The organism is Gibbsiella dentisursi, assembly GCF_039539505.1.
In the GTDB taxonomy this organism is placed as follows: domain Bacteria; phylum Pseudomonadota; class Gammaproteobacteria; order Enterobacterales; family Enterobacteriaceae; genus Gibbsiella; species Gibbsiella quercinecans.
In genome coordinates, this window is sequence record NZ_BAABDG010000007.1 from 749,296 (window position 1) to 806,966 (window position 57,671).

Here is a 57,671-nt window from a genome sequence, read left to right on the forward strand (position 1 = left end):
GCTTGGCGTGGCCGCCAAAGTCATCATGGTTGTCAATGATCAGGATGCGCTGCTGCGTGCCTTTCATCTGTTGCCAGAAACAGGCGGCGGCCAGGCCGCTGATCCCGGCCCCCACCACCACTAAATCAAATTCTTCGGTTACCGGCACCGCGCCGAAATCAAACTGCCGGCCATCGCGGCCAAGCTGGTGCGCATGTTCGAACGATCCGGGGTGGTTGCCACGCAAACCGGTTAATGCTGGCGGATAGTACAGCGTTTGCTGGGCAGTTTGCGGCGCAGCGCGCAGCGCCTGCATCGGCGTTAGCCCAGCGGCGATGGTTATCGCTACCCCATTGAGAAAATCACGACGAGTTATACTCATATTGGCTTCCTATGCTTTTTTATTATTATCAGGCCGGCGTCTCTGGCCGCCTGAAAAGCGCGTCATTGTGCAGATATGCAAACTGATAGCAAGATGCAATGCTGTGGGGGATCAAGCAGAAGCAGGCTTGGTGTCAGTGCAGACGCAACAAAACAAATACCCATACAGTATAGATGGTTATTAAGTGGCAGGCGGGGGGAGTTTCTTTATACCGGGGCTGGCTGAGGGTTCTGCATAGGCTGTGCCACACACTGTTGCCGTGGGACACAGCCTGATAACGCGCGTTAGTGCTTAAACATCACATGCCGAACAACGGTGTAATCTTCCAGCCCATACATCGACATATCCTTGCCGTACCCCGACAGCTTCTGCCCACCGTGCGGCATTTCACTCACCAACATGAAGTGCGTATTCACCCAAGTGCAACCATACTGCAAGCGGGCGCTCAGGCGGTGCGCGCGGCCAACGTCCTGCGTCCATACCGAAGACGCCAGGCCATAGTCAGACGCATTGGCCCAGGCCAGCGCTTGTGCTTCATCTTCGAACGGCGTAATGGTCACTACCGGCCCAAACACCTCACGCTGCACAATTTCGTCCTCCTGGCGCGCGCCGGCCAGCAGCGTCGGCTGGAAATAGTACCCCGGCCCATCCACCTTCTCACCGCCGGTGACCACCTGAATGTGCGGCAGCGCCTTGGCGCGCTCGACAAAGCCGGTCACCCGCTCCAGGTGCTGTTGGGTGATCAATGGCCCAAGCTCGGTGCTGCTGTCATCCGGCGAGCCGATTTTCAGGCTGGCGACCGCTTCGCCCAGCGCCTTCACCAGTTCAGGATAGATGCCTTTCTGTGCATAGATACGGCAGGCGGCGGTGCAGTCTTGCCCGGCATTGTAGTAACCGAAGGTACGGATGCCTTCCACCACCGCGGCCAAATCGGCGTCGTCAAACACCAAAACCGGCGCCTTGCCGCCCAGTTCCATATGGGTGCGCTTCACCCCCTGCGACGTGTGGGCGATAATGTGCGAACCGGTCGCGATCGAACCGGTGAGCGAAACCATACGCACTTTGGCATGCCCGGTCAGGGCGTCGCCCACGCTGGCGCCTGCGCCGAACAGCACATTCAGCACGCCGGCCGGGAATAGCCCGGCGGCCAGTTCGGCCAGTTTGAAGGCGGTCAGCGGCGTCTGCTCGGCGGGTTTCAGCACCACGCAGTTGCCCGCCGCCAACGCCGGCGCCAACTTCCAGGCCACCATCATCAGCGGATAGTTCCACGGCGCGATCGACGCCACCACGCCAAGCGGATCGCGGCGGATCATTGAAGTGTGGTCCGCCAGATATTCACCGGCGGCCAACCCGCCAAGGCAGCGGCTGGCGCCGGCAAAGAAGCGGAACACGTCCACCACCGCCGGCAGTTCGTCATTGAGCACCGCATGGTAGGGCTTGCCGCAGTCCTGCGATTCAAGCCGGGCAAACGTTTCCGCGTTTTGTTCTATCAAATCGGCCAGCTTCAGCAGGTGTTCGGCGCGCTCTTTCGGCGTGGTCTGGCCCCAGGTCGCGAAGGCGGTATCGGCGGCCTGTACCGCCTGATCGACCTGCTCAGCGCTCGCCTGTGCAATCTGCGCAATCACCTCACCCGTCGCAGGGTTATACACCGGCAGTTTTTCGCCCTGGCCGGTCACCAGTTGGCCGTTAATCAGCAGTTGACTTTGCATAGGGGTATCCTTTTGTGTTCATTAACCCTGGTTCTACAAGTTTGTAGACATCAGCATATAAAGGCAGTGGCGCAGAGCTATTTGCCGCTGCCGGCAACGCCTTCCCCACCTTTGGTGAGGTAATAGGCACCCAAAATCGGGATCATGGTCATCACCATTACCGACAGCGCCACCACGTTGGTGATCGGTACGTCACGCGGCCGGCTCAGCTGATTGAGCAGCCACAGCGGCAGCGTACGTTCGTGCCCAGCGGTAAAGGTGGTGACGATGATTTCATCAAACGACAGCGCAAAAGCCAGCATCCCGCCCGCCAACAGCGCCGAACCAAGGTTCGGCAGGATCACATGGCGGAAGGTTTGCCAGCCATCGGCGCCCAGATCCATCGAAGCCTCAATCAGGCTGTACGACGTGCGCCGAAAGCGCGCTATGACGTTGTTAAACACAATCACCACACAGAACGTGGCGTGGCCGATAACGATGGTCATCATGCCCGGTTCAATATCCAACGCCTTAAACGCCGCCAACAGCGCGATACCGGTCACGATCCCCGGCAGCGCGATCGGCAACAGCAGCAGCAGTGAGATGCTTTCCTTACCAAAAAAGTCGCGGCGATACAGCGCGGCGGCGGCCAGCGTGCCGAGGATCAATGCGATCACCGTCGCCAGACAGGCGATCTGCACCGAAAGCCACACCGCATCCATAATGTCCTGGCGGCCGGCGGCCACGCTGAACCAGTGCAAGGTGAAGCCACGCGGCGGAAAGCTGAACGCCGCGTCCTCGGTATTAAAAGCATAGATAGCAATAATCACCAATGGAAAATGTAAGAAGACCAGGCCGCCCCAGGCGGCGATCTTCAGGGCTAATGGCGCGCGTTCAGAGTGCATCAAAGGCCCCCAGACGTTTTACAATGGAAAGATAAATGGCGATCAGTACGATCGGCACCAGCGTAAACGCCGCCGCCATCGGCATATTGCCGATCGCCCCCTGCTGGGCATATACCATGCTGCCGATGAAATAGCCTGGCGGCCCCACCAGCTGCGGCACGATGAAATCCCCCAGCGTCAGCGAGAAGGTGAAAATCGAACCGGCGGCGATCCCCGGCACGGCCAGCGGAAGTATCACATGGCGGAAGGTCTGCGCCGGGCGTGCGCCCAGATCCGCCGAGGCCTGCAACAGTGACGGCGGCAGGCGCTCCAGCGCCGCCTGGATCGGCAGGATCATGAACGGCAGCCAGATATAGACGAACACCAGAAAACGCCCCAGCCCGGATGTCGACAGGGTATTGCCGCCCACGCCGGGCACCGACAGGATCGCCGTCAGCACCGGCTCCAGGCCAAGGTGCGTCAGGAACCACTGCGCCACGCCGTCTTTCGCCAGCAACAGCGTCCAGGCGTAGGCTTTGACGATATAGCTGGCCCACATCGGCATCATTACCGCGATATAAAACAGCGCCTTTACCTTGCCGCTGGTGTAGCGCGCCATGTAATAGGCGATGGGGAATGCCACCACCGCGCTGGCCAGCGAAACCACAATCGCCATCGTTAACGTACGCACGATGATGTCGTAGTTGGCCGGGTTGAGCAGCGCACGCAGGTTGTCGAAGGTCAGATCCGGCGTCACCGTCATGGTGAAATCATCAAAGGTGTAAAACCCCTGCCACAGCAACGTCAGCAGCGATCCCAGATACACCGCGCCAAACCACAGGAGCGGCGGCACCAGCAGCAACGACAGGTACAGCGTGGGTTTGCGATACAGGAAAGTTGATAGCGCACGCATCCTACCGCCGCGCGCCCTGGGGCAGTCAATGCTCATATCCATCTCACCTCTCCTCCAGCTCTACCATCGCCTCACGCGCCCAACAGGCGGTCACCGGCTGACCAATCGTCGGCAAGGGTTGCGCTGCAGGCCATTGCGGGTTGGCCTGGCTGACCAACAGCTTTTCGCCGTTGGCCAGCATGATTTCATAACGTGTGGCCGCCCCTTGATATTGAATATCCTGCAAAGTGCCCTGCACCTGCACATCGCCATGAGCAGCGTCTATCCCATCCAACAGCCGAATATGTTCCGGACGGATGGAGTAAATGGCGCCCTGGCCCAGCAGTTGCTGCGCCAGTTCGCGGCGCACCACGTTCGACGTGCCGACAAATTCGGCGACGAACGGCGTTTTGGGGCGCATATACAGCTCACGCGGCGCATCCACCTGCTCAATGCGGCCGTTATTGAATACCGCCACCCGATCGGACATCGACAAGGCTTCACTCTGATCGTGAGTGACGAAAATAAAGGTGATCCCCAACTGGCGTTGCAGCTTCTTCAACTCGCCCTGCATCTGCTCGCGCAGCTTCAGATCCAGCGCGCCCAGCGGTTCATCAAGCAGCAGCACCCGCGGGCGGTTGACCAACGCGCGTGCCAACGCCACACGCTGGCGTTGGCCGCCGGAAAGGTGCGCCGGTTTGCGCTGGCTAACAAAACCCAGTTCCACGCTTTCCAACGATTCCTGCGCACGCGCCAGGCGTTCTGATTTGGACACGCCCTTCACCATCAGGCCATAGGCGACGTTTTCCAGCACTGACATATGCGGGAACAGGGCGTAATCCTGGAATACGGTGTTCACATCACGCTGGTAAGGCGGCAGGCCGGCGGCTTCCTGGCCGTGGATACGAATGGCGCCGGCGCTTGGTTGTTCAAAGCCGGCGATCAAACGCAAGCAGGTGGTTTTGCCCGAGCCGGAAGGCCCGAGCATGGAAAAAAACTCGCCATCTTGAATATCAATGGATACACGATCAACAGCGCGAACATCGCCGAAAACCCGAGAAACATCTATAAACTGCACGGCAATGGTCATAATCATCGCTCCCAATTTTACTGAAACCCGTCAAAGCGGCGCAGCCGGGCGGGGGATAGGCGGCCTACGGTGCCGCCCATAGCCAGGCCGGCTACGCATACGCGGCCTTAACGCCCACCCATAATGGCGATATAGTCCTGCGTCCAGCGGCTGTAAGGGACAAACTTACCGCCCTGGGCTTGTGGCGTTTTCCAGAAAGCGATTTTGTCAAACTGGTTGAATCCATTGGTTTCACAGCCTTTCTCACCCAGTAGCGTGCTGGCCTTGCAGCCGGCAGGCGCCGCAGGCACCGAGCCAAACCAGGCGGCGATATCGCCCTGCACTTTCGGCTCCAGCGACCAGTTCATCCATTGGTAGGCGCAGTTCGGGTGCTTGGCTTCGGCGTGCAGCATGGTGCTGTCGGCCCAGCCGGTCACGCCCTCTTTCGGGAAGACGGTGGCGATCGGCTGCCCTTCCCCTTTCAGGGCGTTGGCCTGATAAGGCCAGGCGCTGGAGGCGACGATGCCTTCATTTTTGAAGTCGCTCATCTGCACCGAGGTGTCATGCCAGTAGCGATGCACCAATGCATGCTGGCTGCGCAGTAGCTTCAACACCGCCTGGTACTGCTCTTCATTCAATTGGTACGGATCGGTAATACCGAGCTGGGGTTGGGCGGTTTTCAGGTACAGCGCCGCATCGGCGATGTAAATCGGCCCGTCATAGGCCTGCACGCGGCCCTGGTTGGTTTTACCGTCCGGCAGGTTTTGCTGTTCGAAAACCACGGCCCAGCTATCCGGCGGCGTAGGGAAGGTTTTGGTGTTGTACATCAGCAGGTTCGGCCCCCACTGATAAGGCGTGCCGTAGGTTTTGCCGGCAACGGTATACCACGGGCCGTTCAGCAGGCGCGGATCGATGTTTTTCCAGTTCGGGATCAGTGCGGTATTGATCGGCTGCACCCGCTTGCCGAAAATCAATCGCAGCGAGGCATCGCCGGAGGCCGTAACCAGATCGTAGCCCCCTTTGGCCATCAGGCTAACCATCTCATCAGACGTGGCGGCGGTTTTTACATTCACCGCACAGCCGGTTTGCTTTTCAAACTGGGTGACCCAGTCATATTGTTTGTCGGTTTGGCCGCGCTCGATATAACCCGGCCAGGCGATAATATCCAGGCGCCCTTCGCCCTTGCCAATCTGCTGTGGAAGTTCGGCAGCCAGAGCCTGGCCGCAAAGCAACGTGAAACAGAGTGCGGAGAGCGTGGAGACAGTAGTGGTTTTTCCCATCGTAATTTCCCCTGTATTGCGTATATTGCGTTTTATTACGGCAGGGAACGGCTGCCGCGGTTTTTATCCCCGTTCTCTTTCAGGCCACAACGGCGTTTTTAGGGCGTACGTGCGCCGCCTTGCCGCGGCCTGAAAGCTATCAGGTGTAATTTATAAGTCGCTAAAATGCGGGTTTAACTTTCGCCATCACATGCCTGACCACGCTGTAGTCCTGCAGTGAATCGCTGGAGAGATCCTTGCCGTAGCCCGAGCGTTTCATGCCGCCGTGGGGCATTTCACTCACCAGCGTAAAATGGGTATTAATCCAGGTGCTGCCGTATTGCAGATGGGCGGCAATATGCAGCGCCCGATCGATATTCTGCGTCCACACCGAGGAAGCCAGGCCGTATTCCGAATCGTTCGCCCAGTCGACCGCCTGCTCCAGCGCCTCAAAGCGCGTGACGCTGACCACCGGGCCGAAGACCTCGCGCTGTACGATTTCGTCGCTTTGCCGGCAACCGGCCAGCAGCGTGGGTTGGTAGTAAAAGCCAGGCCCCGAATGTTCGGCGCCGCCGGTGATAAGCTCAATATGCGGCTGGCTGAGCGCACGTTCGACAAAGCTGGCGACGCGATCGCGCTGGCGTGCGCTGATCAAGGGGCCCATCTCGTTTTCTTCGTCGCGCGAGCGGGCAAAGCGCAGGCTGGATACCGCTTCACCCAGCGCGTCCACCAGCCGTGGATAAATCCCGGCCTGAGCATAGATACGGCAGGCGGCGGTACAGTCTTGCCCGGCGTTGTAATAGCCGAAGGTGCGGATACTGCTGACCACCTCATCCAGATCGGCGTCGTCACAGACGATCACCGGGGCCTTGCCGCCCAGTTCCAGATGGGTGCGTTTGATGTTTTTCACCGACGCCTGCAGGATTTTCTGCCCGGTGACGATATCGCCGGTAACCGACACCAGCCGCACCTGAGGGTGGCCGACCAAATGGCTGCCGACGCTCTCCCCCCCGCCATACACCACGTTCAGGACGCCGGGCGGCAGAATCTCCTGCAACGCCGGCACCAGCGCCAGGATAGTCAGCGGCGTATGTTCAGACGGTTTGAAAACCACGGTATTGCCCGCCGCCAGCGCCGGCGCAATCTTCCACGCCGCCATCATTAACGGGTAATTCCAGGGCGCGATTGAAGCCACCACGCCCAGCGGATCGCGGCGGATCATTGAGGTGTGCCCAGCCATGTATTCACCGGCCAGTTGCCCTTGCTGCGTGCGCACGGCGCCGGCAAAGAAACGGAACACATCGACGGCGGCCGGTAAATCATCATTGAGCGCCAGGTGCAGCGGCTTGCCGCAGTTGAGCGCTTCAAGCTGCGCCAGACGTTCGGCCTGGTGTTCGATGGCGTCGGCGATACGCAACAAGAGCGAGGAGCGATAGGCCGGCGTGGTACGCGCCCACTGGCCAAACGCCTGCTGCGCGGCCTGCACGGCGTGGCCGACCTGCGCGGAAGAGGCCTCGGCGATGGAAGCCAGCGTCTCGCCGGTCGCGGGATTGATAATGCTTTCATTCCGGCCTTCGCCAGCCACCGATTGCCCGTTAATGTACTGCTGGCAGGTAAAGCCCGTCGGGAAGCACACATCCACCATTGCGTATCCCCCTTGTTAACTAAATGTGATAAGCCGGTTTTATCAGACTAGGCGAGACGAAGGCGGGCAACAAATTCTAAATACTGAACGCCGCGTTCGGTTAAACCGAATGCTTGGCGGCGGCGCTCATCGTGCTGTTTTCCCGAGCAATAGTCAGGAACGGCGTAACCAGCTCCGGCCGCGCGCTGCCACGCCGCCAGGCCAGGCCGATATCCAGCGGTTCCAGCAAGTCCACCAGCTTGCGCGCTTCAATCAGGTTGCCTTCCAGCGACCAGGCGCGGTAGGCCATATCGGGCTGAATGGAAATCCCAATGCCGGCGGCAACCAGGCTGCGCACCGCTTCCGTCGAGGCGGTTTTCATCGCGATATCCGGCTTCAGGCCGGCGCGCGCCCAGATACGCTGCGCGTGCATATCCATTTCATCCACGTTGAGCTGGATCAGCGGCTGCTTGGCCACGTCCGCCAGGCTGATGCTTTCATGCTCCAGCAGCGGGTGCAGCGGCGGCAGCCACAGGCGATACGGCGAGTGCATCAGCACTTCGGTTTGCAAGGCGTCACGGTCTTCGATGTTGGACAGAATAAGCACGCCGATATCGATTTCACCGTTAACCAGCAGGTGCTCGATATATCGGCGCTCGTCTTCGATCACCCGCAGCGTGACGTTGGGGTAAGCGGACTGAAAGCGCTTTAACAGCTCCACCAGAAAATAGCCGGCCACCAGGCTGGTCACGCCGATAGTCAGCTTGCCGGTCAGGCTTTCCGTGCCCAGTTGCAGGCTGCGCCGGGCGTTGTCGACGGTCGCCAGGATCAAATAAGACTGGCGTAAAAACTGGTGGCCATGATGCGTCAGCTCCATGCCTTTGGCGTGACGATCGAACAGGCGGACACCGATATCGGTTTCCAACTGTTGGATCGCTTGCGTCAGCGAAGATTGGGAAACAAACACCGTTTGCGCCGCGGCAGAAATTGAGCCATTTTCAGCCACGGCAATGAAATGGCGGATCTGGCGTAACGTCATCATGGCAAGAACCTCAAACAAAACATACGGTTTGAGTATATGTATTTGCCTGCGGCCGATCGAGCAACCTGCGAAAAACGCGATAGCGTTCGCTTTTTCCGAATGATAACAGTGGGAAATAGCGAGTTTTGCAACGACTGCGGTTTGATTACACGGGCGGAGAAAGAAAAAATGCGCCACCAATAAGAAAGGCGCAGCACGCTGCGCCTTGATAAAAAGAAAGGGAGGCGGCCGCGCTGCACACCATTTAGCGGGTGCGCGGCCGCAATGGCGAAATTAGATCGCCTCTTCGTCCTGCTCGCCGGTGCGGATCCTTATCACCCGCGCCACGTCAAACACAAAGATTTTGCCATCGCCGATTTTACCGGTCTGGGCCGTCTGCATGATGGTTTCCACGCAGGTGTCCACGATATCGTCAGGCACGACGATTTCCACTTTCACCTTCGGCAGGAAGTCGACCATGTACTCGGCACCACGATACAATTCGGTGTGGCCTTTCTGGCGACCAAAGCCTTTCACTTCGGTGACGGTCATCCCGGTGATGCCGACTTCAGCCAGCGCTTCGCGGACGTCATCCAGTTTGAACGGCTTGATAATAGCGTCAATTTTCTTCATGGCGTTTCCTTAATTACCAATTTTTACGGCCAAAGCCGGATGTGATCGGATAGCGACGATCCTTGCCGAAGTTACGGGCAGTGATACGTGGCCCGACGGGGGCCTGACGGCGCTTGTATTCGTTAATGTCGACCAGGCGGATCACCTTGCGCACCGTGGCTTCGTCAAAGCCCTCGGCTACCAGATCGGCCACCGATTTATCAAGCTCCACGTAGCCGCCCAGGATCGCATCCAGGATATCGTACGGCGGCAGGCTGTCCTGATCGACTTGATCCGGCGCCAGCTCGGCGGATGGCGGACGATCGATCACCCGCTGCGGGATCACGTAAGAGACGGTATTACGGTATTCCGCTAGCTTGAACACCAGGGTTTTCGGCACATCTTTCAGCACGTCAAAGCCCCCGGCCATGTCGCCGTACAGCGTCGCATAACCTACCGCCATCTCGCTCTTGTTGCCGGTGGTCAGCACAATACTGCGCCGTTTATTGGACAGCGCCATCAACACCACCCCACGGCAACGCGCCTGCAGGTTTTCTTCTGTGGTGTCGCGTTCAGTGCCGGCAAACATCGGCGCAAGCTGGCCCATAAACGCGTCAAACATCGGCTCAATCGAGACGATATCGAAATCCACACCGAGGATCTCGGCTTCTTCTTTCGCATCGGCAATGCTGATATCTGCAGTGTAGCGGAACGGCATCATTAGCGCCTGAACCTTGTCTTTGCCCAACGCATCCACCGCAATGGCCAACGTCAGTGCGGAATCGATACCGCCGGACAGGCCGAGCACCGCTCCCTTGAAGCCGTTTTTGGTCACGTAGTCACGCACGGCCAGCACCAACGCCTGGTAGATTTGCGCCAGCGCCGGCAGCTCTGCCGCCGGTTCCGCCATCGGCAGCGGCGCCAGATCGTTGAATTGCAGCATCGTCACCTGTTCGGCGAACGCCGCCAACCGATGGGTCATATTGCCCGCGCCGTCAAACACTTTGGAGCCACCGTCAAAAATCAGCTCATCCTGGCCGCCAACCTGGTTCAGGTACACCAGCGGCAGCCCGGTGCGCTGGCAGTGGCCGGCCATCAGCGTTTTACGCACGTACGGTTTTTCACGGTTATACGGTGAAGCGTTGATGGACAGCAGGATCTCGGCCCCTGCCGCGCTGGCGGCGTCGACCGGTTCCGGGAACCACATGTCTTCGCAAATCAACAGCCCCAAGCGGTAGCCTTTCAATTCAACTACGCAGTTTTCCGTGCCTTCACGGAAATAGCGTTTCTCATCGAAAACGCCGTAGTTCGGCAGGCGCTGTTTAAAGTAGCGCGCCAGCAGTTTCCCTTCAGAGAACAGCGACAGCGCGTTATACAACGCCCCGTCTTCACGCCACGGGTGGCCGACCAGGATCCCCACTTCGCCGGACGCCTGCTGCAGCCGGGCCAGCTGTGCATCGCAGCGCTGGTAGAAATCGTCGCGATACAGCAGGTCTTCCGGCGGGTAGCCGGACAGCGCCAGTTCGGTGAACATAACCAGATCGGCTCCCGCCGCCTGCTGCTCCTGCACAATTTGCAACATACGTTCGGTGTTGCCTTCAATATCGCCCACCAGCAAATTCAGCTGGGCCAGAGCGATGGAAAGTGATCTGCTCATTGTTTCGATCTCGCTTAATACGATCCAAATTCACGACGAACGGTCATGCCGCAAAAAAAGAAACCGGAGTGTAAAACATTCCAGGCCATTTGTTGAGAACCCGCGTTACCGCAGGCCGGGCAAGAAAACATCATTCTTTGAAATCGTTCGCGTCCAATTCGTGGCGCGATAACAATTTATAGAATTCCGTACGGTTGCGGCCCGCCATGCGCGCCGCCTGGGTGACGTTCCCTTTGGTAATCTGCAGCAGCTTGCGCAGATAGTGTAATTCAAACTGATTGCGCGCTTCGACAAACGTCGGCAACGCGGTGTTTTCCCCCTCCAGCGCCTGCTCGACCAGCGCTTCGCCGATCACCGGCGCCGAAGTCAGCGCCACGCACTGTTCGATCACGTTGACCAGTTGGCGCACATTGCCCGGCCAGCTGGCGGTCATCAGCCGCTTCATCGCATCGGTAGAGAAACTGCGCACAAACGGCTTATGCCGGTTAGCGGCAACCCGCAACAGGTGGTTCGCCAACAGCGGAATGTCCTCCGCACGCTCGTTCAGCGCCGGGATTTTCAGGTTAACCACATTCAGGCGGTAGTAGAGATCTTCACGGAATTCGTTTTTCGCCATCGCCTTTTGCAGATCGCGGTGCGTGGCGGAAATAATGCGCACGTCGATGTCCAGATCGCGATTGCTACCCAGCGGGCGCACCTTGCGCTCCTGCAATACGCGCAGCAGCTTTACCTGCAGAGAAAGCGGCATATCGCCGATTTCATCCAGGAACAGCGTGCCGCCCGCCGCTGCCTGGAACAGCCCCTCACGGTTGCTCACCGCGCCGGTAAAGGCGCCTTTGGCATGACCGAACAGCTCCGATTCCAGCAGTTGCTCCGGCAGCGCACCGCAGTTGATGGCGATAAAGGCCTTGCCTGCGCGCGGGCTGGCGCCGTGGATTGCCTGGGCCAGCACCTCTTTGCCGGTGCCGCTTTGGCCATTGATCAACACGCTGACGTCAGACTGCGCCACCATTTTTGCCTGCTCCAGCAGGCGCAGCATAATCGGGCTGCGGGTGATGATATCTTCACGCCAGCTTTCATCGCCGGCCGGCGCGGCAAGCGCCAGCGCCTCGTCAATCGCCTTGTACAACGCATCGCGATCCACCGGCTTGGTGAGGAAACTGAACACCCCCTTTTGGGTGGCGGCGACCGCATCCGGGATCGAACCGTGGGCGGTCAGGATGATCACCGGCATCCCCGGCTGGTGCTTCTGGATTTCCGCAAACAGCGCCATGCCGTCCATTTCATCCATCCGCAGATCGCTTATCACCAGATCGATCTGCTCACGTGCCAGCAGGCGCAAGGCCTCCTGGCCGCTTTCGGCGGTGGTGACGTGAAAACCTTCACTGCTCAGGCGCATGCCCAGCAGCTTCAACAGGCTTGGATCATCGTCTACCAACAACAGGTTGGCCGGTTTACGTGCGGTCATTGCGCGTCAGACTCCTTGTTATCAGGCAGCGGCATCTCGCTATCTTCTGGCTCCACCGGCAGCGCCGTGCCCTTCTCCGGCATAGATTCCGGCGCTGCCTTTTTGGCTGGGGCGCTGCCCTTGCCGCTGTTATCCGGCCGGGTAGCATTTTCTGGAATGTCGCCCTGCAACTGTTTGCGCGAAGAAAGCCGCCGCTCAATATCAGTCAGGTTTTCCAGCTTGCGCGACGTTTCCTGCAGTTGCGTTTGCAGGCCTAGTTGGCTTTGGCGCAGCGCATCAATCTGGCTGTCGCTGCTTTCCTGCAACCGCTGATAGCGGGCTTTTTCATCGGCCAGCGCAATCTGCAATGCCTGCTGCTGGCTCCAGATCTGCAGCAACGGGCGCAGCGCATTCGGGAACTCCAGGCTGTAGCTGTTCACGCGCTCGGCCTGTTGCCGGCGCTCTGCCACCATGGGCTGTGCGGCGCCAAGCAGGATAGCTTGCTTGAAGGCGCCGTCCCAGTGGCCGTTTTCCACGGTTTTCGCCAGCGTGCGCGCCTGATTGGCGCTCAGGCTTTCCGCACATTCCATGGCGCGCAGCCAGTAAAGCGAATTCTCCAGCGTTTCCTGTTCATCGAGCTGCCACAGTGTGCCGCAGGCGGCAAGGCGAAAATCCACCACTTTGCTGTCCGGGATGGTTTCTTGTTGTTGCAGGGCCAGGCTGCCGCTCACGGCGCGCTCAGCGCAACCCGCCAACAGGAACGGCGCTAAAAAAAGCATTCCCCAGAAAGAAAGAGGATGTTTGTTGAGCAACGCTCCCTGCGTTGCTCGTTCACGCGTTATGCGACGTGGGCGTTTAAGCCATGTAGACATTTTTTATTCATTCTCGGCGGTTAATGGCAATTCAATACGGAAGCAGACGTCAGCGCCATCTACGCTGACCAACTGCAACTCTCCACGCATGCGGCGGATACAGTCCCGAGCAATGCTCAACCCCAGCCCACTTCCTTTTACCGCCCCTTTCCGCTGGTGACTCCCCTGGAAAAAAGGCTCAAAAATCATGGCTTGTTCGGACTCGGGAATCGGCGTACCGGTATTGGCGACATCGATCTGCACACGTTGCCCAACCCGGCGGCTGCGGATCCAAATGTTACCGGATTCCTTGCCGTAGTGCACCGCATTGGAATAGAGATTATCCAGCACACGCATTAATAGCGTAGGCTCTGCCCAGCAAATTTCCGCCGCGAGTTCCACCTCGGTTGCGATCAGTTTGGCGCGCGCAGGCAAACTGTGGGCGGCGACCACCGCCTCGACCAGGGCGGCCAGCGCGACCTTTTCATGTTCCGCCGGCCCATCGGCCATCTTGCGGTTATAGTCCAGCAACTGTTCGATCAGGCGTTGCAGATGGCGGCTGCTTTGATCGAGGATCGCCACCACTTCTTTTTGATCCGGCGTCAGCGAGCCGACCACTTCATCCGCCAGCAGCTCGGTGCCCTCGCGCATACTGGCCAATGGCGTTTTCAATTCATGCGAAATATGGCGCAAAAACTCATGGCGCTGTGATTCCAGCCACGCCAGGCGCTCACTCAACCAGATAATGCGCTGCGCCAGGGAACGCAGTTCACGCGGCCCCTTGAAGGTTGCGGTGGTGCCCAACGCCCGCCCTTCGCCAAGGCGGTTGATCATGCGTTCTACCGCCTTGACCGGGCCGATGATCATCCGGGTGAACAAGCCCACCAGCAACACGCTGACCAGAAACAGCAGCAGCGCCTGCCAGCCAAAGAACTGGCCGCGCTCGGCGATCGCCCGTTGCAACTGCTGGCCACGGGAAAATACCACCGTGCGCGTTGCCTGGACCATTTCAGCATTTGAGCGGGAGAAAGATTCCAGCAATTCAGAGGTATCGGCGTCGGGGCCGCTATTGTGGCATTTTATCGCCGCCAGTTGCGTCAGCAGGCCGCGCAACGTTTGATAATAGCGCTCGTCCGGCAGCACCGGCGCATGGGCATCTAACATTTGTGAATACTGCTTGCGCTGATTTTGGTAAAGCCGCGCCAGCGTTGGATCCACCAGCACGCAGTATTGGCGGTAGCTGCGTTCCATTTCCAGCGCCACGCTGGTCATCGCTTCACTGCGGCGCGCATCAACCAGCGTGGTGCGGTTAATGTCCGCCGCCTGCGCACTCAGGTGGTCCAGGCTCTGGTAGGCCTGATACGCCAGAACCAGTAATGGCAGCAATACCAGCAGGAAGGCCATCAATACCAGTTGGCGCAGCGAGCGCGGGGATATACGCCATTTTTTCAACGAAATCATCTCATGGTTTCTCTTCTGCTGTGATGCTAACCGAGTCGCCGGTAAGAAAAAAGCCCAGGTGGGAAGAATCCACTGATCCACGGCACCCTGCCAGGATAAGCGTTAAAAAAGCACCGATTTACCCACCTTGCAGCGGTATTTGGCGCCAAAGCAGCGTTGGCAGAAAGAATAGAGACGGCGGAAAGGGACGGCTTAGCGGATAAGGCAGAGAAGTGCGGGGCAACGCAGTGCCCCGCAGCAGGAATGCGTGGATGCTGTGTTTCGCCCCAGGCCGATATCACTACAAGTGACATCGTTATTGCTGCGCCAGGCAGCCAGGGCGGAGAGCATCCGGTTTTGATGAGAGCTTCACCAAAATTCAATACAGGCGGTGCCTCACTCCACGTGTCGCCCGATGCTTGATAAAGCGCTTGCGCGGCTGTTATCGGTTTGGTTGGACGATAGGCACCATTTCTTTGGCATCATTCTGGGCTTATGAGGTATGTTGCCGATCTATGCCGGACCATCATAAAAAGTTGAATGAGCAACTGGTGGGTATAATGCACGTGGCGTGCCAAACTTGCAAAATAAAAAATAACAAATTGAAAATAATAAGTTTTATTTTATAACATAGATAATTCATCGGGGAATGCCCGGCAAATGGCGTACGATAATTCGCTATACCGTCGCCAAAACCCGACATCCAAACACAGAAAATATAAAAATAATGTAAATCAATGGATTACATGTCACCTTTTAGCGACAAGCGAAATCAGGTTTGTCGCTAAAAACCGACAATGGCGGATATCAGGCACAACAATGCGGGTGGTCAACAAAACACGTTGGCCGCAGCAGCGGCCAACGTTACACAGGCGGATACTCGTCATACTTCAAGTTGGCTACGCCAGCACGCCCCGAAAGCAGAATGCTCTCTGCTCCCGGCCACTCACTGACGCGCCGCCCCGGCGCATGGTGAGAATGATTTACCTCAGCGCGATCACCCTAATTGCTTACGCGCATTGCGGAACATACGCATCCATGGGCTATCTTCACCCCATGAATCCGGGTGCCATGAGTTGCTGACCGTACGGAACACGCGTTCCGGGTGCGGCATCATCACGGTAGCGCGGCCGTTGGCGCTGGTCACCGCCGTGATCCCATTCGGCGAACCATTCGGGTTAGCTGGGTAAGTTTCGGTTACCTGGCCAGCGTTATCAACAAACCGCAGCGCCACCAGGCTGCTGCTTTCCAGCGCCGCCAGGTGCGCGGCATCACGCACTTCCACATGGCCTTCGCCGTGGGAAACCGCAATCGGCATCCGGGAACCGGCCATACCGTCCATAAACAGCGAGGGGCTTGCCGCCACTTCCACCAGGCTGAAACGCGCCTCAAAGCGCTCTGACAGGTTGCGGACAAAGCGCGGCCAATGCTCGGCACCTGGGATCAGTTCACGCAGGTTAGACATCATCTGGCAACCGTTACACACCCCTAATGCCAAGGTCTGCGGGCGGTGGAAGAAGGTTTCGAATTCATCGCGTACGCGCGCATTGAACAGGATAGACTTCGCCCAGCCCTCCCCAGCCCCCAGCACGTCACCGTAAGAGAACCCGCCGCAGGCCACCAGCGTGTGGAAATCTTCCAGGCCGATACGCCCGGCCAGCAGATCGCTCATGTGCACATCCACCGCATCGAAGCCGGCGCGGTGGAACGCCGCGGCCATTTCCACGTGCGAGTTGACGCCCTGCTCACGCAGCACGGCAACCTTCGGCCGCGCGCCGGTGGCGATATAAGGCGCGGCGACGTCTTCTTCCGGTGCGAAGGTCAGCTTCACGTTCAGGCCCGGATCGTTGTCGTCCTGCTTGGCCTGATGTTCCTGATCGGCGCACTCTGGGTTGTCACGCAGGCGCTGCATCTGCCAGGTGGTCTCTGCCCACCAGGTGCGCAGATGGGTACGGCTTTCGCTGTACACCGGCTTGCCGCCCTGGGTGATAACAAAGCGATCGCCCGCTTGCACGCGGCCAATCGGGTGTACGTTATCCACCAGGCCATGCTGAACAAACACCTGTTGCACCGCCGCGCGCTGTTCAGCCGTAACCTGGATCACTGCGCCCAGTTCTTCATTGAACAATGCCGCCAGCGCATCGCTGCCCAGCGCCTGAATATCCACTTCCACGCCGCAGTGGCCGGCAAAGGCCATTTCCGCCAGCGTGACCAGCAGGCCGCCGTCGGCGCGATCGTGATAGGCCAGCAGTGCACCGTCGGCCACCAACTGCTGCATGGCATTAAAGAAGCCCGCCAGTTGTTCGGCGCTGCGTACATCGGCCGGTTTGTCACCCAGTTGGCGATAAACCTGCGCCAGCGCCGTTGCCCCCAGTGCGTTGTGGCCGTTGCCCAAATCGATCAGCAGCAGTTCGGTGTCGCCTTTATCCGTACGCAGCTGCGGCGTCACGGTGCGGCGCACGTCTTCCACGCGGGCGAACGCGGTGATCACCAGCGACAGCGGCGAAATCATCTCGCGTTGTTCGTTACCTTCCTGCCAGCGGGTTTTCATCGACATGGAGTCTTTGCCCACCGGAATGGTAATGCCAAGCGCCGGGCACAGTTCTTCGCCCACCGCCTTCACGGCATCATACAGGCCGGCGTCTTCGCCCGGGTGGCCGGCTGCGGCCATCCAGTTGGCGGAAAGTTTCACGCGCTTCAGCGAGCCGATATCCGTTGCCGCCAGGTTGGTCAACGCTTCTCCCACCGCCAGGCGGCCGGAAGCGGCAAAATCCAACAGCGCCACCGGCGCACGTTCGCCGATCGACATCGCCTCGCCGTAATAGCTGTCCAGGCTGGCGGTGGTCACCGCGCAATCGGCCACCGGCACCTGCCAGGGGCCGACCATCTGATCGCGCGCCACCATACCGGTTACGGTACGGTCGCCGATGGTGATCAGGAAGGTCTTCTCGGCCACGGCCGGCAAATGCAGCACGCGTTTTACCGCATCGGCGAGAGTGATGCCAGCACGATCGATCGCTTCGCCAGGCGCAGGTAAGTGCGTCACATCGCGGGTCATCTTCGGCGTTTTGCCCAACAGCACGTCCAGCGGCATATCGATAGGCTTATTGCCAAAGTGGCGATCGCTCAACGACAGGTGCTGTTCTTCGGTGGCTTCGCCAATCACCGCATACGGCGCGCGCTCACGGCGACAGATTTCGTCGAACTGTGCCATCTGCTCCGGCGCTACCGCCAGTACGTAACGCTCCTGAGATTCGTTACACCACACTTCCAGCGGGCTCATGCCCGGCTCATCGTTAAGAATATCGCGCAGCTCAAAGCGGCCACCGCGGCCGCCGTCGCTCACCAGCTCCGGCATGGCGTTCGAAAGGCCGCCGGCGCCCACATCGTGGATAAACAGAATCGGGTTTGCCTGCCCCAGTTGCCAGCAGCGGTCGATCACTTCCTGGCAGCGGCGTTCCATTTCCGGGTTGTCGCGCTGCACCGAAGCAAAGTCCAGATCGGCGTCAGACTGGCCGGAAGCCATGGAAGAAGCCGCACCGCCGCCCAGGCCGATGTTCATCGCCGGGCCGCCCAGCACCACCAGCTTGGCGCCGACGGTGATTTCCCCTTTCTGCACGTGTTCGGCACGAATGTTGCCGATGCCGCCGGCCAGCATGATCGGTTTATGGTAACCGCGCAGCTCAACGCCGTTGTGGCTGTTGACCTGTTCTTCATAGGTGCGGAAGTAGCCCACCAGCGCCGGACGGCCGAATTCGTTATTAAACGCTGCGCCGCCCAGCGGGCCGTCGGTCATGATATCCAGCGCGGTCACAATGCGTGCCGGCTTGCCGAAATCCTGCTCCCACGGCTGTTCAAACCCCGGAATGCGCAGGTTGGAAACCGAGAACCCCACCAGGCCCGCTTTAGGCTTGGCGCCGCGCCCGGTAGCGCCTTCATCGCGGATCTCACCGCCGGAGCCGGTTGCCGCCCCTGGCCACGGCGAGATCGCCGTTGGGTGGTTGTGGGTTTCCACCTTCATCAGGATATGCGCATCTTCCTGATGATAATCATATTTGCCGTTTTCCGGCGCAGCGAAGAAACGCCCAACCGATGAGCCTTCCATCACCGCGGCATTGTCCTTATAGGCAGACAGCACGTAGTCGGGGGTTTTCTCGAAGGTGTTTTTGATCATTTTGAACAGCGATTTGGGCTGCTGTTCGCCGTCGATGATCCAATCGGCATTGAAAATTTTGTGGCGGCAGTGCTCGGAGTTGGCCTGCGCGAACATATACAGTTCGATGTCGGTCGGGTTGCGCCCCAGGCCGGTAAAGGCCTGCAGCAGATAGTCGATTTCATCCTGCGCCAACGCCAGCCCCAGCCGGACGTTGGCCTGCTCCAGCGCCGCATGCCCTTCACCCAACACGTCCACCGTCTGGTACGGCGCCGGTTGATGATGGGAAAACAGTTGCTCGGCCTGCTGCAAATCGCTGAATACGGTTTCCATCATGCGATCGTGCAGCAGCGCCGCCAGTTGCTGCCACTGGGCCGGCGCCAACTGCGGCGCCGTGACGTAAAACGCCAGGCCGCGCTCCAGGCGCACAACCTGCGCCAGGCCGCAGTTACGGGCAATATCGGTCGCTTTGGAAGACCACGGCGAAATGGTGCCGGGGCGCGGGGTCACCAGCAGCAGCCGCCCTTCAGGGGCGTGTTCGGCGAGAGAGGGGCCGTATTTGAGCAGGCGCTGCAGTTTGGCGTGCTCTTCAGCGCTTAGCGGCGCGCTGACATCGGCAAAGTGAACGTATTCGGCGTAAATATCACTAACCGGAAGTTGAGCGTCCTGAAAGCGGGACAGCAGTTTAGTAATACGAAAGGCCGACAAAGCGGGCGAACCACGCAGTATTTCCATAATCAAAGTTCTCTCGTCTTCGAAGCAACTGACTTCAGCACTTCATTGGGCGCAACAGGGGGAAAACGCGCGCCATTATAGAGAATCCACGCCGCAGACGAAACCGTTTGCGTGGCGATAATTAATAAAAGCACACCGGCCCGGCAAATTGTCATAACGTGTCAATAAAGTTGCACACTGGCGTTTTGTTGCGCAAAATGCCCCGACACTGTTGATTTAACCATAACAAATTTACGGTAGAAAACCAGCGGTGTTTATGTGTCACCAGCGGATAACTTTTTGAAACGTATAAAAATAAATTACATACTGATCGGTATTGTCGCCTTGCTCCTGGCGCTTGCCTTATGGCCCAATATTGCCTGGCGCAGTGGGCAGGGTGGGCAACTTGATGCCATCAAATCCCGTGGGGAACTACGGATTAGCACGTTAAATTCACCGGTCACCTACTTCTCGACCCCGCAAGGGCCGGGAGGGCTTGACTACGAGCTGGCAAAACGCTTTGCCGATTACCTGGGCGTGAAGTTGGTTGTGCAGGCGCACCAGAACATCAACGATCTGTTTGACGATCTGGACGACGGCGATGCCGATCTGCTGGCCGCCGGGCTGATCTACAACCAGGAGCGCATCAGCCGTGCGCGCACCGGCCCGGCTTATTACTCTGTTTCCCAGCAGTTAGTCTATCGCCTGGGCACGCCGCGGCCGAAAAGCTTTGCCGATATTAAAGGCCGGCTGGGGGTTGCTTCCGGCTCGGCGCATGCCAGCACGCTGAAACAGCTCAAGCAGGCCACCTTCCCGGCGCTCAGTTGGGAAGCAGCCAGCGACCAAACCTCAAAAGAGCTGCTCGAACAGGTTGCCGACAACAAGCTGGATTACACCGTGGGTGATTCGGTGACGATCGCCCTGCTGCAGCGCATCCATCCACAGTTGGCGGTGGCGTTCGACGTGACCGACGAAGAACCCGTCACCTGGTATTTCAAACGCACGAATGACGACAGCCTGTACGCGGCGATGCTCGATTTCTATAGCAAGATGGTGGAAGACGGCACGCTGGCAAAGCTGGAAGAAAAATACCTTGGCCACGTTGGCAGCTTTGATTATGTCGATACCAAGACGTTTCTCTCGGCGATCGATACCGTGCTGCCGAACTTCCGCACGCTGTTTGAACATTATGCCAATGAGATCGATTGGACGTTGCTGGCGGCGATCGCCTATCAGGAATCACACTGGAACCCGCAGGCCACCTCCCCTACCGGCGTACGCGGTCTGATGATGCTGACACGCGCCACGGCCGACGGGCTGGGGGTGAATAATCGCCTGGATCCGGAAGAAAGCATCCAGGGCGGCGCGCTCTACCTACAGCGCCTGATGGACAAGGTGCCGGACAGCGTGCCGGAAGATGAGCGTATCTGGTTTGCCTTGGCTGCCTATAACATGGGCTGGGGCCATATGCTGGATGCTCGCAAACTGACAAAAATGCAAAAAGGCAATCCGGACAGTTGGGTGGATGTAAAACAACGCCTGCCGATGCTCAGCCAGAAACGCTATTATCCGCATCTGACCTACGGCTACGCACGCGGGCGCGAGGCTTACTCCTACGTAGAGAATATCCGCCGCTATCACGTCAGCCTGGTAGGGTATCTGGTGGAAAAAGAAAAGAAAGCGGCAACGCAGAAGTATAGCTACCCGGCCGTTGCGCCGGAGCTGGCGCTCAATCAACAGCGGTGAGCCGCATGGCCCACGCTTATTGCTCGCCTTTCTCCGCGCGGCGCGCCAGCTTTAAGGCCTTTTGCTGCTCGCGGCGCTGGCGGAAGAACGCGCTCAGCATCCCCGCACAGTCATCGGCTAACACACCGGCGGTAATAGTCAGTTGGTGATTCATGCCAGGGTGGCGCAGGATATCCAGCAACGAACCGGCCGCGCCGGTTTTCATATCCGCCGCGCCGTAGACCAGGCGGCCGATGCGGCTGTGGATCATCGCGCCGGCGCACATAACGCACGGCTCTAGCGTCACGTACAGCGTGGCGTTCAGCAAACGGTAGTTTTGCAACACCGCCCCGCCCTGGCGCAGCGCCATAATTTCCGCATGGGCCGTTGGATCGTGGCGGCCAATCGGCCGGTTCCAGCCTTCGCCAATCACCTGGTTATCCAGCACCAGCAGCGCCCCGACCGGCACTTCGCCTTCCTCCTGCGCACGCAGGGCAAGCCGCAATGCCTGGCGCATCCAGTATTCATCATTATATTCGGTCATGGCGTGGCTCCTCGGGCGCTTTTGCGGCGGGCATTATACACACCCGGCAGGGCCCGGCAATGCTGCGTGAGTGCCCGCAGTCATCATTAGGCTACGCCGCCAGAAACAACAAGGGCGGAAATCCGCCCTTTTTTCATTCCAACTGCTGCAGTTCCCCCTTCTTGCTCACCCGCCAACGGTGTTCGCAAAAAAACAGCAGCGGGTTGTCCTGCTTGCTGTCGCTGTAGCCGCTGTACAGCTTGAGCGGCGCGCCCAGCCGTTGTTCCAACTGCACCACTTTCTGCACGCCAAGACAGCGCATTGCCAGCACCCAGCCGCCGTGGCGGCGCGCCATCTGGCTGCCCACTAGCCGCACCCCGGGCAGAAAAGCCGAATCGCGATAGACCTGCTCCACCAGGCGCTCTGGCGAGCCGGTGATCAACCACACCTGGGCATCGTGTGATTCAAGGTATTGCCGCAGGCGCAGCTGCACCACGGGAAAAGCGGTGACCTTCGCGCGGAACTCGCTGACGAACTGCTGCTCCAGCGCTTTCAACCGGGCTTCGCGACGGCCGAAGGTGATGGCCCACAGCAGCACGCTCATCGGCCAGCGCGCCGCGCGCCCCATCACCAGCATGGCCAGCCCGACGATTGGCAACAGCGGCACCACCAACAGCAAGTTCAATGGCATATTACGCAGCAAAAAGCGCAGAAAGCTGCCGAACATGTCTTCCTGATGCAACGTACCGTCCAGATCGAAAAAGACGACGCGGTAACCTTCTATGGCCTCCTGGCCCTGTTGGTCATTCAAACCTGACTCCTTTGGAGGGTAAACCCAGCATTCGGGCAAACATGCGCCCAGCGGCTATCGTAATCACCCCGCCGGGCAGAGACAACTAAGGCCGCACTCCGGATACCGGCACGGCCCCAACGCCGGCCATCAGAGCTGCGGGCCTAACGCCGCACGCAAATAGCCCTGGTGCTGGCGCAGGCGCCGCTGCGCTTCTGCTGCGTCAACGCCGGCCAGTATCATCAGGATAGCTGGTTTTACCTCAAACCCCGTTTGCGCCAGCGCCGCCTGCGCCGCGCTACGTTCCGCGCCGGTGGCTTCGACGACGATACGGCAGGCGCGATCCACCAGCTTTTCATTGGTGGCTTTCACATCCACCATCAGGTTCTGATACACCTTGCCCAGTTTGACCATCGCGCCGGTTGAGATCATATTCAACACCAGCTTTTGCGCAGTGCCGGACTTCATGCGCGTGGAGCCGGTCAGCGCTTCGGGGCCGACCACCGGGGAAATGGCCACCTGCGCTTCTTTTGCTATCGGCGAACCGGGATTGCAGGAAATAGCCGCCGTCGGGCAGCCCAACTGGCGCGCATAGCGCAATGCGCCGATCACATACGGCGTGCGCCCGGAAGCGGCCAGGCCAATCACCATATCGGTGGCGGCCAGGTTTAACGCCCGCAGGTCTTCTTCGCCCAAGGCGGCATTATCTTCCGCCCCTTCCACCGCTTTCAGCAACGCACCCGGCCCGCCGGCGATCAGCCCCACCACCATGCCATGCGGCACGCCAAAGGTCGGTGGGCATTCCGAAGCGTCCAGTACTCCCAGGCGGCCGCTGGTGCCCGCCCCCAGGTAGATTAAGCGCCCGCCGGCCTGCAGCGCCGCCGCGGCCAGATCCACCGCCTGCGCGATCGCCGGCAATACCTGCGCCACTGCCTCCGGCACGTTGTGATCTTCCCGGTTAAAGCAGGCTACCATCTCCAGCGTGCTCATCTCATCAAGCGCCATGGTCGCCGGATTGCGGGTTTCTGATACTAAAGCCCCTAAATCCATCTCATCACCTTTTCGATTCTCTAATTGATTAATTTTTGAATACTTTATGCAACAAAGCGAGCGCTATTTGCTATTTTAAATGCGTACGCACGGAAAAATTTAACGTTTTTTGACTGCCAGCCCCCCGCTGGCTCAATGGAAAGGATTCAATGAATACCTTACTGCGCATTCGCCAACTGTACCCAACGTTGGCGCAGAACGATCGCAAACTGGCGGACTTTCTTTTGCACAATACCGAGCAGGTTTGCCATATCAGTTCGCAAAAGCTGGCCGATCTCATCGGAGTGAGCCAGTCAGCGGTGGTGAAATTCGCCCAAAAAATGGGCTACAAAGGCTTCCCGGCGCTGAAACTGGCGCTCAATGAAACCCTGGCCCATGCGCCGGCAGAAACGGTGGTGCCGGTGCACAACCAGATCCTCAGCAGTGACGCGCTGAAGACCGTGGGTGAAAAACTGCTGGCCGAAAAGCAGGCGGCGCTGCGTGCTACGCTTGATATCAACAGTGAGGATCGCCTGGCGCAAGCGCTGGAGATGCTGCGCCAGGCGCGGCGCATTATCCTGGTGGGCGTGGGCGCCTCCAGCCTGGTGGCCAAGGATTTTTGCTTCAAGCTGCTTAAAATCGGGGTGATGGCCACCGCCGAAGCAGATACCCACGTGCAGTTGGCCGCGGTGCAGGCGATGGAAAAACAGGATTTGCTGGTGGCGATTTCATTCAGCGGTGCGCGGCGGGAAGTGAATCTGGCAGCGGAAGAGGCGCGCCTTGCCGGCGCCAGCGTGCTGGCGTTGACCAGCTTTACCCCCAACGCCCTGCAGCAGCGGGCCGATCACTGCCTGTATACCATCGCCGAAGAGCCCAATACCCGCAGCGCAGCGATCTCTTCCAGCACGGCGCAGTTCGCGCTGACCGATCTGCTCTTCATGGCGCTGATCCAGCACGATCCCGATCACGCGCGCGATCGCATCCGCCACAGCGAACAATTGATGAAAAAATTGGTGTAACGCGTATAATCTGCGCTCCGAAAAGTTCCCCCTGTAAATAAATGAGAGATTGACCATGGCCCTGCTAATCACACGTAAATGCATCAACTGCGATATGTGCGAACCAGAGTGCCCTAATCAGGCCATCTCAATGGGGGACAATATTTACCAGATAGATAGCGACCGCTGCACGGAATGCGTCGGCCATTATGATACCCCGACCTGCCAGCAGGTTTGCCCTATCGATAACACCATCATTACCGATCCGCAGCGGGTGGAAAGCCAGGAACAGCTGTGGGAAAAGTTCGTGGTGCTGCACCACGCCGACCGGCTATAAACCCGCGGCCGGCGCAGTTTCGCAAAGCCCTACGTTTAGCCTTCGATAATCACCGTCGCGCAGGCGTAGCGGCGTTCATCCGCCAGTGATACATGAATCGACGTGATGCCCATTTGCTGCGCCAGCTCCGCGGCGCGCGCGTGCAGGCGAATGTTGGGTTTACCGAGCGCGTCGTTGAACACCTCGAACTGATTGAAGGCCAGGCCATTGCGGATGCCGGTGCCGAACGCTTTCGCCGCCGCTTCCTTGACCGCAAAACGCTTGGCTAAAAAGCGCACCGGCTGCTGATGTTGCAGAAACAGCGCCCACTCCGCCTGATTGAGCACGCGCCGCGCCAGACGATCGCCGCTGCGCGCCACCACGGCTTCGATGCGCGCGATTTCAACGATGTCGGTGCCCAGCCCCAGCACAGCCATCAGCGGCGGGCTTCCCGCATCAGTTGCTTCATCTGCGCCACCGCAACCGGCAGACCACTCATTACCGCCTGGCCGATAATCGCGTGGCCGATATTCAGCTCATGCATTTCCGGCAGCGCGGCGATCGGCTGCACGTTATGGTAGGTCAGGCCATGGCCGGCATTCACTTTCAGCCCTTTGCTGGCGGCGTAGCGCGCCGCTTCAACAATGCGCGTCAGTTCAGCCTGGGTGGCCTGTTCGCCCTGCGCATCGGCATAGGCACCGGTGTGGATTTCGATAAACGGCGCGCCGACGGCGACCGCAGCATCAATCTGGCGCGCGTCAGGATCGATAAACAAAGAAACCGCAATCCCCGCCTGCGCCAGGCGTGCCACGGCCACCGCCATTTTATCCAACTGGCCGGCGACATCCAGGCCGCCCTCGGTAGTGACCTCTTCGCGTTTTTCCGGCACCAGGCAGCAGAAGTGCGGCTTAAGCTCAACGGCAATCGCCACCATTTCATCCGTCACCGCCATTTCCAGATTCATGCGCGTCTGGATAGTTTGGCGCAGCAGGCGCACGTCGCGATCGGTGATATGACGGCGGTCTTCACGCAGGTGCACCGTAATGCCGTCCGCGCCTGCCTGCTCGGCAATAAATGCCGCCTGAACCGGATCCGGGTATTGGGTTCCGCGCGCGTTACGTAACGTGGCGATATGATCGATGTTAACGCCGAGCAATAAATCAGCCATGACAACCTTCTAAATAACAATGACAAAGTACAGGCAGTTTACACGCTGGCGGAAAACGGCAAAAGCAGAAAGCGACTAGGCGTCGTCGACCGGCGGTGGGGAGGCTTTGCGCACGAACTGGCGAAACAGCTCGCGGCTTTTCAACGGCTTGCCGCCCAGGTAGGGTTTCAGCGCGATGCGGGTAAAGCGTTTGGCGGCGCGCAGCGTCGCCGCGTCAGGAAACTGGCGCTGCGCTAGCGCCCGCAGCTCGCGGCCGGTGAAGCTGTAGTGATCCACCACCAGGCTGGCGATAAAGCCCTTTTCTTCGCGGTAGCGGTAGGTCATGCCGTCATCGACAGGCTGACCGCTGCCGGCGCAGTGCAGGAAATCAACGCCATACCCCAGGTGATGCAACAGCGCCAACTCAAACTGGCGCAGGGCGTGCTCCGGCGAACTGTCCTCGCCGGCCAGCGCCTGCAAACACTGCAGGTAATCGAAAAACAGCACTGAGTAGTTGGCTTCCTGCTCCAGCACGCGCGACAACAGCTCGTTCACATACAGGCCGCTGTAGAGCATCATGCCGCTGAGCGGTAAACCAAGAGAGACGGCCTCTGCGCCGCGCAGCGTTTTGATTTCGCCGCGCCCGCCCCAGCGCACCAGCAGCGGCGTAAAGGGCTGCAGCGAGCCCTTCAGATTGGAACGGCGGCTGCGCGCGCCTTTGGCCAGTAAACGCACCCGGCCATGCCCTTCCGTGAACAGATCCAGCATCAGGCTGGTTTCACTGTACGGCCGCCCATGCAGGACGAAAGCGCGCTCCCAGCCATCCATGATGGGTTACTTCAGATCGTCAACATAGCCCAGGCTACGCAATGCGCGTTCGTCATCAGCCCAGCCGGATTTCACTTTCACCCACAGCTCCAGATGCACTTTGGCTTCGAACATCTGTTCCATATCCTGGCGCGCTTCAATACCGATGGTTTTGATCTTGCTGCCTTTATTGCCGATCACCATTTTCTTCTGGCCTTCACGCTCAACCAGAATCAGGCCGTGCACGTCATAGCCGCCGCGATCGTTGGCGACAAACTGCTCGATCTCGACCGTTACGGAATAAGGCAGCTCTTCACCGAGGAAACGCATCAGTTTTTCACGAATGATTTCCGAAGCCATAAAGCGCTGGGAACGATCGGTGATGTAGTCGTCCGGGAAGTGGTGCTCCGCTTCCGGCAGCTGTTTGCGCACGATAGCGGCGATGGTGTCCACGTTCATGCCTTTTTCCGCAGAGATTGGCACGACATCGAGGAAATTCATCTGCTGGCTGAGAAACGCAATATGCGGCAACAGCTTGCCTTTATCGGTGACGTTATCAACTTTGTTGATCGCCAATAGCACCGGGCATTTCAGGCTGCGCAGCTTGTTGAGCACCATGTCATCGTCGTCGGTCCAGTTGGTGCCTTCCACCACGAAGATCACCAGTTCAACGTCGCCGATGGAGCTGCTCGCCGCACGGTTCATCAGCCGGTTGATGGCGCGCTTTTCTTCGATGTGCAGCCCGGGGGTATCCACGTAGATGGCCTGGTAAGGCCCATCGGTATCGATGCCCATGATACGGTGGCGCGTGGTTTGCGGCTTACGCGACGTAATGGAGACTTTTTGCCCCAACAGTTGGTTCAGCAACGTGGACTTGCCCACGTTCGGCCGGCCAACGATCGCGATAAACCCGCAGTATTGCTTCTCTTCGCTCATTCAAGCTCCAGCTTTTTCAGCGCCTGTTCCGCCGCGGCCTGTTCGGCTTTGCGACGGCTTGAACCCGTACCTACTACGGGCTCGCTTAAACCACTCACCTGGCAATGGATAGTAAATTCCTGATCGTGCGCCTCACCACGGACTTGCACCACCAGATAAGCCGGTAATGGCAGATGCCGGCCCTGCAGGAACTCCTGCAAACGGGTTTTCGGGTCTTTCTGCTTATCACCGGGGCTGATTTCATCCAGCCGGCTGCGATACCAGTCCAGGATCAACCGCTCAACGGTTTGAATATCGCTGTCCAAAAATACGCCGCCGATCAGCGCTTCTACCGTATCGGCCAGGATAGATTCACGGCGAAAACCACCGCTTTTTAATTCCCCCGGCCCCAGGCGTAAACATTCACCCAGATCGAATTCTCGCGCCATTTCCGCCAGCGTATTACCACGCACCAGCGTCGCACGCATTCTGCTCATGTCCCCTTCGTCAACCCGGGGGAAACGATGATAGAGCGCATTGGCGATGACAAAACTGAGGATGGAGTCGCCCAGAAACTCAAGACGTTCATTGTGCTTGCTGCTGGCACTGCGGTGAGTCAACGCTTGCAGCAAAAGCTCGTGCTGTTGAAAAGTATAGCCCAGCTTCCGCTGCAGCCTGTTAATTACGATGGGGTTCATGAGTTACCAATAGATATAATGCGTCAAAAACTTTGCAGCATACGGAACAGGCCTGAGCCGAGCAGAAAGCCAATCCAAAGCTGTTTCGTTTGCAGTGGCTCCCGCAGAAGCCAACTTTTTATCATGCGTGAACTATTCTACAACGAGTGGAAATATAATGCTGCGTTTATATATACCCAAAATAACGTGCGTTGCCCCAAGAATGAACAAGGAAAGCCAATGCACCTGCAACCAGGGAGCTTCCCCCGGCAACAGCTTATTGCCCTAGCCTGCGAATAAAACCCCGGCGCTTATTTTAAATAATGCGCCGGGGTTAATCTGCAGGTTAAAGAGGATATACGCGCTTAATGAATTCCACCGATACGGCTAAACCTTACGCCGGTAGGCCATTCACCTTCTTGTTTTTCAAAACTCATCCAGATTGCCGTGGCTTTACCCACCAGATTTTTCTCCGGCACAAAGCCCCAGTAACGGCTGTCGGCGCTGTTATCGCGGTTATCACCCATCATAAAATAATGGCCCGCCGGCACCACCCACTCCGCCAGTTGCTGCCCGGGCTGCTGGTAATAAGCGCCGATCTGATCCTGAACGCCCGGTACCGCCAGAATGCGGTGGGTAACGTCGCCCAGCGTTTCCTGGCGCTCACGCAGGCGGATGCCCCCCTGTGGAACGGCATCGTTGGTCGGGATCTGATAAAAACCGTTGCTGGCTTCGCCCATGCCGCTGCGGCTGAACATCTGCACAAAGTCACTGGGCTGCGCATTGCTGTAGGTGACTGCCACTGCGGTATCGCAAGACTGCCCGCTATTGCAGGAAGGCTGCACCGTCACACGTTTGTTGACCGGATCATAAGTGACGCGATCGCCCGGCAGGCCGACCACGCGCTTAATATAGTCGAGCTTGGGATCAAGCGGATATTTAAATACGGCGATATCGCCGCGTTTCGGGTGGCCGGTTGGAATCAGCGTGGTCTGGGTAATGGGATCTTTAATACCGTAGGCAAATTTCTCCACCAGAATAAAATCGCCAATCAGCAGCGTCGGCATCATTGAACCGGACGGGATCTGGAAAGGTTCATAAATAAATGAACGCACCACAAATACCAGCAACAACACCGGGAACACCGATGCGCCGGTTTCAACCCAACCCGGCTGCCTGGCGGCCTTCGCCAACGTGTTGTCGTCTACCACGCCCGCAGTCTGTGCATTCAGCGCCGCGATTTTCTCGCGCCGCGCCGGCGCCCATTTAAAGCGCTCGAAGCACCAGATGATCCCGGTCACCAACGTTGCGACCGCCAGGATCAGGGCAAACATATTCGCCATGCAAACTCCCTCGTTACGTAAGCCTTCCGCTTACTTACCGTCTTTACCAACATGCAGGATTGCCAAGAAGGCTTCTTGCGGCAGCTCAACGTTACCGACCTGCTTCATGCGTTTCTTACCGTCTTTCTGTTTCTGCAGCAGCTTTTTCTTACGGCTGACGTCGCCGCCGTAGCACTTGGCCAGCACGTTTTTACGCAGCTGTTTCACCGTGGAACGGGCGATAACCTGGTTACCGATAGCCGCCTGGATCGCGATATCAAACTGCTGGCGCGGGATCAGATCTTTCATCTTCTCCACCAGCTCACGCCCGCGGTAGTTCGCGTTATCGCGGTGGGTGATCAGCGCCAGCGCATCCACGCGATCGCCGTTGATCAGCACGTCAACCCGCACCATGTCCGAAGCCTGGAAACGTTTGAAGTTGTAATCCAACGATGCATAGCCGCGCGACGTTGACTTCAGGCGGTCAAAGAAATCGAGCACCACTTCCGCCATGGGGATTTCATACGTCAGCGCCACCTGGTTACCATGGTAAACCATGTTGGTCTGCACACCACGCTTTTCCACACACAGCGTGATGACGTTGCCCAGGTATTCCTGCGGCACCAGAATATGGCACTCGGCAATCGGCTCGCGCAGCTCTTCAATGTTATTCAGCGGCGGCAGTTTGGAGGGGCTATCGACATAGACAGTCTCTTTGCTGGTGGTCTGCACTTCGTACACCACCGTCGGCGCCGTGGTGATCAGTTCCAGATCGTATTCGCGCTCCAGGCGTTCCTGGATGATTTCCATGTGCAGCAGGCCAAGGAAGCCACAGCGGAAGCCGAAGCCCAGCGCCGTCGAGCTTTCCGGCTCATAGAACAGGGAAGCATCGTTAAGGCTCAGCTTGCCGAGCGCATCGCGGAAGCTTTCGTAATCGTCAGAGCTGATCGGGAACAGGCCGGCATACACCTGCGGCTTCACTTTCTTAAAACCTGGCAGGGCTTTTTCCGCCGGCTGACGGGCCAACGTGAGGGTATCGCCCACCGGCGCGCCGAGGATGTCTTTGATCGCACAGACCAGCCAACCCACTTCACCGCAGTTCAGAATGTTGCGGTCTACCTGTTTCGGGGTAAAGATGCCCAAACGGTCGGCGTTGTACACCTGGCCGGTGCTCATCACCTTGATTTTGTCGCCTTTGCGCAGCGTGCCGTTTTTTATCCGCACCAGCGAAACCACGCCCAGGTAGTTATCGAACCAGGAGTCGATGATTAGCGCCTGCAACGGCGCATCGGCGTCGCCTTCCGGTGGCGGAATATCACGCACCAGGCGTTCCAGCACTTCGGGCACGCCCACGCCGGTTTTCGCCGAACAACGCACGGCGTCGGTGGCATCGATACCAACGATATCTTCAATTTCCTGCGCTGCGCGTTCTGGATCGGCCGCCGGCAGGTCGATCTTGTTCAGCACCGGCACAACTTCCAGATCCATTTCGATCGCCGTGTAACAGTTGGCCAGCGTCTGGGCCTCAACGCCCTGCCCGGCATCCACCACCAGCAACGCGCCTTCACAAGCCGCCAGCGAGCGGGAAACCTCGTAAGAGAAGTCAACGTGGCCCGGGGTATCAATGAAGTTCAGTTGGTAGATCTGGCCGTCTTGCGCTTTATAGTCCAGCGTAACGCTCTGTGCCTTGATAGTGATGCCGCGTTCACGCTCCAGGTCCATAGAGTCAAGGACCTGCGCAGCCATTTCACGGTCGGTCAGGCCGCCGCAAATCTGGATAATACGGTCGGACAGCGTCGACTTACCGTGGTCAATATGGGCAATAATGGAAAAGTTTCTTATGTGCTTCATTTAATTAATTTTATCTCTAATTAAGCGCTTAAGTTTTAATTTGGTGGACACAGTCATGGACACAAACCCAAAACCACCCACATAGCATGGGGCGCATCTTACACTGTATATGCGCTGCGTGAAAGGCAGTGAGGGCTCGCTGTTTGTAAGGTTGGGTAACCCTAAACCTGGCAATCGGTTCAGTGAAACACGCTATTATGCAGGCTTCAGTGTGTTACATGCCGCGCAGGGTTATGAAAGCAGATGTTAAAACGCCAGGCGCCCCCTTTGCCGAATAAAACATCACGTTAATCCTCGGCCCACCCTCTGCTAAACCATTAACGACGATCGCGCCATAAACCCTTTCCTAAAAATTTAAAAAATAATATTGAGATCAATGTATTAGATTTTAATATCGCCGTTCCGCTTTAGGAAAAAACCCATATACGCTACCGCGGCGCCCAGTTAGAAAGGGGGCCGAACTCCGCAAAAAAATACTTCGCGTCACCACGCATGGGCTCTACACATCGGCATGCCCACCGGAGTTCATCAGCATATCTCTGTTCGTTGTTTGGAAGGTAAGTCATGATCGATAAAGGGCAAATGCTGAGCCGGCACGATTTTTCGAAGGTCAACTGGGGCATTCTGGCGGCCGCCGCGCTGCTGTTAACCACCGGCGCAGTGCTTTTACTGCTGCCGTTGCTGAATAACAGCATGGATGAGGCCGGCGTTCTCTCCCTGTTGCAAGCCGGCACGGCCACAATACTACTGGGGTGCATTTTACTGGTGCTGCGGCATTACCTGCGGCCAACGCTCACCTATCGCCTGTATGAGCACGGCGTGCGGGTTGTGGATAATACCAGCAACAAAGAACGTTTTATTCCGTTTGAGAAAATCAGCGAGATCTACCGCTACCGGGCAAGAAATCCGTTCGGCCAGTTGTGCAACGTCATGGCCTTCCGCTGCGCGGCGGAACGGTCCTGGTACACGATTTTCAGCAATCTTTCCCATGCCTGGAGCCTGAGCGACGCCATCATCAACCAGCAGGTGCAAATCCGCGGGCCACAGGCGCTGAACGAGTTGTATAACGGCAACGTGCTGGATTTTACCAATATCAACAACAACGCTCGCGCGCTGTTTCACCTGCTGCGTAACGACATGCGAACTCTGCCGGGGCAAACGTTGCGTTTAAGCAGCACGCTATTGATCACGCCGCAGCGCCAGATCCCGCTGGCAACCCTTGGCGCGCTGGAAAGCAACCGTGAGCAAGGCACGATTCGTTTGCTTGATAAGCAGGGGAATACGCTGTTTTTAGCCGATTACTTCGCGCTGATCTGCGCGGATTTATTTATCGCACTGCTGGAGCATATGATTTATCACCGCGCCACGGACGCCAAGCACCTCTCCCAGTAGGCACTCAAAGCTGGTGGCGCGGCGGCGGTTTACAGCGGGGAGTGTTGTTCCGGCGGCTCGCGCATTGCGCCGGGCGGCAGGCCTATTTGCAGCACCACCGGCTGATAACTCGCCTGGGCGCTCAAACGGCCAGCCAGGCGGCGCACCACGAGAAAAGCGCCGCAGCCGCCCGCTAAGGCGCCGAGCAGCGCAGCGTTGTCGCTGCCCATCAGCCATTGCAGCATAGCGGCCCCCAACAGGATCCCCAACAGCGGCGCCAGATACACCAGCATGGCGGAACGCAGCAGGCTGCCTTCGGTGATCCCCACTTCAATGCGTTGGCCCGGCACCACCGGCTGGGCGATGTGCACCTGCAGTTGATGCTGCGTCTCGGGCGCCAGTTCGTTCAGCGCGCGGGCGCCGCAGCCGCTGCGTGCCTGGCAACTGCCGCAGCCACCGGCTTTGGGCTCACAGCGCAGCACCGCTACGCCCTGCTGCCACGACACGACCGTGGCCCATTCTTTCATCATTAGGGAGCTACCTTAAACGTAATACTGTCTGCAATGCGTTTGGCCGTTGGCGTTGGCAACTCGCCAATAATCGTGATCTCATGGCCATTGCGCACCTCGATCTGGATAGTACGCCGCCCCTGGCGGTAATACTGCGGAGCACTGCCGCTCGCCGCCGGGCTGACATTCACCGAGAAACTAAACAAACCATCGCTATAAAGCCGTGATTCCACCGGCGCCGCCACGTTAGGCAACGAATGGCGAGTGGTCGCCACCTCATCAACGCCAGCCGGCAACCACCCCACGGCCCACCCCAGTTTAGCAGTGGCGGCCGCCGGTGGCGATAACACCGGCGGCAGGTTGGCTTTGAGCAACCCGCGCATCACGTTCTGCACGTCGCTGCCAACCACGAAGGAAATAACCCGGTATTGTTCCAGCGTTTCACCATCGCGATCAAGCAAATCGACCCGCAGCGGCAGCTTGGTATCTTCATCAATCCACACCAGGTAGCTGTAGCGTGAACCATCCCGGGCCACCACCCGGACCACTTCGCACGGGCGATCGGCAATACGGGTGCGGCCCACGGCGAGAAAGTCGTAATATTTCGCCAGGCGATTGAAATCGCTATAAACGATGCCAGGCAACGCATCGACAATATGATCCCCTGGCAGGGTGAACGGCTCTAAACCGGGCTCAAAATAACTGATGCCCTTGCCCCGCTGCAACACTTCACGGTGCGGGCCGTCCATATGCAATAGCTGGGCAAGCGGCTGTTGATCAACCAACGCATAGCGATAGCGCAGGGATTCAATCCCCAGCTTATTGATGCTGATATAGGCGAGTTCGTAATTGAGCGTGCGGCTGGCGCTGTTCATCTGTTGCAACATCGCCCCGGGCGTATCTTGCGCCGGGGCGATGCTTGAGTAGAACAGGCTACCCGCCAGAAGACAGACGGAGAACCAAAGTTGCTTCATTACTGCTGCTGCATTCCTAAGGACTGGGTGCCTGGAACCTGAATGGCGGCCTGCTGCGGATTGCTTTGTTCAAGCTGCAGATCGCCAGAATGCAGGCGGCGCTGCAATTCATAATCCTGCAGCATTGCGTTGATGCGCCGGCGCTGTTCCTGCACCTGCTGCTGTTGGCCGCTGCCCACCGCCAGGCCTTCAGACGGCACGCCAAGGCTGACCGGTGAAGGTTGCCCCATGATCGGCAACGTATTGAACGCCGGCGTTTCAGCCGCCTCAGAATGCGCTGCTGGCTGGTTATACTGCTGAACCCCAACAATCACCGCCAGAGAAACACAGGCAGCAACACCCACCTGAGTGAGCTGGCTGGCCCACGGGCGAACCTTGTGCCAAAACGGCAGTTTTTGCCAGGTTTCGGGCTGGGGTTGAGACTCGGGAACGGCTGAAGGAACCAAACGAGCCGGCTCTTTCTCCAGCGCTGCAGCCACACGTTCTGCGATATCGAAATGAATTACTTGCCCGATATCACCCCGCATTGTGTCACGTATCAGGTGATAGCTCTGCCAGCTTTGTTGAAGCGCCCGATCTTTAGACAATGAACTCAGCAGTTCATTATCGAGCGATTCCCCATCCATCAGAGCGGAAAGCTTTTCTTTCTGCATGCCTAAGTACCCTTCCTGTGCCCGCTATTGCTAACGTTGGATCAGCGGTTGAACTTTATTATCGATAGCCTCCCGAGCACGGAAAATGCGCGAACGCACCGTTCCGACCGGGCAATCCATGACGGCCGCTATCTCTTCGTAGCTTAAACCGTCCAGCTCACGCAACGTGATCGCCATGCGGAGATCCTCTGGGAGCGACTCAATAGTACGGAAAACTATCTGTCTCAGCTCTTCTGACAACATTAAGTTCTCAGGGTTCGAAATTTCTTTCAGTGCGCCCGCACTTTCGTAATTTTCCGCATCGTTGGCGTCCACATCGCTGGACGGCGGACGGCGGCCCTGGGCAACCAGGTAATTCTTTGCCGTGTTCACGGCGATACGATATAGCCAGGTATAAAAGGCGCTATCACCACGGAACGACTCCAGTGCGCGATAGGCTTTAATGAACGACTCCTGCACCACATCAGGCACATCGCCCTGCGGCACATAGCGGGAAACAAGGCTCGCAACCTTGTGCTGGTAACGAACAACCAGCAGGTTAAACGATTTTTGATCACCCTTTTGGACCCGCTCAACCAGAACCTGATCCGTTAACTGCTCGCTCATCCGAGGTAATGTCTCCCCAAATCTGTCTCCACGCATAAAATTGTACTGCCAGCCATACGTTCTTTTCCTGAGCAAGCATTCGCTTGGAGTTTACACATAACACGAAGTTCCCTGACGCCGTTGTTTTTTTGTACCACTTGTGTGCCCCATCCGTGGCTTTTGCCGGGAGAAGTAGGCTAACATGAATTTCATTCTTCTTCCTGCACAGATCATACGCTATGCAACCGTCATCTGAACATGTCAGCGATGTGCTGATCATTGGCAGCGGTGCTGCTGGCCTTTCTTTGGCCCTGCGGCTGGCCGAATACTGCAAGGTTACCGTACTGAGCAAGGGGCCGCTCAATGAAGGCTCGACCTTCTATGCGCAAGGCGGTATCGCCGCCGTGTTTGATGAAACCGACAGCATAGCCTCCCACGTCGACGATACGTTGATCGCCGGCGCGGGCCTGTGCGATAAAGAAGCCGTTGAGTTTATCGCCGGCAATGCGCGCCACTGTGTGCAGTGGCTGATCGACCAGGGCGTATTATTCGATACTGAAACCAACGCCCAGGGAGAAGCGCGCTACCACCTGACGCGCGAAGGGGGCCACAGCCACCGCCGCATTCTGCATGCCGCCGACGCCACCGGCAAGGCAGTAGAAAACACGCTGGTGGGGAAAGCAAGCGCCCATCCGAATATTTATGTAAAGGAACGTAGCAACGCCGTTGATCTGATCACCTCGAGCAAAATCGGCCTGCCGGGCACCCAACGCGTCGTCGGCGCCTATGTCTGGAACCGCGATCGCGAGCAGGTAGAAACCCACCGCGCCAAAACGGTCGTGCTGGCCACCGGCGGCGCGGCAAAGGTGTACCAATATACCACCAACCCGGACGTTGCCTCGGGTGACGGCATCGCCATGGCCTGGCGCGCTGGCTGCCGGGTGGCAAATCTCGAGTTCAACCAGTTCCATCCCACCTGCCTGTTTCATCCGCAGGCGCGCAACTTCCTGCTGACGGAAGCGCTGCGCGGTGAAGGCGCCCATTTGAAACGCCCGGACGGCAGCCGTTTTATGCCGGATTTCGATCCGCGCGGCGAACTGGCCCCGCGTGATATTGTGGCCCGCGCCATCGATCATGAAATGAAGCGCCTGGGCGCAGATTGTATGTATCTGGACATCAGCCATAAACCGGCTGAATTCATTACCCAGCACTTCCCGATGATCCACGAAAAGCTGCTGTCGCTGGGCTTTGATCTCACCCGCCAACCGATCCCCATCGTCCCGGCGGCCCACTACACCTGCGGCGGAGTGATGGTCGATCAGCACGGCCGCACCGATCTGGACGGCCTGTACGCCATCGGCGAGGTCAGCTACACCGGCCTGCACGGCGCCAACCGCATGGCCTCTAACTCACTGCTGGAATGCCTGGTGTATGGCTGGGCGGCGGCGGAAGACATCCGGCTGCGCCTGCCGGCAATAAAAGCCGCCAAAGCGCTACCCGCCTGGGATGAAAGCCGGGTTGATGATTCCGATGAGCGCGTGGTTATTCAACATAACTGGCATGAGCTGCGGCTATTTATGTGGGATTACGTCGGCATTGTGCGCACCACCAAGCGGCTGGAGCGCGCCCTGCGCCGGATCACGACGCTGCAGCAGGAGATCGATGAGTATTACGCCAATTTTCGCATTTCCAACAACCTGCTGGAACTGCGCAACCTGGTTCAGGTGGCGGAGCTTATCGTGCGCAGCGCCATGGCGCGCAAAGAGAGCCGCGGGCTGCATTACACGCTGGACTACCCGGACACGCTGCCGGAGGCGAAGCCCACCATTCTGCAGCCCTGAGTTTTCTATTAATAGAACAGATAAAAATCAGTAATCAGGCGGCGAAACTGCGCGGTATAGCTACCGTCCGCCTGCTTGATGGCGAGCGCCGTTTCCGCCGTTGCCTGCGGCTGGCGCACCAGCGCCAACAGCACCCGATGGTATGGCGTGCTGGCACGATCGCTAACGTTAACCCGCTGTGCGCAGTGCCAACCGCACTGCAACGCGGCGGTTTCAAACGCGCTGCCGATATCATGGGGCAACACCACGCAGAAAACCCCTTGTTCACGAAGCAGTTGGCTGGCGCAGGCCAGCAGCGCTTCGTGTGTCAGGGTGCCGGTGTAACGCGCCTGGGCGCGGGCTCCATCGCGGCAGGCGACGGCGGGTTCGAAGTACGGCGGGTTGCTGACGATCAGATCGTAAACCCCGGCGTGCTGCCGCACATAGTCGTGAATATCCTGCTGGTGCACCTGAATGCGCTGCGGCCAGGGGCAAGCTTGTACGTTGTCGCTGGCCTGGGCGGCGGCATCGGCATCCAGCTCCACCGCATCAATATGCAGTTGCGCGGAACGCTGCGCCAGCATGAGGGCAATCAACCCGCTGCCGCAGCCGATATCCAACGCACGGCCCTTGGCGGGCAGCGGCGCCCAGGCACCGAGCAACACGCCGTCGGTGCCCACTTTCATGGCACAACGATCGTGGGCGACAAAAAATTGTTTGAAGGTAAACCCGCCGCGGCGCGGCTTAAAATTCTCTTTAGACTGACTGCTCACAGTAACCACCGGGTGTTAAAACTGGCGTAGCATAAGGCAAAGCGTTTTTCGGGAAAAGGAAAGCTTTCCACTTAAAGGGTGAACAACGCGGCCAACCCGTCTATAATCGGCGCCCCAAGTAGAGGTAGACAATGACAGCAACCAATTTTTCCGAACTCGATCTCGATGACCGCCTGCTCGACGCGCTGCGCGACAAAGGCTATGACCGCCCAACCGCCATTCAGGCTGAAGCTATCCCACCGGCAATGGATGGGCGTGATGTATTGGGCTCTGCGCCAACCGGCACCGGAAAAACGGCTGCGTTTTTGCTGCCTGTATTACAGCACCTGCTGGATTTCCCACGCAAGAAATCCGGGCCGCCGCGCGTACTGATCCTGACCCCAACGCGTGAACTGGCGATGCAAGTGGCCGATCAGGCCCGCGAACTGGCCGCCCATACCTCGCTGGACATCGCCACCATCACCGGCGGCGTGGCTTATATGAACCATGCCGAAGTCTTCAGCGAAAACCAGGATTTGGTCGTCGCCACCACCGGCCGTTTGCTTCAATACATCAAAGAAGAAAACTTTGATTGCCGCGCGGTCGAAACCCTGATCCTCGACGAAGCCGACCGCATGCTGGATATGGGCTTTGCGCAGGATATCGAAACCATCGCTGCCGAAACCCGCTGGCGTAAGCAGACCATGCTGTTCTCCGCCACGCTGGAAGGGGAAGCGATCAGGGAATTCGCCGAACGCATTCTGGAAGAACCGGTAGAGGTAGAGGCCGATCCTTCACGCCGTGAGCGTAAAAAGATCCTGCAGTGGTACTACCGCGCCGACGACATCCAGCACAAAACCGCCCTGCTGGTGCATCTGCTCAAACAGCCGGACGTGCAGAAATCCGTGGTGTTCGTGCGCAAACGTGAGCGGGTGCATGAGCTGGTGGCCTGGCTGCGCGAAGCGGGCATCAACACCTGCTATCTGGAAGGCGAAATGGTACAGGCCAAGCGTAACGAAGCGGTTAAACGCATGATGGACGGCCGCGTGAATGTGTTGATCGCCACCGACGTCGCCGCCCGCGGCCTGGATATTCTGGATATCACCCACGTATTCAACTTTGATATGCCGCGCACTGCCGATATTTACCTGCACCGCATTGGCCGCACCGGCCGCGCCGGGCGCAAAGGCACCGCCATCTCACTGGTTGAAGCGCACGATCATCTGCTGCTGGGTAAAGTGGGCCGTTACCTGAATGAACCGCTGAAAGCGCGGGTGATTGACGAACTGCGGCCCAAGAGCAAGGTGCCCAGCGAAAAGAGCAACGGCAAACCTTCGAAAAAGGTGCTGGCAAAGCGCGCTGAACAGAAAGAAAAGAATAAAACCAAACCTAAAACCAAAGTGCGCCAGCGCGACGCGAAAAACGTCGGCAAGCGCCGCCAGCCAAAAGCTAACCAAGCCTAATCCAAGCCGGGCAACCGGCCTTAGCTCCCGCTACACTTTTCAGCCAAATGTAAAAAAGCCAGTCAGCGTTAACTGACTGGCTTTTAGCCCCCCTGTTACCTTAAGCCGGAATTACAGGCTTTCAGTAAAGGTACGGGTGATAACGTCGCGTTGCTGTTCTGGAGTCAGTGAGTTGAAACGCACGGCGTAACCAGAAACACGGATGGTCAACTGCGGATATTTTTCTGGGTGTTTAACCGCATCTTCCAGCGTTTCACGGCGCAGTACGTTCACGTTCAGGTGCTGACCACCTTCTACGCGCACGGAAGGTTGCATTTCCATTGGTACTTCGCGGTATTCGAACTGGCCCAGTTCGCTGACCGGTACAATCTGGTCTTCCGCGTAGTCAGCTTTGGCGCATACGCAGCGGGCTTCAGATTTGCCTGCATCCAGCAGCCAGAAAGAATTCACCAGCGCCTGATTGTTCGCTTTCGTGATTTGAATACCTGTGATCATCTTGTGCCTCCTACAAGAGCGAAAGAATTTTGTTGCGTGAGAAAACCTAACGCCGGTTTTGGCCATTTGGTAAAACCATTGTTGTCTTGTTGTTCTATATACCAGCCTAAACGTGGCGATTCTTTGACTAATATCAATTTTTTAGGGGTAACGCGGACCACCAAAGAAGCAAATTTCTGTTTTATATCAATATTCCCACTTTCACCGAAAAAAATAATTTTGTAAATTTTCAATTATTTTTGCAAAGTTCGTGGGTATTCTACTTTCTCAGGATCACGAAAAGCAGGTTTCACTCAACGTTGGTAAACGGTAAGCTATGCCCGGTGAAATGTTAACAAAAACAAAGGAGAGCGGTTATGTCCACTTCCCTCACCTGGCATGACGTGATCGGCAAAGAAAAAGAGCAGCCCTATTTTCGTGAAACGCTCGCCTTTGTTGCCGCAGAACGCCAGGCCGGTAAGACCATTTACCCACCCCAGAAAGACGTATTTAACGCTTTCCGCTTTACCGAACTGGGCGACGTGAAAGTGGTTATCCTGGGGCAAGATCCTTATCACGGCCCGAACCAGGCGCATGGCCTGTCGTTTTCCGTTCGCCCGGGCGTGCCTGCGCCACCGTCGCTGGTCAATATGTATAAAGAGTTGGCGACAGATATTCCCGGCTTCCAACGCCCGGAGCACGGCTATCTGCAAAGTTGGGCGGAACAAGGGGTTATGCTGCTCAACACCGTGCTGACCGTTGAGGCCGGCCAGGCGCACTCCCACGCTAATCTGGGCTGGGAAACCTTTACCGATCGGGTTATCGCCGCATTAAACGAACATCGCGAAGGAATTGTATTCTTGCTGTGGGGATCGCACGCGCAGAAGAAAGGGGATTTTATCGATCGTAACCGCCACCACGTCCTGAAAGCGCCACATCCTTCACCGCTTTCTGCTCACCGTGGGTTCTTTGGTTGCCATCATTTTTCGCAGGCGAACCAACTGCTGGAACAACAGGGGCTGGCGCCGATTGATTGGGTGCCGCGTTTGCCGCAGGCCTAAACGACAAAGCGCTAAAGGTTATCGCCCCCTCGATACAATAAACCGAGGGGGCATGAAGTCCCTTGCCCCTGACGTTACCCTGGGGGTAACAGCAAGAAACAGCCACCGCAGGGTTCAGCGGCGGCCGATGCACTGCATAGGGGTTTGTTAGCTTTTGGCTTTGGAAACCGCCACCATCGCCGGGCGCAGCAGGCGACCATTTAGCGTATAGCCTTTCTGCATCACCATGGTCACGTGGTTTGGCTGGTGTTCTTCAGATTCCACCATGCTCATCGCCTGGTGCACATCTGGGTTGAACGGCACATTCACATCCCCGACGATCTCAATACCGTATTTGCGTACCACATCCTGCAGCGATTTCAGCGTCAGCTCAATGCCTTCAATCATCGGCGCCAGATCGGGGTTATTTCTATCCGCCAGTTCCAGTGCGCGCTCCAGGTTGTCGATCACCGGCAGCAAATCGCCAGAGAATTTTTCCAGCGCAAACTTATGCGCCTTTTCAATATCCAGCTCGGTGCGGCGGCGGATATTTTCTACTTCAGCCTTGGCACGCAGCAGGCTTTCACGTTCACGTTGCTGCGCTTCGGCCAGTTGCGCTTCCAGTTCAGCAATACGCTCATCACGCAGATCGGCACTTTCGGTCTGCACATCATCATGTTCGTTGTGTACTTCCTGCGCCTGATCCTTTTCTTCCGAGACTTGCTCGTTTGGCGTCTTCTGTTCTTTACTACTCATGAATATCTCCGCGTTTTAGCATTAATCTCGCAACTTGGCTTATTATGTGGGGATCAAAACCGGGGTTTCAAGTCAACCGGTGATAATGTCGGGCATAATCCGGCTCCGGTGAGGAAAATCACACCAATGAATAAAAAATTCAAATGTATCGGCATTGTTGGGCACCCAAGGCACCCCTCTGCGCTGGCAACCCATGAGATGCTGTACGACTGGCTGAAAGCCCATGGTTACCCGGTGATCGTCGAGCGGCAGATTGCCCATGATTTAAAGCTGAAAGGCGCGGTAACCGGCAGCCTGGCGGAAATAGGCCAGCAGGCCGATCTGGCCGTGGTGGTCGGCGGCGACGGCAATATGCTCGGCGCCGCACGCGTGCTGGCGCGCTATGCCATCAAGGTGATTGGCGTTAACCGCGGCAACCTCGGCTTCTTGACCGATCTGGACCCGGACAACGCCCTGCAACAGTTGGCTAACGTGCTGGAAGGCGAATATATCGATGAGCAGCGCTTCCTGTTGGAAGCCCTGGTGCACAACCAGCATCAGCAATGCCGCACCAGCACCGCCATCAACGAAGTGGTGCTGCACCCGGGCAAGGTCGCCCATATGATTGAATTTGAAGTCTATATCGACGACATTTTCGCTTTCTCGCAGCGCTCTGACGGGCTGATTATCGCCACCCCCACCGGCTCGACGGCCTATTCGCTCTCGGCCGGCGGCCCGATCCTGACGCCTTCGCTGCAGGCCATCGCACTGGTGCCAATGTTCCCACACACCTTGTCTGCACGCCCGCTGGTCATTAACGGCGACAGCACCATCCGGCTCAAATTTTCGCAGGTGAGCAGCGATCTGGAGATCAGTTGCGACAGCCAGATTGCTTTGCCGATCCAGGAAGGAGAAGAGGTGTTAATCCGCCGCAGCGACTTCCATCTGGATCTGATACACCCCAAAGATTACAGCTATTTCAATACGTTGAGCACCAAGTTGGGGTGGTCAAAAAAATTATTCTGAAAATAGCGCCAACTACTTTACTGTATATAAAACCAGTTTATACTGTATGAAACTACAGTTATGTGTTTATACACAGGAAGGTCACCATGCTGGCGCAATTAACCATCAGCAATTTTGCTATCGTTCGTGAGTTGGAAATTGATTTTCAACCGGGTATGACGGCGATTACCGGTGAAACCGGCGCCGGTAAATCCATCGCCATTGATGCTCTGGGGCTGTGCCTGGGCAACCGGGCTGATGGCAACGTGGTGCGCCAGGGGGCCTCCCGCGCCGATATCTGTGCACGCTTTTCGCTGGCAGACACCCCTTCGGCCCGCCAGTGGCTGGAACAAAACCAACTGGACGACAGCAACGAATGCCTGCTGCGCCGCGTGATCGGCGCCGATGGCCGCTCACGCGGCTTTATCAACGGCACCGCCGTGCCCCTTTCACAACTGCGCGAACTGGGCCAACACTTGATCCAAATCCATGGCCAGCATGCCCACCAGTTGTTGCTCAAACCTGAGCACCAAAAGGCCCTGCTGGACGCCTATGCCGGCGAACACGCATTGTTCACTGCCATGCGCCAGGCATACCTGCAGTGGCACCAAAGCTGCCGCGAACTGGCACACCATCAGCAGCAGTCGGTTGAGCGCGACGCACGCAAACAGTTGCTGCAATACCAGTTGAAAGAGCTGAACGAATTCTCGCCCCAGGCTGGCGAGTTCGAGCAAGTCGACGCCGAATACAAACTGTTGGCCAACAGCGGCCAGTTGCAGACCCTTAGCCAACAGGCACTGCTATTACTGGCCGATCACGACGAGCAAAACATGCTCAGCCAACTCAACAGCGCTAAGCATCTGCTGGTTGAACTGGCGGGTATGGATGAAAAACTGGCCGGCCTGTTGGAGATGCTGGAAGAAGCCACGATTCAAATCAGTGAGGCCAGCGACGAACTGCGGCACTATGCCGATCGCATGGATCTTGATCCCAACCGGCTGCATGAACTGGAGCAACGGCTGTCGCGCCAGATCGGCCTGGCGCGCAAGCACCACGTTGCGCCGGAAGAACTGCCCCAGTTGCACCAGCAACTGCTGGATGAACAGCAACAGCTTTCACAGCAGGAAAGCGATCATGCCCACCTGAGCGAAGCCGTGAACCAACATCATCAGCAGGCGCTGCAGTTGGCGCAACAACTGCAGCAAAAACGCCAACACTATGCCGATGAACTGACCCAACTGATCACCGCCAGTATGCACGCGCTGGCGATGCCGCACGGCAAGTTCCATATCGCCGTGCACTTTGAGCCGGAGCATCTTAGCGCCGAAGGGGCCAGCCGGGTGGAGTTTTGCGTTTCCACCAACCCAGGGCAGCCGCTGCAGGCGTTGGCCAAAGTGGCATCAGGCGGTGAGCTTTCGCGCATCGCACTGGCGATCCAGGTGATCACCGCACGCAAAATGGAAACCCCGGCGCTGATCTTTGACGAAGTGGACGTGGGCATCAGCGGCCCAACCGCCGCCATTGTCGGCCGCCTGCTGCGCCAACTGGGGGAATCAACCCAGGTGATGTGTGTGACCCACCTGCCGCAGGTTGCCGGATGCGGGCATCAGCACTTCTTTGTTAGCAAACTCACCGACGGCACAGAGACGGAAACCCAGATGGCGGCGCTGGGCAAACGCGCCCGTCTCCAGGAGCTGGCCCGCCTGCTGGGTGGCAGTGAAGTCACCAAAAATACGCTGGCAAACGCAAAAGAACTGTTAGCCGCATAGAAAAGCTCAACTTTTTTGCATCCTCGTGGTCTGAGTTTGGCGCTCTATGCCCGGCAGCTTTCCGTCAACGGAAAAAGGCCGCTCCCGCCCTCTGATCGCCTGGTGCCTAAGGGCTGGAGGAGCGCCAACGCTCTGGCAAGTTGAAATATGCCGGGTATATACTCTCAATAATCTACGTTGCAGAACAAAAGCGCCAACAGCGCGTTTATTCTGCCCTTGTGCTGGCCCCGCGGGCGTATCGCCGAAACACGCGGCGCGGCAAGCGAAGGAGCCGAGGGCTGACTCAGATAAATGATTCGGGCGGCTGAGCGCAGCCAACGCACAGGCAACTTGCAGTATCGCGAGCATAAAGGTTTCCAACTGCTGCAAGGTCTATTATCATCGGCACCCTATGCCCAAAAGGAATGTAATTACTATGCGCTGTAAAATGCTGACTGCTGCCGCTGTGGTTCTTGTGATGCTGACTGCAGGCTGTTCAACTTTTGAAAAAGTGGTTTACCGGCCGGATATCAATCAGGGGAACTACTTAACAGCAGCCGATGTGGCGAAAATTCACAAAGGTATGACCCAACAGCAGGTCGCTTACACCTTGGGTACCCCTATGATGCAAGATCCGTTCGGTACTCAAACGTGGTTCTATGTGTTCCGCCAGCAGCCTGGCCATGAGCCGGTCAGCCAACAAACGCTGACGCTGACTTTTGATAGTGCGGGTGTATTGACAGATATCCAGAACAAGCCAGCGCTGACCAATTAATCAGCCCGGCGCCCGTTATCATCGCAGGCGTCGCCGGCCTTGCCAGGCAGGCGCACTTTCCGGTGACGGGTAACAAAAAAACAAGGCGCCTTCCGCGCCTTATTTTTTTGCTCTTTCCGCCCGCTGGCGGCGCAACTCTTTCGGATCGGCAATTAACGGCCGGTAGATCTCCACCCGATCGCCATCGTTCACGTCATCCCCCAGCTTGGCCGGGCGGCTATAGATGCCCACCTTGTTAGCGGCAAGATCGATCTCGCTGCGCAGTTCCAACAGCCCGGAAGCCCGGATCGCCTGTTCAACACTGCTGCCCTGCGCCAGGGTAACCGTGCGCAGGTACTGGCGCTCCGGCAGTGCGTAGACCACTTCGACTCGGATATCAGGCACTGTAAACCTCTTTGGCCCGCTGGGTGAACGCTTGCACCATACTGCCTGCCAGCTCTTTGAACACTTTACCGAAAGCCAACTCAATCAGCTTATTGGTGAATTCAAAATCCAGATGTAACTCCACCTTGCAGGCATCGGGGCTCAGCGGCGTGAAATGCCAGCCGCCCATCAGTTTGCGGAATGGGCCATCCACAAGCTGCATATTGATACTTTGGTTATCCTGCAAGGTATTACGTGTGGTAAACGTTTTGCTAATCCCCGCCTTGGCGACATCTACAGCCGCCGTCATTTCCTTATCCGTGGCGTTGAGCACGCGGCTACCGGTGCAACCCGGCAGGAAATCAGGGTAAGAATGAACATCATTAACCAATTGGTACATCTGCGCAGCACTGAACGGTACCAACGCAGACCGACTGATCTGTGGCATATCATTTCCTGTGAATCATAAACGCGCAGATAATAACATCGATCGGGCATCAGACAAAAAATCTACGCTTGATTTACCCGGCGCAAAAAGCGAGAAATTACGCATGTGCTGAACGGGAAAGGATTTCTTTCGCTGCGGCATCCAGTATAATGAACGCACTATGACAAAGAAAAAAGCATACAAACCCGGTTCCGCCACCATTGCGCAAAACAAGCGCGCCCGCTACGAATACTTCATTGAAGAAGAGTTCGAAGCCGGCCTGTCCCTGCAAGGGTGGGAAGTTAAATCGCTGCGTGCTGGCAAGGCCAACATCAGTGACAGCTACGTTATGTTCCGCGACGGCGAAGCTTATCTGTTTGGTGCCACCATCACGCCACTGAACGTGGCTTCTACGCACGTGGTGTGCGATCCCACGCGTTCACGCAAACTGTTGCTGAACAAGCGCGAGCTCGATTCACTGCTTGGCCGCGTTAACCGCGAAGGTTACACCGTGGTCGCCCTTTCCATGTACTGGAAGAATGCCTGGACCAAACTGAAAATTGGCGTAGCCAAAGGTAAAAAAGAGCACGACAAGCGCGACAACATTAAAGAGCGCGAGTGGCAAACGGCGAAAGCCCGCATCATGAAGAACGCCGCCGGCCGTTAAGTTGCTGGCGTAGCAGGGTAAACTTCTGTTATACTGCTGTTTAGTTACTGGGGCTGATTCTGGATTCGACGGGATTGTGAAGCCTTAGGAGCATGCCGAGGGGCGGTTGGCCTCGTAAAAAGCCGCAAAAAAATAGTCGCAAACGACGAAAACTACGCTTTAGCAGCTTAATAACCTGCTCTGAGCCCTCTCTCCCTAGCCTCCGCTCTTAGGACGGGGATCAAGAGAGGTCAAACCCAAAAGAGATCGCGTGGATACCCTGCCTGGGGTTGAAGCGTTAAATCCAATCAGGCTAGTTTGTTAGTGGCGTGTCCATCCGCAGCTGGCAGGCGAATGTAAAGATTGGACTAAGCATGTAGTGCCAACGGTGTAGTAATTTCGGACGGGGGTTCAAATCCCCCCAGCTCCACCAAAATTCTCCATCGGTGATTACCAGAGTCATCCGATGAAGTCCTAAGAGCCCGCACGGCGCAAGCCCTGCGGGCTTTTTTGTGCCCTCAAATTGTCCCGCGAAGTCCTAACTGAACTAATTAAATCCGAACCTTTTAGGCACCTTGTTAGGCACCTCATAAAGCTTTATTGTTTTTGAGGTGCCTAAAACTATGGAAACTCGGCAATGGCTAGACAAACTAAACCTCTCTCCGTTAAGGAAATCGAATCTGCCAAACCCAAGGAAGCGGACTATGTGCTCTATGATGGCGATGGCCTTGAGCTACTGATCAGATCCAGCGGGAGTAAAATCTGGCAATTTCGCTACATTCGCCCCGTCACCAAGAAGCGAGCGAAAAAGAGTATTGGCCCCTACCCGTCAGTTACGCTTGCCGATGCTCGAAGCTATCGGGCAGAATCACGTTCTCTCCTTGCGAAACAAATCGATCCTCAGGAACATCAGCAAGAACAACTGCGTAGTTCGCTTGAAGCCAAAACTAATACTTTCCAGCTCGTTGCGGAACGTTGGTGGAATGTGAAGAAAGCCAGTGTTACCGAGGACTATGCAGATGATATATGGCGCTCTCTTGAAAGAGATGTCTTTCCAGCGATTGGTGACGTTAGCGTTACAGATATCAAAGCTCACACGCTGGTTCAGGCTGTGCAACCAGTACAAGCCAGAGGTGCACTGGAAACTGTTCGTCGCCTTTGCCAACGCATCAATGAGGTCATGATCTATGCCCAAAACACGGGGCTGATTGATGCTGTTCCCAGTGTCAATATTGGCAAGGCATTCGAGAAGCCGCAGAAGAAAAACATGCCCAGTATTCGTCCGGATCAGCTGCCTCAGTTAATGCATACGATGCGAACGGCCAGCATTAGCCTTTCAACAAGGTGTCTGTTCATGTGGCAGCTTCTTACCATCACCCGCCCTACTGAAGCGGCTGAGGCTCGTTGGGACGAGGTAGACATGGAGGCACGAGAATGGAAGATCCCTGCATCGCGCATGAAGATGAACCATGACCACACAGTTCCTTTGTCAGAAGAGGCAATAGCTGTTTTGGAAATGATGAAGCCGTTAAGTGGCAATCGGGAGTTCATATTTCCCAGCCGTATCAAACCTAACCAGCCAATGAATAGTCAGACGGTTAACGCATCACTAAAGCGTGCGGGCTTTGGCGGAGTGCTGGTTTCGCATGGCCTGCGATCTATCGCCAGTACGGCCCTTAACGAGCAAGGCTTTCCACCAGATGTGATTGAAGCAGCACTTGCTCATGTGGACAAGAATGAGGTTCGTCGTGCTTACAACCGTAGCGATTATCTTGAGCAGCGACGCCCGATGATGCAATGGTGGGCTGATTTTGTAAAAGCCGCTGATGCAGGTAGTTTATTAATAAATGGCGTTCAAAACTTGCGATTGGTTATTTAACTTTCAATCGATTGCGCCTGAAGGGGCGCAAAACTTATAATTTTTTTGGCTTAAGAACTTTTTCATTCAACGCTGTACCAAGCTCAACATTTTTCTTACCCCATAGCAGGATCTTACTTACTAGATTTTCTTCTTTTAAATCAATGATGTTATTGTGCTTTTTTTGTTCCTCAATGAACAACCAAAGTGGTCGCTCAATTGCTTCTGCGGCATCGGTCCAGCGCTTCCATCCTCCCACGGCTTGAGGAGTAATTTGCAGTAATCGAATAGCCTCTTCCATTATTGGATTATAGACTTCCGCCTTGGTAGCCCCACCTTTCGCTGCGGCCTTAACTCTTACTTTATGGATTTTTCTCTCTTCATCAATAAGCTCACAGCACATACATGCGCCAGAGCACTCATGCAGCAACGTGAGAGCGACATTTAGAGCCTGAATCGATCGCCGTTTGTCATAATTCCAGGCTGCTTTAGCCCATTGATACTCAATACCTGCCAGCAAGAGATTCAATCTGAAATTTTCATTCAGCCCTTTAATCCACCCATTGGCACGCAAGTGCGAAAGCTCAATATCTAACCGAGGCCTACACTTAATAATCGCATCGTCGCACATTGAGTACTTACTCAATACTTGACTCAATAAATCACTAACTACCTGATTATCATCATTTAATAAAGAAAGCTCATCTAGCCTTTTATCACCAGCAGGCCATCTGTTTGGTTTGATTTCTTGCTGCAAGCCATCGCGTATTCTTACGTATTGCTCACAAATCATACCAAAACACCAGTTCAAATCATCCATATATTAATCAACCAGTTATCTGCATATGCCGTAAAAAAAGTTTTTTATGGCAGCTATATTTTTTCACATGTTCATAGAAGTTAACCTCAATCTCGTTCAAAACCAAACGATAAAGAGGAAGCCAAGATGATCACATCCAATGTAAGAATTTTACGTTTAAACTCGATTGTCATTAAAACTGGCATAGCCAGATCCACCATTTACGACTGGCTAAACCCAAAATCACCAAGATACGACTCTTCTTTTCCTAAGCCACGGAAGCTTGGAAAGCAGTCTGTAGGCTGGCTTGAGTCAGAAATTGACGGGTGGATCAATGAACGCGCTCAGGCCTCAAATGAAGCTTAATTTTTATTACTCACAGGTTAAGAGGGAAAGTTATGTCACAGCGTGTCACATACAGTACATCTAACAATACAACGATTGAAATTTTCAAAAAATACTGCCGCATAAAAAAATGCTCATTATCATCTGCTATTTCATTGGCAACGGATGCCGTCGCGCCAGTTTTAGAAAAAATAATATCACATCATGATGAAGCTAATGAAATTGAAAATAACCTCTTTCAAGCTTGTTTATTTTCCAAGAACAGACCATTACGTAGCATACCTGTCAGGTCGCAAGAAGAGTATTACCTTGCCATTTGGAATACTTACATAAAATATAACATCGACAACCTTGATCACAATCGTTATAAACACAACTTGCCTAACAGAAGGATTGGGGAGAATGAGAGAAAAAGGATAATTGAAAATCAAGAAGGAATTATAGACAAATACAATGCTAAGAAAGGAATATTCATTTATTTAGACAGAAGAATCAACTATGCTCACAAGTTATCAGCTGGGTACTCAAACCTAATACTAATTAAAGAAACATCTTATGAAGATGTTTCCTTTGACTTCAGCAAAATGTTTATCGCCCCTATATTAGACCTAATCACATTAGGAATAGATGAAACTGTTCGTCGAAAAAGCGACAACAAAACTGTGCAGTGCATCTGCTGGATCCCAGTTTATTATATAAACAACAAAGCATTAATGATACCAGTAGTTCATGAGGACGATGTTTCTGCCTCAACGAAAAATGGAGGGAAAATTATTATTGTTGAACCATTCAAAGACGAAGTAAAAATGTGATTAATGATACCAATTTTATGTTTTTTTGGATAAATGCATAATCCTGCTAAATCGCTAAACTTAAAAACGACACCAATATTAAGCAAAACAGGGCATATTACATAATGAAACACTAAGAACCCAACTTTCAATCACCTATGAGATTTTTATAGAAAAAATGAAACTTCACATAAACAAATTGGTTAAAGCAGCAGGTCGCCCACAAGGGAGTAAATTTTATAATTATATCCAACTAGCAAAGAAACGGGGTCTCACGCAGTCACAGACTGCAAAACATTTATGCATAAGTATTTCGACAGTGAAAAGAAATTGGGATGGTGCCGTAATAGACTAGCTTATTCGAACTAATTGCAGAGTAACTTTTATACAGTCATCACAGGCTGGGACTAACTTCATCTCAATTTTAGGTGTAGGAAAAGGTATTATAATTGCTATATACCTTTACTACTTAACAAGAGTTAGATAATAGATATATTACCAGTTAGATCAGGATAGTATATCCGTACTAATGCCTGATACCAGAATATATCCTTAACTCTGAATAAGTATAGCCCTGCGTGTGTGGTAACAACCAATACGGTCCCTGACAGACTGTAGGATCAACCACATAGGTTTATATTATGAACACATACTTAGGATCTCATGGATTACATAACGCAGACAATCTGGATAGAATACTTGAGGTGCTCAGCTATGCCACCAACCAATATACCAGCATTATGGCTGTGCGTGTTGATTTCCATTATCCTCCGATACTTGATAACGGAGATACCATCGGCTGTTTCATTAATCGTGAGCCAGGGGCAATATCTCGATCCATCAACTCACTAAAAGAGATACTTAAAAGCAGTGAGCGTCGTAGGAGGCGTAACAGTGTCAGAGTTCATCCCAATACTCTGCGTGACGTATGGGCTAAGGAATTCAGCCAATCAGGGAAATGCCACTTCCACGTTTGCTTTTTATTTAACGAACAGGCTTACAACAAGCTGGGCGATTATAATATCGACACTAGCTTACGTATGATGATCACCAGAGCTTGGTACAGTGCATTAGGATTGGAGCTAGAGGACTACCCAGGGCTGGTTCACTTCCCTGATAACTGCCGGTATATCTTGGACCGAAACTCAGCAGATTATATCTATGAGTACGGGGAGCTGATCCAACGTCTGGGCTATCTGACCAAACTTGACAGCAAAATTTACGAAGAAGGTGAACGCAATTTCGGCGGTAGTCACAAATAGTCATATGGGCAAGCCTTCCCAATCGGGAAGGCCTTTTACACGTTAGGGATAAGTGATATGTCCTACAATCGCGCAGATGAGTCGATAATCGCTAACGTAGAAGATCTCCGGATTTTCAGTATCTTGCTCGCCGATAAAGAATACCCATGCTTTATCTTTCAGCCCTTTACCTTTAGCCTCGATAGCCTCTGTACGGGCTGCTTCCAGCTCTTTACGAACCACGGTACGCTTGGCTTTAGACCAGCTAGCCCATTCGATGTAGATCTGGTAGCTTCGGGTAGGTTTAGGTTTACCTGACTCATCTTCCCCCCATTCACCAGACAGTGGAATGATTAGGTTTTCATCATTTTCAGTAAATTTATTCCAGAGCAGTGGTGCATAAAAGATCTTCGACTCCGGGTAAGGTTGAACCTCATTCCGGAGCTTTTTAAACACCGTCATGTAGATTTGACCACTGATACCGGGAACGTTAAGCGACATTCCCCGGTCATGCGGGAAACGGATGAAGGCACGGCAAATATTGCGAATAGCATTCACTTGACGCCGGGATTGTCGTTCAGGTGAATTACCTTCACCAGATTGTGAGGATGCTGAACGTGTCGAACTGGATTTACTTTCATCACTAGAGAAACTTGGTTCAACAACCGGGCGTTGTTCAATCAACTTTAATCCCGAGGGCATTAAACCCGGAGCACTGTCCAGTATGTTGCGGACACTCGCCTTCTGGCCTTGGCGAATTACTGTGCTTTCAGCATCAGCATCGCATTCATGATGATGTTGAATATGTCGTTTCTTTTTAAAATAGGCTCTGACTTTTTTATCTTTTTCCCATGCAGCAGGATGCATGGTTATACCACACCCCCAGCATACATAGCCTTCAGTATCAACGCTATCAAGCAACCACAGATCCTCTGCTTCTACAATCTCACGGGTACGTTTATCACGTGCAGACTCCATCACTTTCTCCTTATCGCAGAACGTTTGTATAGGCTTCTAGCCTTTATTCAAACCGCTGTTCCCTTTCACTATCTTCCCTTTGTTCACGTTCTTTTTGGCGTTCGACCCACTGACTCATTTTTTCACAAACTGTTTTGGCAGCCTCGGCGATATCTGGACGCTCGTGTTTACTCAGCGCACCGATGACGCTTGATCTAGCTTGCATTATGTTCGCCAGGCTACCAGTCCAAGAGGATGGAGTGATTCGCTCAGCAAAAGACTCCAGCACAGCTAATGGCTCAGGAGAGGCCTCTAACAGTTCTATAGCAGCTTCGTGTAGGGTTAGTACATTCTGTTCATCATTCTTTGACCAGAGAGTCACACCAGCCGCAATGGCAGCCCAAACACTGGGATCATTTCTGGCACGGCACCATTCAATCAAGACTCTAGTACTTACATCAGCAAGAGGAGAACGGCGTAAACTGCCACGACGAATAAAGAACTGTCTTCCCTGCTGCTGTTCCTCGGTGCATTCAAAAATGCAATTGAGAAATGATTCAGGCATTAACGCAACAGTTGTTGCTATAGTCTTCTCGAATCCCAAAAAATATCCATAGTGTTCATCAATGACATTGAAAATTGCGTCCAACCACTCAATTTTTTTTGCCTCATTACCATCGAAACGCAATGCGGCATCGATAACTCGCTCCATGTAAAAATCAATTGTCCCTATTTGGCCTCTGTCGCTGTTTTTAATCCGCTGGATTGCAGCAGCAAGACCAATCAACCGAAAGTCTGCGCCAAGCGTATCTACCGATTTGTCTTTACCATGCAGTCTCATGGAGAGCGCATGCAAAATGACATTATCTCCGCTTGCTTTACTCAGGAGTTGCTCAGCAAGCTCGAGAAGACGAATTCTCGGCAAATTGGCGTATTGTTCTCGCCATAAAATCGACTCATACATGAAAGGGCGAATGTCTGGATCGTCCAAATGCTTCATGCAGCGATCCAGATCATTTACTGTAAATTTCCCCCAAGGATGCAAGCCAACCAATACCTGTCGAAGTTCAGGATGCTGCGCACATTGGTCGAGAAACTTCTGTGCTAATGATGGATCGACAGAGTCAACTTCTTCGATGAATCCCCCAATAACTCCAAAGTCTTTGTTAGCATCTGGCTGTTTTTCAATTTGTTCAACAAGTCGCTGCCAGCCAATACTTAGATCATGTGCCCCTCGAGCAAGTCCTCGACCAAAGACAGCGCGATAAGGCATTCCACCGATGGAGAACAAATCTGCTCCTAACTCCTCAAGCACATGATTTGATAAGGAAAAGTCCTGTCCCAATTGAAGTGCTTTAGCTTCAAGTCGTTTTCCGGCTGCGGTATATTTATCGGAGTCCTCATGATCAAAATCCGCATCCAGTGCCCAATAATCATGATTTATACTCAACACGTATGTCTTTATTGTTGAAATTAACGCAATGGGCTCCAACTCCTTCTCTAAGGCAGCAAGACTATCCGGCAACTGCTCAACATCATCTCCATCGCTACGCTTGGTATAGTCAAAATAGACCGTTGAACGAACGGCTTTCCAACCTTCCCCCCAAGGACTTAAAGCATTTAATGTACGGGCAGCATCGACGAGTTTGTCTCGCATTGCTTCTTGAAACCAAATTCCCCTGAATTTGTCTGCCAGGATTGATCTTGCAGGCCTTTCAAGCTCAGGATCTCCGGATGCCGCTAAATGGATAATGACGTCAATAAAGGCGCTGCGCCATTCGACAAGTTCATCATAGTTGGGTTCGTATCCATAGTCTCTTGGTCGAGCTCCAAACTCACTAACCCCAAACCCTGACCACGGTGGGCCATCCAGGGCGGTTGACAGCATCTTGAAGCCCAAAGATCTACGCGTAATAATGTTTGATGCAATGCATTCGTTCATTAAAGCAATACGCTGGCTTAGTGATGCATGAGTACCAGACAGATACGCCTGGAAAAACCTTGGGACCATGTTTCGAGCAGAGTCCAGGTCATTATTATCGGCTTCGTCCTCTGCCATTTGAATAAGAAGCCTGGCGCATCGTTCAAAGGCGTTCGGTTCGTATGCCATCATTTGTAAAAGACGCAGAATACTACTTCGCTGCGGATTGTAGCCCGGTTCCATACCTTTGAAATCAGATGATGAGAGTACGGCCTCAATTCTGTTGAGCAATGCTTCAGGTGCAACCGGTCCGATATACCCAAGTATTCGTAACGAAATATCATTTAACTCGGCTATTCTTCCTAACATCCCTTCAGGCTGAAGCCAGGCTTCTACAATTTCTTTCGCAACAGGATGGTCATGCAACAACCCCAAGCGATGTGAAAAAGACATTAATAAACGCTCACAACCCGGAGCTTCAAAAGTCGCCCTAAGTTGATCGACGGGAATACTGTCGAGTGCGGATGCAGCCAATCTGTTAGCAATGGCATGAGGTAAGATAGCTCTCCAGTGAGATCTTTTCTGAACGATATGACGTTCCATCAGCTTCGTAACGGCTTTAAATAACTGGGTTCTGGAATACCCAAAGAGCGCCCCTAATATTTCCAGTTCGTCGGTAGCAGCATCTGGACTAGATACCGAGAATGAATACACCAGTGACAATATTTCAGCTTGCTCCCGTAAATTACCATCAGGATGATTACGCTGTTCAAACAAGCGATTAAACAACTGCGCATCAGAAAGTAGAGCCAAACTCTCGCCTTCCTCCCCTCTCTCAGCTATAGCCAAAGCAACTCTTGCATTCCCATCTGCAAACTCAGCAATACGACGGGCATTATTCTGACCAATAGAAGGGAAGCGACGGATAAGAAGTTGCTCTGCCACCTCTGGACCATCTGTCTCAATATGGATGACCTCAGTTGTCTGTGGTTTGTCATCCCTAATGTCGTACTCGATTGTGATGAGGCTTACTTCTTTTCCTGTGGCTGATACCTTACTGGCAAGCGAAGCATGGAGTTCTGATGGACAATTATCAAGGATCATAATTGCTCGTCGGTCCTCAGCGATCAGCTTATCAAGCATTGCTGTAGCCGACGGTACTGGCTCAGAACCAGTATCAACATAAATAGCTACTGTCCGGTCAAGCGCATCTGTTCCAACAGTTTCATCAAAGAGCGCCTGAACGATCCGAGTCTTCCCGACACCAGATAATCCTGTAATACGAACCGCCTTATTCGTCGAACGAATAAGGGCACGCATTGGGCTAATTGCTTCATCAATTTTAAGTTTTTGCCCCTTTCCCGACGGTAAAGTAATGGTTACTCCTGGGGCTGAGATTAAAGTGTCTGTAACACCTTGGGGTGGATTGCTCCAAGCTCCGTAGGGTTGCCAACCGTAATACCCTTGCCCAAGCTTCCCTTTTACCCACAGCATGACTGATGAATGTTGGCGCAGCCATTGAATGAGTTTGGAACGGTCGTAGAAATCGAGATGAAGATTGCTTTTATTAGGATCATCTTTTACTGCATCCCTCATCGCTTTGAGACGATCCGCCTTTCCTGAGGGCGAGCAATCATCACCCAGGCTGACAATGATGTAGCTGCCTTGTTTTCTGGCTTGTTCAGATATGGTGGGTGAAAGCGTTTTACCGGTGCTCATTTCCTTCGTAATTGTAGCCTTTGGCATTTTATGTTTCTTTGCCTGAAAGACCGTATTAGGCCTTACAAGAAAGCTTGGTTTCAGTTGATCAACTGGAACCTGAACATGGATATCAATCCCTCCGTCAGGGGCTGTAATTGAGCCAGACCAATTTACACATGCAGGGCTATGACCATGTATTGCCACTTCAGCTTCTGCTAGCCGAGCTATCAGCTCTTCTAGCTGAGTATCGGAGAGCCGAAGTAATTCATCCTTTTCAATGTCAAAGATTGCCACGCCTTCACCTTAGTTAAAAATTTTTTTCCCTGGTTCTTACACTATGTATACATATTCGTGCGCCCCGCACTCTTAAGAGCAAGCAAGCGCTGTTTAAGTTTTTTTGCTTTGCCAGGATGGAATCTGGCCAATAAATGAACTAGTCCCAATGTTTGTGCATAAAGGCCCTTATCGAACTCGATAATTTCGCCCCTAAGAATGGCTTGCTCCAAATGATGGACGGCCGATCGTATCTGACTTTGCTTAGCGGAAGAGATACCAGGTTTTGAATTCACCGAAAGCTTGGTAACTTCCATCCGTTGCCCAGATGTTCTGATTTCGTGTTTAGCTCGTTTAGGCTGGTAACCGTGCCTGGAAAGCATGCCATAAATCGAGGCTATCACATTCGTTTTAGCCGGTTTATCAAGAAAGTTTACTGACGAGACGGCGATATCATCAACGTAGCGGGAATAAATTATTCCTCTTGCCTGAAAACTGGCTTGCAGTGCCGGTTCATCTTTCCAAAACGCCAGGTTAGCCAGAAATGAACTAGTGATGGCCCCCTGAGGTAGCTCCCCTTGTCGGGTCGTCAGCCTGGTTAAACATTCAGCTACTTCATTCTCGAAGCCAAAGAAATGTTGCCATATGTTATGCACTATTGTGTCTGAAGTTG

53 protein-coding genes and 1 other RNA gene (2 of these 54 only partly in view) are annotated in these 57,671 nt (G+C 55.3%); 16 read left to right on the forward strand and 38 right to left on the reverse strand.

Annotated features, from left to right (window positions below; translation table 11 throughout):
- From ABFX35_RS17550 to purL, 14 genes are all read right to left on the reverse strand, one after another.
- On the reverse strand, positions 1 to 361 hold the 5' end (the start) of the coding sequence (locus tag ABFX35_RS17550; protein ID WP_346082316.1) for an NAD(P)-binding protein. It extends 1,550 nt beyond the left edge of the window; the window shows 361 of its 1,911 coding nt (coding positions 1-361); the start codon lies at positions 359 to 361; its stop codon lies off the left edge, out of view.
- A 284-nt stretch (positions 362 to 645) separates the two neighbouring features.
- Positions 646 to 2,070: an aminobutyraldehyde dehydrogenase gene (gene patD, locus ABFX35_RS17555; protein ID WP_346082317.1), complete on the reverse strand. Its 1,425-nt coding sequence runs from the start codon at positions 2,068 to 2,070 to the stop codon at positions 646 to 648.
- Positions 2,071 to 2,147: 77 nt separating this feature from the next.
- Positions 2,148 to 2,954 carry an ABC transporter permease gene (locus ABFX35_RS17560; protein ID WP_121553562.1) on the reverse strand — a complete coding sequence of 269 codons (807 nt, stop codon included), beginning with the start codon at positions 2,952 to 2,954 and terminating at the stop codon, positions 2,148 to 2,150.
- The gene (locus ABFX35_RS17565; protein WP_279023840.1) at positions 2,944 to 3,888 is read right to left on the reverse strand and encodes an ABC transporter permease; all 945 of its coding nucleotides are present in this window, start codon (positions 3,886 to 3,888) and stop codon (positions 2,944 to 2,946) included. Before ABFX35_RS17565 ends, ABFX35_RS17560 begins: the two co-directional genes overlap by 11 nt.
- A gap of 1 nt (position 3,889) precedes the next feature.
- Complete coding sequence (locus ABFX35_RS17570; protein ID WP_279023838.1) at positions 3,890 to 4,915, reverse strand: ABC transporter ATP-binding protein; 1,026 nt, start codon at positions 4,913 to 4,915, stop codon at positions 3,890 to 3,892.
- 107 nt (positions 4,916 to 5,022) lie between these two features.
- Positions 5,023 to 6,174 (reverse strand): putative ABC transporter substrate-binding protein YdcS, encoded by a 1,152-nt coding sequence (ydcS, locus tag ABFX35_RS17575; RefSeq protein ID WP_346082318.1) that lies wholly within the window; start codon positions 6,172 to 6,174, stop codon positions 5,023 to 5,025.
- Positions 6,175 to 6,334: 160 nt separating this feature from the next.
- Positions 6,335 to 7,798 carry a gamma-aminobutyraldehyde dehydrogenase gene (locus ABFX35_RS17580; protein WP_279023835.1) on the reverse strand — a complete coding sequence of 488 codons (1,464 nt, stop codon included), beginning with the start codon at positions 7,796 to 7,798 and terminating at the stop codon, positions 6,335 to 6,337.
- A gap of 100 nt (positions 7,799 to 7,898) precedes the next feature.
- Positions 7,899 to 8,819: a LysR substrate-binding domain-containing protein gene (locus ABFX35_RS17585; protein ID WP_095849081.1), complete on the reverse strand. Its 921-nt coding sequence runs from the start codon at positions 8,817 to 8,819 to the stop codon at positions 7,899 to 7,901.
- A 273-nt stretch (positions 8,820 to 9,092) separates the two neighbouring features.
- The gene (glnB, locus tag ABFX35_RS17590) at positions 9,093 to 9,431 is read right to left on the reverse strand and encodes a nitrogen regulatory protein P-II (protein ID WP_095847582.1); all 339 of its coding nucleotides are present in this window, start codon (positions 9,429 to 9,431) and stop codon (positions 9,093 to 9,095) included.
- A 13-nt stretch (positions 9,432 to 9,444) separates the two neighbouring features.
- Entirely contained in the window at positions 9,445 to 11,067 is a 1,623-nt protein-coding gene (locus tag ABFX35_RS17595) for an NAD+ synthase (RefSeq protein ID WP_346082319.1), read from the reverse strand.
- 130 nt (positions 11,068 to 11,197) lie between these two features.
- Positions 11,198 to 12,535, reverse strand: coding sequence for a two-component system response regulator GlrR (gene glrR, locus ABFX35_RS17600; protein WP_095847580.1), 1,338 nt, complete (start codon positions 12,533 to 12,535; stop codon positions 11,198 to 11,200).
- Positions 12,532 to 13,386 (reverse strand): two-component system QseEF-associated lipoprotein QseG, encoded by an 855-nt coding sequence (gene qseG, locus ABFX35_RS17605; protein ID WP_346082320.1) that lies wholly within the window; start codon positions 13,384 to 13,386, stop codon positions 12,532 to 12,534. Before qseG ends, glrR begins: the two co-directional genes overlap by 4 nt.
- Positions 13,387 to 13,389: 3 nt before the next feature.
- Positions 13,390 to 14,826 (reverse strand): sensor histidine kinase, encoded by a 1,437-nt coding sequence (locus ABFX35_RS17610; RefSeq protein ID WP_346082321.1) that lies wholly within the window; start codon positions 14,824 to 14,826, stop codon positions 13,390 to 13,392.
- Between the two features lie 976 nt (positions 14,827 to 15,802).
- Entirely contained in the window at positions 15,803 to 19,693 is a 3,891-nt protein-coding gene (gene purL, locus ABFX35_RS17615) for a phosphoribosylformylglycinamidine synthase (protein WP_346082322.1), read from the reverse strand.
- 279 nt (positions 19,694 to 19,972) lie between these two features.
- Between purL and mltF the strand changes: the two genes are divergently transcribed.
- Entirely contained in the window at positions 19,973 to 21,418 is a 1,446-nt protein-coding gene (gene mltF, locus ABFX35_RS17620; protein ID WP_346082323.1) for a membrane-bound lytic murein transglycosylase MltF, read from the forward strand.
- A 16-nt stretch (positions 21,419 to 21,434) separates the two neighbouring features.
- Here the strand turns inward: mltF and tadA are convergent, their stop codons facing one another.
- The 3 genes from tadA to murQ form a co-directional block, all read right to left on the reverse strand.
- Positions 21,435 to 21,941 carry a tRNA adenosine(34) deaminase TadA gene (tadA, locus tag ABFX35_RS17625; protein ID WP_346082324.1) on the reverse strand — a complete coding sequence of 169 codons (507 nt, stop codon included), beginning with the start codon at positions 21,939 to 21,941 and terminating at the stop codon, positions 21,435 to 21,437.
- Between the two features lie 133 nt (positions 21,942 to 22,074).
- The gene (yfhb, locus tag ABFX35_RS17630) at positions 22,075 to 22,731 is read right to left on the reverse strand and encodes a phosphatidylglycerophosphatase C (RefSeq protein ID WP_279023820.1); all 657 of its coding nucleotides are present in this window, start codon (positions 22,729 to 22,731) and stop codon (positions 22,075 to 22,077) included.
- A gap of 129 nt (positions 22,732 to 22,860) precedes the next feature.
- A complete protein-coding gene (murQ, locus tag ABFX35_RS17635; RefSeq protein WP_346082325.1) occupies positions 22,861 to 23,760 on the reverse strand; it encodes an N-acetylmuramic acid 6-phosphate etherase in 900 nt (299 codons plus the stop codon).
- 149 nt (positions 23,761 to 23,909) lie between these two features.
- On the opposite strand from murQ, the gene ABFX35_RS17640 reads away from it, so the two are divergent.
- Both ABFX35_RS17640 and ABFX35_RS17645 read left to right on the forward strand, forming a co-directional pair.
- Entirely contained in the window at positions 23,910 to 24,758 is an 849-nt protein-coding gene (locus ABFX35_RS17640) for a MurR/RpiR family transcriptional regulator (RefSeq protein ID WP_095847572.1), read from the forward strand.
- A gap of 55 nt (positions 24,759 to 24,813) precedes the next feature.
- Positions 24,814 to 25,074 carry a YfhL family 4Fe-4S dicluster ferredoxin gene (locus ABFX35_RS17645; RefSeq protein ID WP_346082326.1) on the forward strand — a complete coding sequence of 87 codons (261 nt, stop codon included), beginning with the start codon at positions 24,814 to 24,816 and terminating at the stop codon, positions 25,072 to 25,074.
- A 35-nt stretch (positions 25,075 to 25,109) separates the two neighbouring features.
- On the opposite strand, the gene acpS is transcribed toward ABFX35_RS17645, so the two are convergent.
- From acpS to lepA, 7 genes are all read right to left on the reverse strand, one after another.
- On the reverse strand, positions 25,110 to 25,490 hold the full coding sequence (gene acpS, locus ABFX35_RS17650; protein WP_095847569.1) for a holo-ACP synthase: 381 nt from the start codon (positions 25,488 to 25,490) through the stop codon (positions 25,110 to 25,112).
- Complete coding sequence (gene pdxJ / locus ABFX35_RS17655; protein WP_279023812.1) at positions 25,490 to 26,221, reverse strand: pyridoxine 5'-phosphate synthase; 732 nt, start codon at positions 26,219 to 26,221, stop codon at positions 25,490 to 25,492. Before pdxJ ends, acpS begins: the two co-directional genes overlap by 1 nt.
- A gap of 75 nt (positions 26,222 to 26,296) precedes the next feature.
- Positions 26,297 to 27,028: a DNA repair protein RecO gene (gene recO, locus ABFX35_RS17660; protein WP_279023810.1), complete on the reverse strand. Its 732-nt coding sequence runs from the start codon at positions 27,026 to 27,028 to the stop codon at positions 26,297 to 26,299.
- A 6-nt stretch (positions 27,029 to 27,034) separates the two neighbouring features.
- Positions 27,035 to 27,943, reverse strand: coding sequence for a GTPase Era (gene era, locus ABFX35_RS17665; protein WP_279023809.1), 909 nt, complete (start codon positions 27,941 to 27,943; stop codon positions 27,035 to 27,037).
- The gene (gene rnc, locus ABFX35_RS17670) at positions 27,940 to 28,620 is read right to left on the reverse strand and encodes a ribonuclease III (RefSeq protein WP_095847565.1); all 681 of its coding nucleotides are present in this window, start codon (positions 28,618 to 28,620) and stop codon (positions 27,940 to 27,942) included. Before rnc ends, era begins: the two co-directional genes overlap by 4 nt.
- A gap of 344 nt (positions 28,621 to 28,964) precedes the next feature.
- On the reverse strand, positions 28,965 to 29,942 hold the full coding sequence (gene lepB, locus ABFX35_RS17675) for a signal peptidase I (protein ID WP_279023806.1): 978 nt from the start codon (positions 29,940 to 29,942) through the stop codon (positions 28,965 to 28,967).
- Positions 29,943 to 29,972: 30 nt separating this feature from the next.
- Positions 29,973 to 31,772 (reverse strand): translation elongation factor 4, encoded by a 1,800-nt coding sequence (lepA, locus tag ABFX35_RS17680; RefSeq protein WP_279023804.1) that lies wholly within the window; start codon positions 31,770 to 31,772, stop codon positions 29,973 to 29,975.
- Between the two features lie 564 nt (positions 31,773 to 32,336).
- Between lepA and ABFX35_RS17685 the strand changes: the two genes are divergently transcribed.
- Entirely contained in the window at positions 32,337 to 33,164 is an 828-nt protein-coding gene (locus tag ABFX35_RS17685) for a hypothetical protein (RefSeq protein ID WP_346082327.1), read from the forward strand.
- 29 nt (positions 33,165 to 33,193) lie between these two features.
- Here the strand turns inward: ABFX35_RS17685 and rseC are convergent, their stop codons facing one another.
- Genes rseC through rpoE form a run of 4 tightly spaced genes read right to left on the reverse strand, consistent with a single transcriptional unit; the run spans position 33,194 to position 35,885 of the window.
- Complete coding sequence (gene rseC, locus ABFX35_RS17690; protein WP_279023800.1) at positions 33,194 to 33,673, reverse strand: SoxR-reducing system protein RseC; 480 nt, start codon at positions 33,671 to 33,673, stop codon at positions 33,194 to 33,196.
- Positions 33,673 to 34,626: a sigma-E factor regulatory protein RseB gene (gene rseB / locus ABFX35_RS17695; RefSeq protein ID WP_346082328.1), complete on the reverse strand. Its 954-nt coding sequence runs from the start codon at positions 34,624 to 34,626 to the stop codon at positions 33,673 to 33,675. Before rseB ends, rseC begins: the two co-directional genes overlap by 1 nt.
- The gene (gene rseA / locus ABFX35_RS17700) at positions 34,626 to 35,279 is read right to left on the reverse strand and encodes an anti-sigma-E factor RseA (protein ID WP_279023798.1); all 654 of its coding nucleotides are present in this window, start codon (positions 35,277 to 35,279) and stop codon (positions 34,626 to 34,628) included. The genes rseB and rseA overlap by 1 nt, the downstream gene beginning before the upstream one ends.
- 30 nt (positions 35,280 to 35,309) lie before the next feature.
- Positions 35,310 to 35,885 (reverse strand): RNA polymerase sigma factor RpoE, encoded by a 576-nt coding sequence (gene rpoE, locus ABFX35_RS17705; RefSeq protein ID WP_095847558.1) that lies wholly within the window; start codon positions 35,883 to 35,885, stop codon positions 35,310 to 35,312.
- Positions 35,886 to 36,103: 218 nt separating this feature from the next.
- Here rpoE and nadB point away from each other — a divergent pair, with 218 nt between their 5' ends.
- Positions 36,104 to 37,705 (forward strand): L-aspartate oxidase, encoded by a 1,602-nt coding sequence (gene nadB / locus ABFX35_RS17710; RefSeq protein ID WP_346082329.1) that lies wholly within the window; start codon positions 36,104 to 36,106, stop codon positions 37,703 to 37,705.
- Positions 37,706 to 37,713: 8 nt separating this feature from the next.
- Here the strand turns inward: nadB and trmN are convergent, their stop codons facing one another.
- A complete protein-coding gene (trmN, locus tag ABFX35_RS17715; RefSeq protein WP_346082330.1) occupies positions 37,714 to 38,466 on the reverse strand; it encodes a tRNA(1)(Val) (adenine(37)-N(6))-methyltransferase TrmN in 753 nt (250 codons plus the stop codon).
- A gap of 122 nt (positions 38,467 to 38,588) precedes the next feature.
- On the opposite strand from trmN, the gene srmB reads away from it, so the two are divergent.
- A complete protein-coding gene (srmB, locus tag ABFX35_RS17720) occupies positions 38,589 to 39,899 on the forward strand; it encodes an ATP-dependent RNA helicase SrmB (protein ID WP_279023791.1) in 1,311 nt (436 codons plus the stop codon).
- A 111-nt stretch (positions 39,900 to 40,010) separates the two neighbouring features.
- Here the strand turns inward: srmB and grcA are convergent, their stop codons facing one another.
- Positions 40,011 to 40,394 (reverse strand): autonomous glycyl radical cofactor GrcA, encoded by a 384-nt coding sequence (gene grcA / locus ABFX35_RS17725; protein WP_346082331.1) that lies wholly within the window; start codon positions 40,392 to 40,394, stop codon positions 40,011 to 40,013.
- Entirely contained in the window at positions 40,391 to 40,627 is a 237-nt protein-coding gene (locus ABFX35_RS17730; RefSeq protein ID WP_279023788.1) for a hypothetical protein, read from the reverse strand. Before ABFX35_RS17730 ends, grcA begins: the two co-directional genes overlap by 4 nt.
- A 123-nt stretch (positions 40,628 to 40,750) precedes the next feature.
- Between ABFX35_RS17730 and ung the strand changes: the two genes are divergently transcribed.
- Positions 40,751 to 41,434: a uracil-DNA glycosylase gene (gene ung, locus ABFX35_RS17735; RefSeq protein WP_346082332.1), complete on the forward strand. Its 684-nt coding sequence runs from the start codon at positions 40,751 to 40,753 to the stop codon at positions 41,432 to 41,434.
- 147 nt (positions 41,435 to 41,581) lie between these two features.
- On the opposite strand, the gene grpE is transcribed toward ung, so the two are convergent.
- Complete coding sequence (gene grpE / locus ABFX35_RS17740) at positions 41,582 to 42,169, reverse strand: nucleotide exchange factor GrpE (protein ID WP_279023785.1); 588 nt, start codon at positions 42,167 to 42,169, stop codon at positions 41,582 to 41,584.
- A 126-nt stretch (positions 42,170 to 42,295) separates the two neighbouring features.
- On the opposite strand from grpE, the gene nadK reads away from it, so the two are divergent.
- The 3 genes from nadK (at position 42,296) to bamE (ending at position 45,676) form a co-directional block, all read left to right on the forward strand.
- Entirely contained in the window at positions 42,296 to 43,174 is an 879-nt protein-coding gene (gene nadK / locus ABFX35_RS17745; protein ID WP_279023784.1) for an NAD(+) kinase, read from the forward strand.
- A gap of 86 nt (positions 43,175 to 43,260) precedes the next feature.
- On the forward strand, positions 43,261 to 44,922 hold the full coding sequence (recN, locus tag ABFX35_RS17750) for a DNA repair protein RecN (protein ID WP_279023782.1): 1,662 nt from the start codon (positions 43,261 to 43,263) through the stop codon (positions 44,920 to 44,922).
- A 415-nt stretch (positions 44,923 to 45,337) separates the two neighbouring features.
- Positions 45,338 to 45,676 (forward strand): outer membrane protein assembly factor BamE, encoded by a 339-nt coding sequence (bamE, locus tag ABFX35_RS17755; RefSeq protein WP_279023780.1) that lies wholly within the window; start codon positions 45,338 to 45,340, stop codon positions 45,674 to 45,676.
- Positions 45,677 to 45,775: 99 nt separating this feature from the next.
- Here bamE and ABFX35_RS17760 read toward each other — a convergent pair whose 3' ends face one another.
- Both ABFX35_RS17760 and ABFX35_RS17765 read right to left on the reverse strand, forming a co-directional pair.
- The gene (locus tag ABFX35_RS17760; protein ID WP_121525570.1) at positions 45,776 to 46,060 is read right to left on the reverse strand and encodes an RnfH family protein; all 285 of its coding nucleotides are present in this window, start codon (positions 46,058 to 46,060) and stop codon (positions 45,776 to 45,778) included.
- Entirely contained in the window at positions 46,053 to 46,487 is a 435-nt protein-coding gene (locus tag ABFX35_RS17765; protein ID WP_095847548.1) for a type II toxin-antitoxin system RatA family toxin, read from the reverse strand. Before ABFX35_RS17765 ends, ABFX35_RS17760 begins: the two co-directional genes overlap by 8 nt.
- A gap of 160 nt (positions 46,488 to 46,647) precedes the next feature.
- Between ABFX35_RS17765 and smpB the strand changes: the two genes are divergently transcribed.
- The 3 genes from smpB to ABFX35_RS17780 all read left to right on the forward strand — a co-directional run bounded on the left by smpB (position 46,648) and on the right by ABFX35_RS17780 (position 48,991).
- The gene (gene smpB, locus ABFX35_RS17770) at positions 46,648 to 47,133 is read left to right on the forward strand and encodes an SsrA-binding protein SmpB (RefSeq protein WP_095847547.1); all 486 of its coding nucleotides are present in this window, start codon (positions 46,648 to 46,650) and stop codon (positions 47,131 to 47,133) included.
- 49 nt (positions 47,134 to 47,182) lie between these two features.
- Positions 47,183 to 47,545: a transfer-messenger RNA gene (ssrA, locus tag ABFX35_RS17775) on the forward strand.
- Between the two features lie 204 nt (positions 47,546 to 47,749).
- Positions 47,750 to 48,991: an integrase gene (locus tag ABFX35_RS17780; RefSeq protein ID WP_346082333.1), complete on the forward strand. Its 1,242-nt coding sequence runs from the start codon at positions 47,750 to 47,752 to the stop codon at positions 48,989 to 48,991.
- A 34-nt stretch (positions 48,992 to 49,025) separates the two neighbouring features.
- Here the strand turns inward: ABFX35_RS17780 and ABFX35_RS17785 are convergent, their stop codons facing one another.
- On the reverse strand, positions 49,026 to 49,790 hold the full coding sequence (locus ABFX35_RS17785; RefSeq protein WP_346082334.1) for a hypothetical protein: 765 nt from the start codon (positions 49,788 to 49,790) through the stop codon (positions 49,026 to 49,028).
- Between the two features lie 126 nt (positions 49,791 to 49,916).
- On the opposite strand from ABFX35_RS17785, the gene ABFX35_RS17790 reads away from it, so the two are divergent.
- The 3 genes from ABFX35_RS17790 (at position 49,917) to ABFX35_RS17800 (ending at position 52,167) form a co-directional block, all read left to right on the forward strand.
- On the forward strand, positions 49,917 to 50,135 hold the full coding sequence (locus tag ABFX35_RS17790; protein ID WP_071888804.1) for a helix-turn-helix transcriptional regulator: 219 nt from the start codon (positions 49,917 to 49,919) through the stop codon (positions 50,133 to 50,135).
- Between the two features lie 32 nt (positions 50,136 to 50,167).
- On the forward strand, positions 50,168 to 50,926 hold the full coding sequence (locus tag ABFX35_RS17795; RefSeq protein ID WP_346082335.1) for a hypothetical protein: 759 nt from the start codon (positions 50,168 to 50,170) through the stop codon (positions 50,924 to 50,926).
- A 620-nt stretch (positions 50,927 to 51,546) separates the two neighbouring features.
- Positions 51,547 to 52,167 (forward strand): inovirus Gp2 family protein, encoded by a 621-nt coding sequence (locus ABFX35_RS17800; RefSeq protein WP_346082336.1) that lies wholly within the window; start codon positions 51,547 to 51,549, stop codon positions 52,165 to 52,167.
- A gap of 42 nt (positions 52,168 to 52,209) precedes the next feature.
- Here the strand turns inward: ABFX35_RS17800 and ABFX35_RS17805 are convergent, their stop codons facing one another.
- The 3 genes in view from ABFX35_RS17805 to ABFX35_RS17815 are tightly spaced (at most 43 nt apart) and all read right to left on the reverse strand, a layout consistent with a single transcriptional unit that may run on beyond the window.
- Complete coding sequence (locus tag ABFX35_RS17805; RefSeq protein WP_346082337.1) at positions 52,210 to 53,124, reverse strand: hypothetical protein; 915 nt, start codon at positions 53,122 to 53,124, stop codon at positions 52,210 to 52,212.
- A 43-nt stretch (positions 53,125 to 53,167) separates the two neighbouring features.
- Complete coding sequence (locus ABFX35_RS17810) at positions 53,168 to 57,019, reverse strand: P-loop NTPase family protein (protein WP_346082338.1); 3,852 nt, start codon at positions 57,017 to 57,019, stop codon at positions 53,168 to 53,170.
- Between the two features lie 41 nt (positions 57,020 to 57,060).
- A protein-coding gene (locus tag ABFX35_RS17815) for a reverse transcriptase family protein (protein ID WP_346082339.1) crosses the window boundary here: on the reverse strand, positions 57,061 to 57,671 show its 3' portion. Its footprint extends 361 nt past the window's final position; only the last 611 of its 972 coding nucleotides appear in the window; the start codon falls outside the window, past its right edge; its stop codon occupies positions 57,061 to 57,063.

Bases quoted from the DNA above. Each gene is read 5' to 3' on its own strand.
- patD (WP_346082317.1), bottom strand. From the start codon at position 2,070: ATGCAAAGTCAACTGCTGATTAACGGCCAACTGGTGACCGGCCAGGGC.
- ABFX35_RS17560 (WP_121553562.1), bottom strand. From the start codon at position 2,954: ATGCACTCTGAACGCGCGCCATTAGCCCTGAAGATCGCCGCCTGGGGC.
- ABFX35_RS17565 (WP_279023840.1), bottom strand. From the start codon at position 3,888: ATGGATATGAGCATTGACTGCCCCAGGGCGCGCGGCGGTAGGATGCGT.
- ABFX35_RS17570 (WP_279023838.1), bottom strand. From the start codon at position 4,915: ATGACCATTGCCGTGCAGTTTATAGATGTTTCTCGGGTTTTCGGCGAT.
- ydcS (WP_346082318.1), bottom strand. From the start codon at position 6,174: ATGGGAAAAACCACTACTGTCTCCACGCTCTCCGCACTCTGTTTCACG.
- ABFX35_RS17580 (WP_279023835.1), bottom strand. From the start codon at position 7,798: ATGGTGGATGTGTGCTTCCCGACGGGCTTTACCTGCCAGCAGTACATT.
- ABFX35_RS17585 (WP_095849081.1), bottom strand. From the start codon at position 8,819: ATGATGACGTTACGCCAGATCCGCCATTTCATTGCCGTGGCTGAAAAT.
- glnB (WP_095847582.1), bottom strand. From the start codon at position 9,431: ATGAAGAAAATTGACGCTATTATCAAGCCGTTCAAACTGGATGACGTC.
- ABFX35_RS17595 (WP_346082319.1), bottom strand. From the start codon at position 11,067: ATGAGCAGATCACTTTCCATCGCTCTGGCCCAGCTGAATTTGCTGGTG.
- glrR (WP_095847580.1), bottom strand. From the start codon at position 12,535: ATGACCGCACGTAAACCGGCCAACCTGTTGTTGGTAGACGATGATCCA.
- qseG (WP_346082320.1), bottom strand. From the start codon at position 13,386: ATGTCTACATGGCTTAAACGCCCACGTCGCATAACGCGTGAACGAGCA.
- ABFX35_RS17610 (WP_346082321.1), bottom strand. From the start codon at position 14,826: ATGATTTCGTTGAAAAAATGGCGTATATCCCCGCGCTCGCTGCGCCAA.
- purL (WP_346082322.1), bottom strand. From the start codon at position 19,693: ATGGAAATACTGCGTGGTTCGCCCGCTTTGTCGGCCTTTCGTATTACT.
- tadA (WP_346082324.1), bottom strand. From the start codon at position 21,941: ATGACCGAATATAATGATGAATACTGGATGCGCCAGGCATTGCGGCTT.
- murQ (WP_346082325.1), bottom strand. From the start codon at position 23,760: ATGGATTTAGGGGCTTTAGTATCAGAAACCCGCAATCCGGCGACCATG.
- ABFX35_RS17640 (WP_095847572.1), top strand. From the start codon at position 23,910: ATGAATACCTTACTGCGCATTCGCCAACTGTACCCAACGTTGGCGCAG.
- ABFX35_RS17645 (WP_346082326.1), top strand. From the start codon at position 24,814: ATGGCCCTGCTAATCACACGTAAATGCATCAACTGCGATATGTGCGAA.
- acpS (WP_095847569.1), bottom strand. From the start codon at position 25,490: ATGGCTGTGCTGGGGCTGGGCACCGACATCGTTGAAATCGCGCGCATC.
- pdxJ (WP_279023812.1), bottom strand. From the start codon at position 26,221: ATGGCTGATTTATTGCTCGGCGTTAACATCGATCATATCGCCACGTTA.
- recO (WP_279023810.1), bottom strand. From the start codon at position 27,028: ATGGATGGCTGGGAGCGCGCTTTCGTCCTGCATGGGCGGCCGTACAGT.
- era (WP_279023809.1), bottom strand. From the start codon at position 27,943: ATGAGCGAAGAGAAGCAATACTGCGGGTTTATCGCGATCGTTGGCCGG.
- rnc (WP_095847565.1), bottom strand. From the start codon at position 28,620: ATGAACCCCATCGTAATTAACAGGCTGCAGCGGAAGCTGGGCTATACT.
- lepB (WP_279023806.1), bottom strand. From the start codon at position 29,942: ATGGCGAATATGTTTGCCCTGATCCTGGCGGTCGCAACGTTGGTGACC.
- lepA (WP_279023804.1), bottom strand. From the start codon at position 31,772: ATGAAGCACATAAGAAACTTTTCCATTATTGCCCATATTGACCACGGT.
- ABFX35_RS17685 (WP_346082327.1), top strand. From the start codon at position 32,337: ATGATCGATAAAGGGCAAATGCTGAGCCGGCACGATTTTTCGAAGGTC.
- rseC (WP_279023800.1), bottom strand. From the start codon at position 33,673: ATGATGAAAGAATGGGCCACGGTCGTGTCGTGGCAGCAGGGCGTAGCG.
- rseB (WP_346082328.1), bottom strand. From the start codon at position 34,626: ATGAAGCAACTTTGGTTCTCCGTCTGTCTTCTGGCGGGTAGCCTGTTC.
- rseA (WP_279023798.1), bottom strand. From the start codon at position 35,279: ATGCAGAAAGAAAAGCTTTCCGCTCTGATGGATGGGGAATCGCTCGAT.
- rpoE (WP_095847558.1), bottom strand. From the start codon at position 35,885: ATGAGCGAGCAGTTAACGGATCAGGTTCTGGTTGAGCGGGTCCAAAAG.
- nadB (WP_346082329.1), top strand. From the start codon at position 36,104: ATGCAACCGTCATCTGAACATGTCAGCGATGTGCTGATCATTGGCAGC.
- srmB (WP_279023791.1), top strand. From the start codon at position 38,589: ATGACAGCAACCAATTTTTCCGAACTCGATCTCGATGACCGCCTGCTC.
- grcA (WP_346082331.1), bottom strand. From the start codon at position 40,394: ATGATCACAGGTATTCAAATCACGAAAGCGAACAATCAGGCGCTGGTG.
- ung (WP_346082332.1), top strand. From the start codon at position 40,751: ATGTCCACTTCCCTCACCTGGCATGACGTGATCGGCAAAGAAAAAGAG.
- grpE (WP_279023785.1), bottom strand. From the start codon at position 42,169: ATGAGTAGTAAAGAACAGAAGACGCCAAACGAGCAAGTCTCGGAAGAA.
- nadK (WP_279023784.1), top strand. From the start codon at position 42,296: ATGAATAAAAAATTCAAATGTATCGGCATTGTTGGGCACCCAAGGCAC.
- recN (WP_279023782.1), top strand. From the start codon at position 43,261: ATGCTGGCGCAATTAACCATCAGCAATTTTGCTATCGTTCGTGAGTTG.
- bamE (WP_279023780.1), top strand. From the start codon at position 45,338: ATGCGCTGTAAAATGCTGACTGCTGCCGCTGTGGTTCTTGTGATGCTG.
- ABFX35_RS17765 (WP_095847548.1), bottom strand. From the start codon at position 46,487: ATGCCACAGATCAGTCGGTCTGCGTTGGTACCGTTCAGTGCTGCGCAG.
- smpB (WP_095847547.1), top strand. From the start codon at position 46,648: ATGACAAAGAAAAAAGCATACAAACCCGGTTCCGCCACCATTGCGCAA.
- ABFX35_RS17780 (WP_346082333.1), top strand. From the start codon at position 47,750: ATGGCTAGACAAACTAAACCTCTCTCCGTTAAGGAAATCGAATCTGCC.
- ABFX35_RS17785 (WP_346082334.1), bottom strand. From the start codon at position 49,790: ATGGATGATTTGAACTGGTGTTTTGGTATGATTTGTGAGCAATACGTA.
- ABFX35_RS17790 (WP_071888804.1), top strand. From the start codon at position 49,917: ATGATCACATCCAATGTAAGAATTTTACGTTTAAACTCGATTGTCATT.
- ABFX35_RS17795 (WP_346082335.1), top strand. From the start codon at position 50,168: ATGTCACAGCGTGTCACATACAGTACATCTAACAATACAACGATTGAA.
- ABFX35_RS17800 (WP_346082336.1), top strand. From the start codon at position 51,547: ATGAACACATACTTAGGATCTCATGGATTACATAACGCAGACAATCTG.
- ABFX35_RS17805 (WP_346082337.1), bottom strand. From the start codon at position 53,124: ATGGAGTCTGCACGTGATAAACGTACCCGTGAGATTGTAGAAGCAGAG.